Annotated in this window: 51 protein-coding genes (1 of these 51 running past the window's edge); 28 read left to right on the top strand and 23 right to left on the bottom strand. The window is 62.4% G+C overall.

Features of this window, described 5'->3' with window-relative positions:
• Positions 1 to 1,054: 1,054 nt before the first annotated feature.
• The 4 genes from AC07T0_RS04125 to ilvA form a co-directional block, all read right to left on the bottom strand.
• The gene (locus AC07T0_RS04125) at positions 1,055 to 1,522 is read right to left on the bottom strand and encodes a DUF2269 family protein (protein ID WP_494999984.1); all 468 of its coding nucleotides are present in this window, start codon (positions 1,520 to 1,522) and stop codon (positions 1,055 to 1,057) included.
• Positions 1,519 to 2,775 carry an SDR family oxidoreductase gene (locus tag AC07T0_RS04130; RefSeq protein WP_494999985.1) on the bottom strand — a complete coding sequence of 419 codons (1,257 nt, stop codon included), beginning with the start codon at positions 2,773 to 2,775 and terminating at the stop codon, positions 1,519 to 1,521. The genes AC07T0_RS04125 and AC07T0_RS04130 overlap by 4 nt, the downstream gene beginning before the upstream one ends.
• Before the next feature lie 22 nt (positions 2,776 to 2,797).
• On the bottom strand, positions 2,798 to 3,226 hold the full coding sequence (locus AC07T0_RS04135) for a DUF2269 domain-containing protein (RefSeq protein ID WP_494999986.1): 429 nt from the start codon (positions 3,224 to 3,226) through the stop codon (positions 2,798 to 2,800).
• Positions 3,227 to 3,442: 216 nt separating this feature from the next.
• Positions 3,443 to 5,026 carry a threonine ammonia-lyase, biosynthetic gene (gene ilvA, locus AC07T0_RS04140; protein ID WP_494999987.1) on the bottom strand — a complete coding sequence of 528 codons (1,584 nt, stop codon included), beginning with the start codon at positions 5,024 to 5,026 and terminating at the stop codon, positions 3,443 to 3,445.
• 139 nt (positions 5,027 to 5,165) lie between these two features.
• Here ilvA and rpiA point away from each other — a divergent pair, with 139 nt between their 5' ends.
• Positions 5,166 to 5,837 carry a ribose-5-phosphate isomerase RpiA gene (gene rpiA / locus AC07T0_RS04145; RefSeq protein ID WP_494999988.1) on the top strand — a complete coding sequence of 224 codons (672 nt, stop codon included), beginning with the start codon at positions 5,166 to 5,168 and terminating at the stop codon, positions 5,835 to 5,837.
• A 133-nt stretch (positions 5,838 to 5,970) separates the two neighbouring features.
• Here rpiA and AC07T0_RS04150 read toward each other — a convergent pair whose 3' ends face one another.
• Both AC07T0_RS04150 and AC07T0_RS04155 read right to left on the bottom strand, forming a co-directional pair.
• Positions 5,971 to 6,636, bottom strand: a complete 666-nt coding sequence (locus AC07T0_RS04150; RefSeq protein WP_494999989.1) for a fumarylacetoacetate hydrolase family protein — start codon at positions 6,634 to 6,636, stop codon at positions 5,971 to 5,973.
• A 37-nt stretch (positions 6,637 to 6,673) separates the two neighbouring features.
• Positions 6,674 to 8,068 carry an FAD-binding oxidoreductase gene (locus AC07T0_RS04155; protein WP_495000288.1) on the bottom strand — a complete coding sequence of 465 codons (1,395 nt, stop codon included), beginning with the start codon at positions 8,066 to 8,068 and terminating at the stop codon, positions 6,674 to 6,676.
• Between the two features lie 202 nt (positions 8,069 to 8,270).
• Between AC07T0_RS04155 and serA the strand changes: the two genes are divergently transcribed.
• Positions 8,271 to 9,500: a phosphoglycerate dehydrogenase gene (gene serA, locus AC07T0_RS04160; protein ID WP_494999990.1), complete on the top strand. Its 1,230-nt coding sequence runs from the start codon at positions 8,271 to 8,273 to the stop codon at positions 9,498 to 9,500.
• Between the two features lie 63 nt (positions 9,501 to 9,563).
• Here serA and AC07T0_RS04165 read toward each other — a convergent pair whose 3' ends face one another.
• Positions 9,564 to 10,001, bottom strand: a complete 438-nt coding sequence (locus tag AC07T0_RS04165; RefSeq protein WP_494999991.1) for a DUF4399 domain-containing protein — start codon at positions 9,999 to 10,001, stop codon at positions 9,564 to 9,566.
• 136 nt (positions 10,002 to 10,137) lie between these two features.
• Between AC07T0_RS04165 and AC07T0_RS04170 the strand changes: the two genes are divergently transcribed.
• Positions 10,138 to 10,737 carry a transporter substrate-binding domain-containing protein gene (locus AC07T0_RS04170; RefSeq protein ID WP_494999992.1) on the top strand — a complete coding sequence of 200 codons (600 nt, stop codon included), beginning with the start codon at positions 10,138 to 10,140 and terminating at the stop codon, positions 10,735 to 10,737.
• A gap of 9 nt (positions 10,738 to 10,746) precedes the next feature.
• On the opposite strand, the gene AC07T0_RS04175 is transcribed toward AC07T0_RS04170, so the two are convergent.
• On the bottom strand, positions 10,747 to 11,247 hold the full coding sequence (locus AC07T0_RS04175) for a 2-thiouracil desulfurase family protein (protein WP_495000289.1): 501 nt from the start codon (positions 11,245 to 11,247) through the stop codon (positions 10,747 to 10,749).
• Positions 11,247 to 11,882: a 2OG-Fe(II) oxygenase gene (locus AC07T0_RS04180; RefSeq protein ID WP_494999993.1), complete on the bottom strand. Its 636-nt coding sequence runs from the start codon at positions 11,880 to 11,882 to the stop codon at positions 11,247 to 11,249. Before AC07T0_RS04180 ends, AC07T0_RS04175 begins: the two co-directional genes overlap by 1 nt.
• Positions 11,883 to 11,990: 108 nt before the next feature.
• On the opposite strand from AC07T0_RS04180, the gene AC07T0_RS04185 reads away from it, so the two are divergent.
• Positions 11,991 to 12,749 carry a DUF2059 domain-containing protein gene (locus tag AC07T0_RS04185; RefSeq protein ID WP_494999994.1) on the top strand — a complete coding sequence of 253 codons (759 nt, stop codon included), beginning with the start codon at positions 11,991 to 11,993 and terminating at the stop codon, positions 12,747 to 12,749.
• A 193-nt stretch (positions 12,750 to 12,942) separates the two neighbouring features.
• Here the strand turns inward: AC07T0_RS04185 and AC07T0_RS04190 are convergent, their stop codons facing one another.
• A complete protein-coding gene (locus AC07T0_RS04190) occupies positions 12,943 to 14,895 on the bottom strand; it encodes a RecQ family ATP-dependent DNA helicase (protein WP_494999995.1) in 1,953 nt (650 codons plus the stop codon).
• 308 nt (positions 14,896 to 15,203) lie between these two features.
• Positions 15,204 to 16,379 (bottom strand): tetratricopeptide repeat protein, encoded by a 1,176-nt coding sequence (locus AC07T0_RS04195; RefSeq protein WP_494999996.1) that lies wholly within the window; start codon positions 16,377 to 16,379, stop codon positions 15,204 to 15,206.
• 230 nt (positions 16,380 to 16,609) lie between these two features.
• Here AC07T0_RS04195 and AC07T0_RS04200 point away from each other — a divergent pair, with 230 nt between their 5' ends.
• The 6 genes from AC07T0_RS04200 (at position 16,610) to AC07T0_RS04225 (ending at position 20,199) form a co-directional block, all read left to right on the top strand.
• On the top strand, positions 16,610 to 17,377 hold the full coding sequence (locus AC07T0_RS04200; RefSeq protein WP_494999997.1) for a hypothetical protein: 768 nt from the start codon (positions 16,610 to 16,612) through the stop codon (positions 17,375 to 17,377).
• A gap of 473 nt (positions 17,378 to 17,850) precedes the next feature.
• A complete protein-coding gene (locus AC07T0_RS04205) occupies positions 17,851 to 18,141 on the top strand; it encodes a hypothetical protein (RefSeq protein WP_494999998.1) in 291 nt (96 codons plus the stop codon).
• Between the two features lie 295 nt (positions 18,142 to 18,436).
• Positions 18,437 to 18,667, top strand: a complete 231-nt coding sequence (gene vapB, locus AC07T0_RS04210; RefSeq protein WP_103497971.1) for a type II toxin-antitoxin system VapB family antitoxin — start codon at positions 18,437 to 18,439, stop codon at positions 18,665 to 18,667.
• Positions 18,664 to 19,077, top strand: coding sequence for a type II toxin-antitoxin system VapC family toxin (locus AC07T0_RS04215; RefSeq protein WP_494999999.1), 414 nt, complete (start codon positions 18,664 to 18,666; stop codon positions 19,075 to 19,077). The genes vapB and AC07T0_RS04215 overlap by 4 nt, the downstream gene beginning before the upstream one ends.
• 290 nt (positions 19,078 to 19,367) lie before the next feature.
• A complete protein-coding gene (locus tag AC07T0_RS04220; protein WP_103497973.1) occupies positions 19,368 to 19,676 on the top strand; it encodes a hypothetical protein in 309 nt (102 codons plus the stop codon).
• Complete coding sequence (locus tag AC07T0_RS04225; RefSeq protein ID WP_495000000.1) at positions 19,660 to 20,199, top strand: hypothetical protein; 540 nt, start codon at positions 19,660 to 19,662, stop codon at positions 20,197 to 20,199. Before AC07T0_RS04220 ends, AC07T0_RS04225 begins: the two co-directional genes overlap by 17 nt.
• A 129-nt stretch (positions 20,200 to 20,328) precedes the next feature.
• Here the strand turns inward: AC07T0_RS04225 and AC07T0_RS04230 are convergent, their stop codons facing one another.
• The 3 genes from AC07T0_RS04230 to AC07T0_RS04240 form a co-directional block, all read right to left on the bottom strand.
• Entirely contained in the window at positions 20,329 to 21,876 is a 1,548-nt protein-coding gene (locus AC07T0_RS04230; RefSeq protein ID WP_495000001.1) for a phosphoenolpyruvate carboxykinase, read from the bottom strand.
• Between the two features lie 179 nt (positions 21,877 to 22,055).
• Entirely contained in the window at positions 22,056 to 22,958 is a 903-nt protein-coding gene (gene hslO / locus AC07T0_RS04235) for an Hsp33 family molecular chaperone HslO (RefSeq protein ID WP_495000002.1), read from the bottom strand.
• Between the two features lie 251 nt (positions 22,959 to 23,209).
• Entirely contained in the window at positions 23,210 to 23,614 is a 405-nt protein-coding gene (locus tag AC07T0_RS04240) for an RNA-binding S4 domain-containing protein (RefSeq protein ID WP_495000003.1), read from the bottom strand.
• Positions 23,615 to 23,832: 218 nt separating this feature from the next.
• On the opposite strand from AC07T0_RS04240, the gene rimB reads away from it, so the two are divergent.
• Together rimB and rimK are read left to right on the top strand one after the other, a co-directional pair.
• Positions 23,833 to 24,315, top strand: coding sequence for a retropepsin-like aspartic endopeptidase RimB (gene rimB, locus AC07T0_RS04245; protein ID WP_121141562.1), 483 nt, complete (start codon positions 23,833 to 23,835; stop codon positions 24,313 to 24,315).
• Positions 24,312 to 25,217, top strand: a complete 906-nt coding sequence (gene rimK, locus AC07T0_RS04250; RefSeq protein WP_040071574.1) for a 30S ribosomal protein S6--L-glutamate ligase — start codon at positions 24,312 to 24,314, stop codon at positions 25,215 to 25,217. Before rimB ends, rimK begins: the two co-directional genes overlap by 4 nt.
• 3 nt (positions 25,218 to 25,220) lie before the next feature.
• On the opposite strand, the gene AC07T0_RS04255 is transcribed toward rimK, so the two are convergent.
• A complete protein-coding gene (locus tag AC07T0_RS04255) occupies positions 25,221 to 26,534 on the bottom strand; it encodes an ATP-binding protein (protein ID WP_495000004.1) in 1,314 nt (437 codons plus the stop codon).
• Positions 26,535 to 26,666: 132 nt separating this feature from the next.
• Entirely contained in the window at positions 26,667 to 27,407 is a 741-nt protein-coding gene (gene ompR / locus AC07T0_RS04260; protein ID WP_100942051.1) for an osmolarity response regulator transcription factor OmpR, read from the bottom strand.
• Positions 27,408 to 27,746: 339 nt separating this feature from the next.
• Here ompR and AC07T0_RS04265 point away from each other — a divergent pair, with 339 nt between their 5' ends.
• The 3 genes from AC07T0_RS04265 (at position 27,747) to gshA (ending at position 32,237) form a co-directional block, all read left to right on the top strand.
• A complete protein-coding gene (locus AC07T0_RS04265) occupies positions 27,747 to 30,071 on the top strand; it encodes a Tex family protein (RefSeq protein WP_495000005.1) in 2,325 nt (774 codons plus the stop codon).
• Complete coding sequence (locus AC07T0_RS04270) at positions 30,071 to 30,454, top strand: PaaI family thioesterase (protein ID WP_495000006.1); 384 nt, start codon at positions 30,071 to 30,073, stop codon at positions 30,452 to 30,454. The genes AC07T0_RS04265 and AC07T0_RS04270 overlap by 1 nt, the downstream gene beginning before the upstream one ends.
• A gap of 199 nt (positions 30,455 to 30,653) precedes the next feature.
• Entirely contained in the window at positions 30,654 to 32,237 is a 1,584-nt protein-coding gene (gene gshA, locus AC07T0_RS04275; RefSeq protein WP_495000007.1) for a glutamate--cysteine ligase, read from the top strand.
• 163 nt (positions 32,238 to 32,400) lie between these two features.
• On the opposite strand, the gene argA is transcribed toward gshA, so the two are convergent.
• Positions 32,401 to 33,699, bottom strand: coding sequence for an amino-acid N-acetyltransferase (argA, locus tag AC07T0_RS04280; RefSeq protein ID WP_495000008.1), 1,299 nt, complete (start codon positions 33,697 to 33,699; stop codon positions 32,401 to 32,403).
• 144 nt (positions 33,700 to 33,843) lie between these two features.
• Entirely contained in the window at positions 33,844 to 35,004 is a 1,161-nt protein-coding gene (gene argE, locus AC07T0_RS04285; protein ID WP_495000009.1) for an acetylornithine deacetylase, read from the bottom strand.
• 320 nt (positions 35,005 to 35,324) lie between these two features.
• On the opposite strand from argE, the gene AC07T0_RS04290 reads away from it, so the two are divergent.
• The 7 genes from AC07T0_RS04290 to AC07T0_RS04320 all read left to right on the top strand — a co-directional run bounded on the left by AC07T0_RS04290 (position 35,325) and on the right by AC07T0_RS04320 (position 47,912).
• A complete protein-coding gene (locus AC07T0_RS04290; RefSeq protein ID WP_495000010.1) occupies positions 35,325 to 36,692 on the top strand; it encodes a CYTH domain-containing protein in 1,368 nt (455 codons plus the stop codon).
• 421 nt (positions 36,693 to 37,113) lie between these two features.
• The gene (gene bcsQ, locus AC07T0_RS04295; RefSeq protein WP_495000011.1) at positions 37,114 to 38,181 is read left to right on the top strand and encodes a cellulose biosynthesis protein BcsQ; all 1,068 of its coding nucleotides are present in this window, start codon (positions 37,114 to 37,116) and stop codon (positions 38,179 to 38,181) included.
• Positions 38,178 to 40,379 (top strand): UDP-forming cellulose synthase catalytic subunit, encoded by a 2,202-nt coding sequence (gene bcsA / locus AC07T0_RS04300; RefSeq protein ID WP_495000012.1) that lies wholly within the window; start codon positions 38,178 to 38,180, stop codon positions 40,377 to 40,379. Before bcsQ ends, bcsA begins: the two co-directional genes overlap by 4 nt.
• On the top strand, positions 40,376 to 42,673 hold the full coding sequence (gene bcsB, locus AC07T0_RS04305; RefSeq protein WP_495000013.1) for a cellulose biosynthesis cyclic di-GMP-binding regulatory protein BcsB: 2,298 nt from the start codon (positions 40,376 to 40,378) through the stop codon (positions 42,671 to 42,673). The genes bcsA and bcsB overlap by 4 nt, the downstream gene beginning before the upstream one ends.
• Positions 42,674 to 42,684: 11 nt before the next feature.
• A complete protein-coding gene (locus tag AC07T0_RS04310) occupies positions 42,685 to 46,569 on the top strand; it encodes a cellulose synthase subunit BcsC-related outer membrane protein (RefSeq protein ID WP_495000290.1) in 3,885 nt (1,294 codons plus the stop codon).
• An 18-nt stretch (positions 46,570 to 46,587) separates the two neighbouring features.
• On the top strand, positions 46,588 to 47,247 hold the full coding sequence (locus AC07T0_RS04315) for an SGNH/GDSL hydrolase family protein (RefSeq protein WP_495000014.1): 660 nt from the start codon (positions 46,588 to 46,590) through the stop codon (positions 47,245 to 47,247).
• Positions 47,244 to 47,912: an alginate O-acetyltransferase AlgF gene (locus tag AC07T0_RS04320; protein WP_495000015.1), complete on the top strand. Its 669-nt coding sequence runs from the start codon at positions 47,244 to 47,246 to the stop codon at positions 47,910 to 47,912. Before AC07T0_RS04315 ends, AC07T0_RS04320 begins: the two co-directional genes overlap by 4 nt.
• A 4-nt stretch (positions 47,913 to 47,916) precedes the next feature.
• On the opposite strand, the gene AC07T0_RS04325 is transcribed toward AC07T0_RS04320, so the two are convergent.
• Entirely contained in the window at positions 47,917 to 48,393 is a 477-nt protein-coding gene (locus AC07T0_RS04325) for an Lrp/AsnC family transcriptional regulator (RefSeq protein WP_495000016.1), read from the bottom strand.
• A 140-nt stretch (positions 48,394 to 48,533) separates the two neighbouring features.
• Here AC07T0_RS04325 and AC07T0_RS04330 point away from each other — a divergent pair, with 140 nt between their 5' ends.
• From AC07T0_RS04330 to AC07T0_RS04355, 6 genes are all read left to right on the top strand, one after another.
• Positions 48,534 to 48,872 (top strand): ACT-like domain-containing protein, encoded by a 339-nt coding sequence (locus AC07T0_RS04330; protein WP_495000017.1) that lies wholly within the window; start codon positions 48,534 to 48,536, stop codon positions 48,870 to 48,872.
• 142 nt (positions 48,873 to 49,014) lie between these two features.
• The gene (gene tfpB / locus AC07T0_RS04335) at positions 49,015 to 50,796 is read left to right on the top strand and encodes a type IV pilus assembly ATPase TfpB (protein ID WP_495000018.1); all 1,782 of its coding nucleotides are present in this window, start codon (positions 49,015 to 49,017) and stop codon (positions 50,794 to 50,796) included.
• 112 nt (positions 50,797 to 50,908) lie between these two features.
• On the top strand, positions 50,909 to 51,829 hold the full coding sequence (locus tag AC07T0_RS04340) for an SPFH domain-containing protein (protein ID WP_103496108.1): 921 nt from the start codon (positions 50,909 to 50,911) through the stop codon (positions 51,827 to 51,829).
• A 9-nt stretch (positions 51,830 to 51,838) separates the two neighbouring features.
• Complete coding sequence (locus AC07T0_RS04345) at positions 51,839 to 52,288, top strand: NfeD family protein (protein WP_495000019.1); 450 nt, start codon at positions 51,839 to 51,841, stop codon at positions 52,286 to 52,288.
• A gap of 67 nt (positions 52,289 to 52,355) precedes the next feature.
• The gene (locus AC07T0_RS04350) at positions 52,356 to 52,676 is read left to right on the top strand and encodes a DUF2388 domain-containing protein (RefSeq protein WP_495000020.1); all 321 of its coding nucleotides are present in this window, start codon (positions 52,356 to 52,358) and stop codon (positions 52,674 to 52,676) included.
• A gap of 241 nt (positions 52,677 to 52,917) precedes the next feature.
• On the top strand, positions 52,918 to 54,057 hold the full coding sequence (locus AC07T0_RS04355) for a DegT/DnrJ/EryC1/StrS family aminotransferase (protein WP_495000021.1): 1,140 nt from the start codon (positions 52,918 to 52,920) through the stop codon (positions 54,055 to 54,057).
• Between the two features lie 180 nt (positions 54,058 to 54,237).
• Here the strand turns inward: AC07T0_RS04355 and gcvH are convergent, their stop codons facing one another.
• The 4 genes from gcvH to AC07T0_RS04375 all read right to left on the bottom strand — a co-directional run.
• Entirely contained in the window at positions 54,238 to 54,621 is a 384-nt protein-coding gene (gene gcvH / locus AC07T0_RS04360; RefSeq protein WP_495000022.1) for a glycine cleavage system protein GcvH, read from the bottom strand.
• Positions 54,622 to 54,680: 59 nt separating this feature from the next.
• On the bottom strand, positions 54,681 to 55,763 hold the full coding sequence (gene gcvT, locus AC07T0_RS04365; RefSeq protein ID WP_495000023.1) for a glycine cleavage system aminomethyltransferase GcvT: 1,083 nt from the start codon (positions 55,761 to 55,763) through the stop codon (positions 54,681 to 54,683).
• Between the two features lie 155 nt (positions 55,764 to 55,918).
• A complete protein-coding gene (locus tag AC07T0_RS04370; protein ID WP_495000024.1) occupies positions 55,919 to 57,535 on the bottom strand; it encodes an ABC transporter permease in 1,617 nt (538 codons plus the stop codon).
• Between the two features lie 84 nt (positions 57,536 to 57,619).
• On the bottom strand, positions 57,620 to 57,671 hold the 3' portion of the coding sequence (locus AC07T0_RS04375; protein ID WP_495000025.1) for an extracellular solute-binding protein. It continues 950 nt past the right edge of the window; only the last 52 of its 1,002 coding nucleotides appear in the window; its start codon lies beyond the right edge, outside the window — the gene reads right to left on this strand; its stop codon occupies positions 57,620 to 57,622.

Consider the following 57,671-nt stretch of genomic DNA (forward strand, 5'->3'; position numbering starts at 1 on the left):
GCGTACGACATAACCCTAATGTGGGAGCGGAGCTTGCCCGCGAAGCAGGCGACTCGGTCCCAGACCAGGCAGGTCCAGCTCCCACAGGTCCCGAGCCGTACGCACCTTCTGCGCACGACATAACCCTAATGTGGGAGCGGAGCTTGCCCGCGAAGCAGGCGACTCGGTCCCAGACCAGGCAGGTCCAGCTCCCACAGGTCCCAAGCCGTACGCACCTTCTGCGCACGACATAACCCTAATGTGGGAGCGGAGCTTGCCCGCGAAGCAGGCGACTCGGTCCCAGACCAGGCAGGTCCAGCTCCCACAGGTCCCAAGCCGTACGCACCTTCTGCGCACGACATAACCCTAATGTGGGAGCGGAGCTTGCCCGCGAAGCAGGCGACTCGGTCCCAGACCAGGCAGGTCCAGCTCCCACAGGTCCCAAGCCGTACGCACCTTCTGCGCACGACATAACCCTAATGTGGGAGCGGAGCTTGCCCGCGAAGCAGGCGACTCGGTCCCAGACCAGGCAGGTCCAGCTCCCACAGGTCCCGAGCCGTACGCACCTTCTGCGCACGACATAACCCTAATGTGGGAGCGGAGCTTGCCCGCGAAGCAGGCGACTCGGTCCCAGACCAGGCAGGTCCAGCTCCCACAGGTCCCGAGCCGTACGCACCTTCTGCGCACGACATAACCCTAATGTGGGAGCGGAGCTTGCCCGCGAAGAAGGCGACTCGGTCCCAGACCAGGCAGGTCCAGCTCCCACAGGTCCCGAGCCGTACGCACCTTCTGCGCACGACATAACCCTAATGTGGGAGCGGAGCTTGCCCGCGAAGCAGGCGACTCGGTCCCAGACCAGGCAGGTCCAGCTCCCACAGGTCCCAAGCCGTACGCACCTTCTGCGCACGACATAACCCTAATGTGGGAGCGGAGCTTGCCCGCGAAGAAGGCGACTCGGTCCCAGACCAGGCAGGTCCAGCTCCCACAGGTCCCAAGCCGTACGCACCTTCTGCGCACGACACAAATCTAATGTGGGAGCGGAGCTTGCCCGCGAAGCAGGCGACTCGGTGTCAGATCAGGCCGGCTTGGCGACCATCAGATAAAAAATCGCCATAAACGACAAAAACGCCGGCCAGCCCAGGACAAACCACCCGCGCATATAAGTCTCGGCCTGGATCGGCATCGCCGTTCCCTCGTGCAAGGCCTGCTCGGCCATCCTGTGCACCCGGATCTGCAGCCAGACCACCGGCAACCAGCAGATCCCCGCCAACACGAACAAGCCCAGGCTCCACATCAGCCAGCTTTGCTGGATCGGCCAACCCGCCAGGTGCATCAACCCCAACCCGCTCAATGGCTGGAACACCGCCGTGGTGGTGGTAAAGGCCCAGTCGGCGAACACCAGGTGCTTGAAGGTCACCGCGATCACTTCGACCCGACCCGTGCGCCAGGCGCGCAAGGCGTAATAGGCGGAACCGGCACCCAGGCCGAAGAGAATGGTGGAAGACAGGATATGCAGGGTTTTCAGCAGCAGGTAAGCACTCATCGACGCGGTTCGGTCCAAAGCAGCCAAAGGGTCGCCACCATCAGCACCAGGTTCTTGGCGACGGCAGCATAAGGGTCAAACCAGTAGTGCGGCAGCATAAAGCTGATAATCAGGGTGTAGGCCCCCATCAACAGCAATTGCGCCCGGAACGCCCACTTGCGCGTGCGGCGCAACAGCATCCCCAGGCCCAGCAACCCGTCGCACAGCGCCCCGGCGTAGACCGCGAACACTGCGGGCGGGCCGCTGACACCCGCCTCGGCCATGATCCGCAGACTCCAGTCATAGCCCGGCCCGAGGCAAACCGCCGCCGTGCCCAGCCAGATCAACAGCATCACCGCCAGCATTAACGGCCGCAGCGCCCCTTGGACGCTCTGGCCGGCGTTTGGCCAGTCCAGCAGACGGCTCGACAGCGGCGCGACCCGGTAACCACAGACCGTGGCCAAGGCTTCGGGGTCGGCGACATTGTCGCGCTGGGCCATGCGCAGACTCTGGCGATTCAACACCCGCCAGCCCAGGCGCTCACCCAGCCAGGCGCCGGCCCGCGCCAGGATCCCCGGCGCCTTCACGTAGCGCGCGGGGGCCCACCCCTGGGCTGCACGCATCTGATCGAGTACCTGCGCCAGCGTCAGCACTTGCGGCCCCACCAGCGGCAACACCAGGGAGTGCGCCGGCCAATGCCGCAGCAGGGCCAGCACGGCGGCGCACAGGTCGTCGATATGCAGCGGTTGCAAGCGGGCCTGCAGGTCCAGCAGGGGAATCAGCGGCCACGGCGACAGCCGCGCCAACCAGGCACTACTGGCCCCGCCAGCGCCCACCAGCAACGAGGGTCGCAGCACCACGGCCGGCACGCCGAGCGCCATCAGGTAATCATCCGCCGCCGCCTTGCTCGCCAGGAACGGCACATCCGGCTGCTCGCCGGCGCCCAGCGCGGAAATATGCAGCACCCGCACGCCCCGGCGCGCCGCCAGGTCGAACAACGCCCGAGTGCCCAGGTCCTGGGTCAGGCGCAGTGCCTGCTCATCGACGCTGAGCAATCCAGCGGCATTGATCAGCAGGTCGATACCGTGGGGCAGGATGAAATGCTTGGAGTCCTCGGCCAACCGACCCAGGTCGAGCACCTGCCATTCGACACCCGGCATCGAGCGCAGGTGATGACCACGGCTGGTGGCAATCACTTCGTGACCCGCGGCATGCAACGCAGCCAGCAAATGACGACCAACGAAACCCGTGGCCCCCACCAGAAGCACCTTCATGGCAACTCCCCGGCCTGACGGTTTAAACCGGTTTCGCGCCCATCAGGCCCGCAATGGCGACAAAACAGACAGCCGTGAAAATCGCCAGGGCCAATGTGAACCCTGGATGCCGCGCCGTCATGCCACGGCGCAGGCGATTGAGACGCACCACCAGCCACACCCAGCTCAGGGTACCCAGGGTATAGAGCACGCTCGAACCCAACAGCCAGGTCTGGCCCAGCGGCCAACCGGCCAGGTGCACCAGCCACCAGCCGCTGACCGGCAGCACCGCAAGGCACAGCGCCATCAGTGCCCAGACGAAGAACCAGGGGCGCTGCAAGGTGTGATTCTGAAGGGTCGCATCGCCGGCACGGCGTCCGCGCCAAAGCCTGATCGTCACCGCCAGCGCGCTGCCGAGCAAAAGCACCGGCGCCGCACCGTGAAGCAGTTTCAAGGCAGTGAGGGTTTCCATTTCATCGTTTCCTTGGTGTTTGCGATCAACTTTCGAGCAGCTATCAAGCAACAGGTGGAACGCAACCCCTGTAGAAGCTGGCTTGCCCGCGATGGCGCCCGCACGGGCAACACAAGGCTTACGGGCCTCATCACTGGCAAGCCAGGTTCCTACAGGATTTTGTAGCGTCCTCGGGAACCGGGCTTGCCCATCAGCTTAGCAGCCATCCAACGCGTTTCAGCCGAGGAACAAGCGATACGCCGGGTTATCGCTTTCGTCCCAATACGGGTAGCCGATTTCCGCCAGCGCCGCCGGCACCAGATGCCGTTCGTCCTCCGGCACCTGCAGGCCCGCGACCACCCGGCCGTCGGCGGCGCCATGGTTGCGGTAGTGGAACATCGAGATATTCCAGCGGCCGCCGAGCTTGTTGAGGAAGTTGAACAACGCCCCCGGACGCTCCGGGAATTCGAAGCGCAGCACTATTTCGTCGCTGACATGGGCCGCATGGCCACCAACCATATGGCGGATATGCAGCTTGGCCAGCTCATTGTCGGTCAGGTCGAGCACCGGGAAGCCCTGTTCGGTCAGGCTGTCGATCAGGGCGCTACGCGGATCGCTGTCGGGGTGGGTCTGCACGCCGACGAAAATATGCGCTTCGCGACCAGTGTGATAACGGTAATTGAATTCGGTGATCTGGCGCTTGCCGATGGCCTCGCAGAACGCCTTGAAACTGCCCGGCCGTTCCGGAATGGTCACGGCGATGATCGCTTCGCGGCCTTCACCCAACTCGGCGCGCTCGGCGACATGGCGCAGGCGGTCGAAGTTGACGTTGGCGCCGGAGTCGATGGCCACCAGGGTCTGCCCGCTGATCTTGCGCGACTCGACGTACTTCTTGATCCCCGCCACGCCCAGGGCGCCGGCCGGCTCGGTGATCGAGCGGGTATCGTCGTAGATATCCTTGATGGCAGCGCAGATCTCATCGGTACTGACGGTGATCACCTCGTCGACATAGTCCTTGCAGATATCGAAGGTGTGCTGGCCGATCTGCGCCACGGCCACGCCGTCGGCGAACAGCCCCACGGTGGGCAATATCACCCGTTCACCGGCCGCCATGGCCTGTTGCAGGCAGTTGGAGTCATCCGGCTCGACGCCGATCACCTTGATCTCCGGTCGCAGGTACTTCACATAGGCGGCGATACCGGAAATCAAGCCGCCACCGCCGACCGGAACGAAGATCGCATCCAACGGGCCCGGATGCTGACGCAGAATCTCCATCGCCACGGTGCCCTGCCCGGCAATGGTGTGCGGATCATCGTAGGGGTGGATGTAGACGTAGCCCTTTTCCTCGACCAGCCGCAGCGAATGCGCCAGGGCTTCGGCGAAGGAATCGCCATGCAGCACCACTTTGCCACCCCGGGAGCGGACGCCTTCGATCTTGATTTCCGGCGTGGTCTTGGGCATCACGATAATGGCCTTGACCCCCAACACCTTGGCCGCCAGGGCCAGGCCCTGGGCATGGTTGCCAGCCGAAGCCGTGACCACGCCGCGCGCGCGCTCGACATCGCTGAGTTGGGTCAGCTTGTTGTAGGCCCCACGAATTTTGAAGGAAAACACCGGCTGCAAGTCTTCGCGCTTGAGCCAGACCTTGTTGCCCAGCCGCTCGGAGAGCTGGCGAGCGGTCTGCAACGGGGTTTCCACGGCAACGTCGTAGACGCGCGAGGTGAGGATCTTCTTGACGTACTGTTCAAGCATCGGAAGGCATCGCTGGCGGGTGTGGACAGGGACCGAGGAGTCTAACCCAGCGCTTGCGGCAACGACCACAGGGTTCCTGAGGTTTTGTTGCCTGGCCCACCTGTTTGCCAGGGAGCGCCACCTGCGGCCAAACGGACAATGACCTTGCCTGCCCTGACGCTTATAATGCCGACCTTTCGCACATCCCCTGCCCGCTTTCGGAGCCCGCATGACCCAGGATCAACTCAAACAGGCCGTGGCCCAAGCCGCTGTCGACTTCATCCTTCCCAAGCTCGATGACAAAAGCGTCATCGGCGTGGGCACCGGCTCCACCGCCAACTGCTTTATCGACGCCCTGGCGCAACACAAGGGTGCGTTCGACGGCGCGGTCGCCAGCTCCGAAGCCACCGCCGCGCGCCTCAAGGGCCACGGGATTCCGGTCTATGAGCTGAACACCGTCAGCGACCTGGAGTTCTACATCGATGGCGCCGACGAAAGCGACGCGCATCTGAACCTGATCAAGGGGGGCGGCGCCGCCCTGACCCGCGAGAAGATCGTCGCGGCCGTGGCCAAGACTTTTATCTGCATCGCTGACGGCAGCAAGCTGGTACCAGTGCTCGGCGCCTTCCCGCTGCCGGTCGAAGTCATCCCGATGGCCCGCAGTCATGTGGCGCGTCAGCTGGTGAAATTGGGGGGCGATCCGGTGTATCGCGAAGGCGTGTTGACCGATAACGGCAACATCATCCTGGATGTGCACAATCTGCGGATTACCAACCCGGTGGAGCTGGAAAGCCAGATCAATGCGATTGTCGGCGTGGTCACCAACGGCCTGTTCGCGGCGCGTCCGGCGGATCTGCTGCTGCTGGGCACCAGCGAAGGCGTGAAGACCCTCAAGGTCTGAGGCAAGCACCGCCCCCTCTGTAGGAGCGAGCTTGCTCGCGATGGGCGTTAACGATAACGCGGGGCGCCTGATGCCCCACGGTGTCTGTGCCATCATCGCGAGCAAGCTCGCTCCTACAGGGGGGGCGTCGGGATTAACGGACGCTGCTGCTGAAGCTGCTGGCGCCTGGCAATTCCAGTACCAGCTCATCCCCGGCATTCAACGGACCGACGCCCACCGGCGTACCGGTCAGGATCACATCGCCGGCCTGCAACGAGAAACACGCCGCCATGTACTGGATCATCGGCACGATCGGATTGAGCATGTCGCTGCTGATCCCGTCCTGGCAAACCTGACCATTGATGGTCAGGCGAATGCCGATCCGGGTCAGGTCCGGGAAGGTACTGCCGACCACGAACGGCGCCAGCACACAGGCACCGTCGAACGACTTGGCAACTTCCCAGGGCAACCCCTTACCCTTCAGTTCTGCCTGCTTGTCGCGCAAGGTCAGGTCCAAAGCCGGCGCAAACCCGGAAATCGCATCCAGCACCTCTTCAACACTCGGCTTGTTGGACAACGGCTTGCCGATCAACACGGCAATCTCGGCCTCGTAATGCACCGAACCACGGTCCGCCGGGATGCTGAAACCACCCTCGATCGGCACCACGCAACTGCCCGGCTTGATAAACAGCAGCGGCTCGGTCGGCACCGGATTGTCCAGTTCCTTGGCGTGCTCGGCGTAATTGCGGCCGATGCAGACCACCTTGCCGAGAGGGAAGTGAATGCGGGTACCGTCAACATACTGGTGCTGATAGCTCATTACCGACTCCTGGTCTTTGTCATCAGTGGCTTCAGGTTCAAACCGCGAAGATCTTGCCCGGGTTCATGATCCCGTTCGGATCGAACACCGCCTTGATCGCCTTCATGTATTCAATTTCAACCGGGGAACGGCTATAGGTCAGGTAATCGCGCTTGGTCATGCCCACGCCGTGTTCGGCGGAGATCGAACCGTTGTACTTCTCGACGGTTTCGAACACCCACTTGTTGACGGTAGCGCACTTGGCGAAGAACTCGTCCTTGCTCAGGTTTTCCGGCTTGAGGATGTTCAGGTGCAGGTTGCCGTCGCCGATATGACCGAACCAGACGATTTCGAAGTCCGGGTAGTATTCGCCGACGATGGTGTCGATTTCCTTGAGGAAAGCCGGCACTTTCGACACGGTGACCGAAATGTCGTTCTTGTACGGTGTCCAGTGGGAAATGGTTTCGGAGATGTACTCGCGCAGCTTCCAGAGGTTCTGCAACTGGGTTTCGCTCTGGCTCATCACGCCGTCCAGCACCCAGCCCTGCTCGACACAGTGCTCGAAGGTTTCCAGGGCCTGGTTGGCCACTTCTTCAGTGGTCGCCTCGAACTCCAGCAGGGCGTAGAACGGGCAGTCGGTTTCGAACGGTGCCGGCACGTCACCACGCGCGAGGACCTTGGCCAGGGCCTTGTCGGAGAAAAATTCGAAGGCGGTCAGGTCCAGCTTGCCCTGGAACGCATGCAGCACCGGCATGATCGAGTCGAAATCCGCGGTGCCGAGGACCATGCAGGTCAGGTTCTTCGGCGCGCGGTCCAGGCGCATGGTGGCTTCGACCACAAAACCCAGAGTGCCCTCGGCACCGATGAACAGCTGGCGCAGGTCGTAGCCGGTGGCGTTCTTGATCAGGTCCTTGTTCAGTTCCAGCACATCGCCCTTGCCGGTTACTACCTTCATACCGGCCACCCAGTTACGGGTCATGCCGTAGCGAATCACCTTGATTCCGCCGGCATTGGTGCCGATATTGCCGCCAATCTGGCTGGAACCGGCCGAGGCGAAGTCCACCGGGTAGTACAGGCCCTTTTCTTCGGCAACGTTCTGCAAGTGCTCGGTGACCACGCCCGGCTGGCAGACGGCGGTACGATCGGTGAGGTTGATGTCCAGCACCTGGTTCATGTAGTCGAAGGACACCACCACCTCACCGTTGGCCGCCACCGCGGCGGCGGACAAGCCGGTACGACCGCCCGATGGCACTAGCGCGACCTGGTGCTGGTTGGCCCAGCGCACAATGGACTGGACCTGCTCGGTGGTCTTCGGAAATACAATGGCCGTCGGCGCGGGAGCGAAATGCTTGGTCCAATCCTTCCCGTAAGCATTCAGGGAGTCAGCATCGGTCAAGACCTTACCAGGCTCAACCAGGGTCTTCAGCTCATCAATCAGGGCAGGATGGGTCATCGACAGAACTCTCGAACTATTCATGGTCATCCTGAGGACGCTTCACGTCGCAGAATGAGTGTTTGCGGGTCGCATATGCTAGCATACGCCCCCCGCAGAAGCGTGCTATCAGGCCGATCTGCGGTGCCGGCGATCACGCCGCGCGGTCAGCTCAAGCTGTCCATTTCCCTGCCATTTTTCTCCGGGACACAGGTTTACGCAGATGAGCAAGACTTCTCTCGATAAGAGCAAGATCAAGTTCCTTCTTCTCGAAGGCGTCCACCAATCCGCCGTCGACGTCCTCAAGGCCGCCGGGTACGTCAATATCGAGTACCTCACTGGCTCCTTGCCAGAAGCCCAGTTGAAGGAAAAGATCGCCGATGCACACTTCATCGGCATTCGCTCCCGCACTCAACTGACCGAGGAAATCTTCGATCACGCGAAGAAGCTCGTCGCCGTGGGTTGTTTCTGCATCGGCACCAACCAGGTCGACCTCAACGCGGCTCGCGAGCGCGGCATCGCCGTGTTCAACGCCCCGTACTCCAATACCCGCTCCGTTGCCGAGCTGGTGCTGGCCGAAGCGATCCTGTTGCTGCGCGGCATTCCCGAGAAGAACGCTTCCTGCCATCGCGGTGGCTGGATCAAAAGCGCGGCCAACTCCTTTGAAATCCGCGGCAAGAAGCTGGGGATCATCGGTTACGGCTCGATCGGTACGCAGTTGTCGGTCCTCGCCGAAGGCCTGGGCATGCAGGTGTTCTTCTATGACACCCTGACCAAGCTGCCGCTGGGCAACGCCACCCAGGTCTCGAACCTGAGCGACCTGCTGGGCATGTCCGATATCGTCACCCTGCACGTTCCGGAAACCGCGGAAACCCAGTGGATGATCGGCGAGAAGGAAATCCGCGCGATCAAGAAAGGCGGGATCCTGATCAACGCCGCTCGCGGCACCGTGGTCGAGCTGAACGCCCTGGCGAACGCGATCAAGGACAAGCACCTGATCGGCGCGGCCATCGACGTCTTCCCGGTGGAGCCACGCTCCAACGACGAAGAGTTCGAAAGCCCGCTGCGCGGCCTGGACAATGTGATCCTGACCCCGCACATCGGTGGCTCGACCGCCGAAGCCCAGGCCAACATCGGCCTTGAAGTCGCGGAAAAGCTGGTCAAGTACAGCGACAACGGTACTTCGGTATCGTCGGTGAACTTCCCAGAAGTGGCCCTGCCGGCTCACCCTGGCAAGCACCGTCTGCTGCACATCCACGAAAACATCCCGGGTGTGATGAGTGAAATCAACAAGGTCTTCGCGGAAAACGGCATTAACATCTCCGGTCAGTTCCTGCAGACCAATGAGAAAGTCGGTTACGTGGTGATCGACGTTGACGCCGAGTACTCGGACCTGGCGCAAGAGAAGCTGCAACACATCAACGGCACCATCCGTTCCCGCGTGCTGTTCTAAGCTTCAAGCGCTGGACGAAAAAAGGGAGGCCTGCAAGGGCCTCCCTTTTTTTCTTTCGCGCGTTTACTTCACGTTGACGGTGATGACTTTCGAAGCGACGGTCGGCTTGAACTGCATGTGGCCCTTGTCACCCGCCACCAGTTGCAAGGTGTGCTTGCCCGGGGTCAGGGTCAGCTGGGTCTCGGTCTGGGCCTTGCCATAGTGGATCACGGTGTCGCTCGCCGGGATCGGCAAGGCCGGGTCCGGCAGGGCCTTCTGGTCGACCAGCAGGTGATGGTGAGCGGAGTCCGGGGTAAGGTCACCGGCCGGCTTGAGCACCAAGCCCTTCATGCCGAACTTGACCGTGAAGGTCTTGTCGACCGTGGCGCCGTTTTTCGGCGAAACGATAAAGACCTTGGCGTCCTTGGGCGCCGCAATACGCGGAAGATCATCCGCAACCGCCAGCATCGAAGAACCCAGCAAAACAGTAGCCAACGCAACACGAGATACTAAGGTTTTCATTAACTTCTCCAGTTTTCCGCAATTTCGGTACGGTTAAGACAACTTTGTGGCGATTTGTGGTCCAAGGCACTCAACAACATAGCAAAACGTGCCTGAACGGCACGGTACATATTTGTATTCCAATTCGGGAGCGACCATGCGTTTTCTGCCTGGCCTATTACTTTTACTGCCCCTCGCCAGCCCTTTCGTCCAGGCTGAACTGATTGATGACGTCAACGACCGGGGCGAGTTGCGCATCGCCCTGGAAGGCGACATGCGGCCCTTCGGCTTCAGCGAAGACGGTCGCCTGACCGGCTTCGAAGTCGAACTGGGCGAACAACTGGCCCGGGAGTTGGACGTGCAAGCCTCATTCGTCCCCACCGACGCCGCCGATTTGCTGCAAGGCGTCGAGACGGGCAAATACGATGTCGCCATCAACCACATGCCTATGACTGCAGAACTGCAAAAACGTTACGACTTCAGCGAACCTTATGGTTACACCAGTGCGCAATGGTTGGTGCACAAGGAAGCGCAGCCGACGCAGGTTCCGTTTGCCATGGGTGGAAATACATTAGCCGTCACGCAGGATGCGTCCGAGGCGCCGATAGTGACCCTGGCGATTCCGTTTCAGAAAGGCAATCCGGCGTTCCAGGCCAGCCTCGACAAGGCATTGCAGCGCCTGAGGGCGGACGGACGCCTGGCGGCGCTTTCGCAGAAGTGGTTCGGCATGGATGCGACCCAGCCACCGAAGCAGTGAGTCGGCTCGCTATGGCGCCGAGGGATGTTCCAGGCGCTGCAGGGCGACAAGGGCTTCAGGCAGTTCCAACTCACTGAACACCTGTACGCCGGCCTGCTTCAACAACGCCGCCGTCACGCCTTCGCCGCGAACCTTCACCCCGCTGAAGGTCCCGTCGTAGGTCAACAGGTTGCCACATGACGGGCTGTTGGCCTTGAGCACCGCGATACGGATGTCATGCCGCCGCACCAACTCCAGCGCCTGATCCGCGCCAGAGAGAAAGGCGTCGCTGACATCTTCGCCCTCGTTGGTGATCACCCGGGCCAGCCCCTGCAGAACCTGCGCGCCCTGCCCGCCGGGAATTTCCGCCGCCGCACGGGGCGTTGGCAGGCCGCCGGCCACTTCCGGACACAAAGGCACCACCCGCCCTTCGGCCTGCCACTGGGACAACTGCGCATAAGGCCCGCTGGCCCCGCCGTCATAACGAACCAGATGCCCCAGAAGGCAGCGACTGACCAGGATCTTCTGCATCATGGGAACGGATCACTTCCGCGCCGACGAAACCAACCGGTCAGTGACAGGCGCTCGCGCGTCGCCGGCAAGACTTCATGGGGCACCTCGCCCGAGAGGAACAGCACCAGGCAACCGCCGGTCGGAACCACGTCATGTTCCACACCGCCTTCCAGGTACATGCGCAGTTGCCCGCCGTGCTCCGGCAACCAAGCGTCGTTCAGGTAGATCACCGCCGAGACCGTCCGTCGGTCGTCGTCACGAAAACGGTCCACATGCTTTTTGTAGAAGGCTCCGGGCGGGTACAGCGCGAAATGGCTTTCGAAGTCCTCGATCCCCAGGAACAACCCACGATTGAGGGCTTCGCGCAGGCTCTCCATCAAACCCATGTATTCATCGCAGGGCCCGGTCTGGCCCGGCTCCAGCCACTGGATATGATCGCCACGAATCGCCTCGCGGACTTCCTGGGCCGGCCCGCGCCCCACTCCGGCCGGGGCCAACTCGCCCGCGGCGGCGCGCAGGCGGCACTCGGCGGCCAGGGCGACGGTCAGCGCTTGTGGCAGGAAGATGTTCTGCTGCGACCAGCCGCGCTCGGCCAGGTCGTCGACAATACGTAACAGCAGCGGGTGATCAGAGGGAATGTGCATGCCGCGCATAGTATCCAGATGCCCGGAAATCCGACAGAGCCACCCGAACGACTTACAGGAATTCTCGACAAGTACCGCGCTCGCCAGGACAATAGCCGGCTGTAGACAGGAGTCCCTATGCGCCGTTTGCTTTTTTCGCTGTTGATGTTCTGCACTTTGCCCGCCTGGGCAGACAACCATGACCAGTTGTATCGGGTCGCCGGTTGGCCGGAACAACGCGCGCATTTCAACGATGCCCTGAGCGCGGCCCAGCAGAAGTACCGCAACAGCCTGCCGCCGGCGGTCTATGACGCATTGGTGAACAACAGCAACCAGCGTTTCGCGCCCCAGGCCATGGACCAGCGGGCCGAGGCCCAGTTACGCCAGAACCTCGACAATCCGAAACCGGCCCTGGCGTTCTTCCAGTCACCGCTGGGACGCAAGATTATCTCCGCCGAATTGCTCGCCACCCGCCGCGACCAGCTGGCCAAGAATGCCAAGGGCCTGCCGCATATCGACGCCAGCGCCACCCGGCGCCTGCTGATCAACCACCTGGGCCGTGCGCTGCCGGCGCGCGAAGCCGGGGCCGAAGTCAGCCTGGCCATCGCTGGCGTGGCGGCCGACAGCCTGAGCTCGATGATTCCCGGACTGCTGGGGGCCGGCGCGGCGCAAAGCATGTTGAACGGCCAGCGCGAACGCTTGATGGAGCAGATCGGCAACGACCTGGATAACACCTTGCTCTACGTCTATCGCGGCCTGTCCGACCCGGAGCTGGAAGAGTTCACCACCTTCGCCGAGTCGCCGGAAGGCAAGGCCTACTATCAGGCGGCACTGGCGGCGATCCGCGCGGGGCTGGCGGTGGGGCAGAACCTGTCGGCCACGCCGTCTGGAAACTGACTGCAACACAACCCTGCCTGCAACCGCCGATAATCCAGGCGTAATATGAAAGCCCGGGCGCCATCCATGCAGTAGGTTCGCCTCCCCTCAGGAGACCCCTCATGTACAGGATCAACCTTGCCACGGCCGCGGATATCGACGGTATAGCCCAACGGCTCCCGGCAATTACAGCAGACGCTCTTTCGAACAACGCCTACGCGGTTTGTGCCTGCCCCTCCAGGGACCACGCCGCGACCCACTCCCGCACCTCGGCATAGGGATAGGCCTCCAGCGCCGAAAACCCCGATAGCGCCCTCGCCTTCAACTTCGTAAACAACGGCACGCTGATACCGCACAGGAAGCGCGTCAGGCACTCCGCACTGGGTGAATGCCCGTTGTGCTCCTGGTGCCTGTGGATAAAGCCACTGCACAGTCCCGGGAAATCGCGCTGATCAAGGGCAGGCAATGCCGGCGGCTCCGGCAGACACGCCACCTGTCCGTGACATACCGAACAATGCCCACAGCGCTCAGGCGCCTGCTCGTCGCCGAAATAGCGGGCCAACCGGTAGCCCAGGCATTGCTCGGTCGCAAACAACGCCAGCATCGCGTGAATCCGCGCAATCTCGCTGACCTCATGCTGGGCAAAATAAGCGTACAGCTCCAGGCTCAGGGCATGGGGATCGAAGTCGCTGACCAACAGGCTGTAGACCTCGGTCATCTGCTTGCTTTCCAGCTCGATCCAGCGCCGCTCCTGGAAGAAGTCCAAGGCCTTCACCACCCGGCCGCGCTCGGCCTGATGCTGTTGATACAAAGCGTCGAAATTCACCGTGGCCCAGGTCCGCGCGCGACTGGAGGTCTGGATAATCGCCGAGACAAAGTCGTGCCGCTCGCCCTCGAACTTCGCCAGCAACACTTCCGGTTCCACTAGAAACTTGAAACGGTATTCGGCGAAATACGCATAACGCGGCGCGATCAAACCCCGTAACTCCAGCTGCACCAGCAAGGTCTTGAGCGGCAACTGGCGGATATTGCTCTGGTCCGCCAAGGGCCCGAGCAGGAACTCCCACTGGCCGTCCGGGATCGCCCCCTTCAGCTCGTCCAGTACCCGGCGAATCCCCTCCAGCTCCGGCGTATCGCCGTAGACGAAGTTCTCCAGCACATTGAGACTGTCGCGGTTGGCCAGCACCAGGCAATCGGAAGGCTGGCCGTCGCGCCCGGCGCGGCCGATTTCCTGGCTGTAATTCTCGATGGACTTGGGCAGGTCGAAATGCACCACGTTACGGATATCGGCCTTGTCGATGCCCATGCCGAACGCGATGGTGGCGACGATGCAGTTCAACTGCCCGGCCATGAACTGCTTCTGGATCGCCTCCCGCTGCTCATGGGGCAAGCCGGCATGATAGGCCGTGGCCGGGATTTCGTTGCGGCTCAGGTGCTGGGCGATCTGCTCGGCGGTCTTCTGCAAGGTGACGTAGACAATACTCGGCTGCCCGAGGCGCCCGCCCAGCCACTCCACCAGCCGACGATGCTTGTCCTGGCCGCCGACCGATTCCACCAGCAGGTTCAGGTTCGGCCGATAGAAACCGGTGGTGACCACATCGTCCGGCGCAATGGCGAACTTGGCCTGCATATCGGCAATCACCTTCGGCGTCGCGGTGGCGGTCAGCAGCAAGGCCTGGGGAATGCGGAACTGGCGCTGATAGTCCGGCAGCTTCAGGTAGTCCGGGCGGAAATTGTGGCCCCACTCGGAAATACAGTGCGCCTCGTCCACCACCAGCAGGGAAATCTGCACCTGCTGGAGAAAATTGCGGAAGCGCTCGTTCTTCAGGCGCTCCACGGAAATCATCAGGATCTTCAGCTCGCCGGAGCGGGCCCGGGCCATCACCGCATTGGCTTCATCACGGCTCTGCGCTGAGTCGATGCTCGCCGCTGCAATACCGTGACGTTGCAGAAAGGCCAACTGGTCCTGCATCAGCGCCAGCAGTGGCGACACCACCAGCGTCAGGTGCGGCAGGAGTAGCGCCGGCAGTTGATAACACAAGGACTTGCCGGAACCGGTGGGGAAAATCGCCGCAGCCGAACGCCCAGCCAATACCGCGCTGATCGCTGCCTCCTGGCCGTCGCGAAACTGTGGATAACCAAAAACCCGCTGGAGGGTGTCGTGCATAAGCTGTCACTCCGTTGACCGCTGTGGATAAACAAACCCTAGGCGGTCGGGCGAGAAAAGGTCCGAGGCAAGCATTACAAACTGCTACGGCGCGCCAGACTAGCGCAAAGCAGGCCGCGGTTGCGCGACGGCGGCCAATACCCGGATACAAATCCACAGGTGCATCCCTGTGGAAATATCGATTACATCAACCGCGACGGCCAAGGCATGCACAGGGAGCTACCGGCCAACGCAACGTTCCTGAACGGTCTCCAGAAACGAACAACGCGCCAGACAGGGCGCGTTGTGGGGTTGCATCAGTGTGCGATTCAGCGATTTTTTACCCGCTCGATCGCCGTGTCGTACACCGGGTTGGCTTTCTGTTCCTTGGCCAACTCGTAGTGACGCTGGGCGTCGGAGAACTGCCCGGCGTCTTCATAGATACGGGCAATGTTGTAGTACGAGCTCGCGCGTACGGTGTTGGCCGAGTTGCCGGCTGCCAGGGCAACAGCCTTGCGGTTGGCCCAAATGGCTTCAGCGGTATTACCGGCCTTCTGATACGCCAGACCGAGGTTGCTGTAGGCCTGACCGAAGCCGTTGTTCAGATCGATGGCCTGGCGGAAGAAGGCAATCGCCTGCTCCAGATTACCCGCCTTGTAGGCCGCCTCGCCTTTCACATTCAGCGCCTTCGCATCGATCTGCGCCGTAGAGCTGACCGCTACTTCAGCGACCGCGACCTTGTCGTCGAGCAGCGGCGAGACTTCATTCAACACATCCTTGGCCTCCACGGTCACACCGCTGAAGGTGTTGATGTCCTGGAAGTCACCGTTGCCGGTCATACGGAACACGGTCCACAGGTTGCCGCTGCGATTGACGGGGACGTAATAGGTACGGACCAGGGACTGCCCCATGTAGACAAATACCGTGGCCTGGCTGTTGGACAACTGGCGAGAGCTCGGGTTGTTGGCGTTGGTGTAATCATGCACCGCATACACATAGCTTTCGCCGTAGTGCTTCTTCTGCAGGGTGATGGTTTCCGGGCCATAGCTGTCGGTGTCATCCACATCCAGCTCGGCGTCAGTCCCCTTCTGCTGCTCGAAGTAGATGTTGTTGCCGGGGAAAATCATGTGGGAGTCGAGGTCTGCCGGAGTCTTGCCCCAGGTCAGCACCACGCGCAGGCCGTCGAGGCTCTGCATCACCGGACTGACGGCATAGGTCATGTCCTTGCAGGGGCACTTGACCACCAGATTGGAATAACCGGCCTTCTTGATGATCAGCAGGTTGCTGGCATCGTCGGCGAAGCTGGCCTCGAGGACGACCTGGCCCTGGGCGTTGGTCTTGCCGACCACGTTCTGCTCGCCGTTGCGCTGCAACAGCACTTCAGCGTCGGCGATCTTCTGATCCTTGACCACGGCACTGAGGACTTCGATGGGCAATTGCCCGGCCTGGACCGACCAGGCGGCGGCACACAACGATAAGACCGAGGCCACGCGAAGCAGAGACATACTTAACTCCCTTTAAGTGCAAAACTCGAGCACCGGATGGCGCCCTAAAAATTGGTGGGAAACATACCGATTTTTTGTCCGACGCGTCTGCTTTTTAAAAGGAAAATTTCATTTTTGTGGAGGCGTCGTTACTCGCCAACGGCCGATGAACGATTTAATCTGCGACTCCCCTCAAAGCCCACGAGAAAGCGCCGATAACCCGCTGACTCACCAAGGAAGGCAGCGGCGACATGCACCAACCCGAGCAAGAAGATGACGATGGCGTCATCCGTTTCAAACGCCTGCACCCCGAACATTTTGACGTGGTGCTGGGATCGCACCCGGCCAAACAGAAAGTACCGCGCCCCGCACAGCCCAAGCCCTACGGCATATGGATAATGGTGCTGATACTGGTGGGCATGCTCGGCTACATGACGGTCAACCATAACAGCAGCCACCCGATCCCTGTTGCGCCACTGCCGGCGGCTGAGCCAGTGCCGATTGAAACGGCCAAACCGTCCGAAGCGCCAGTGGAGCCGGTATCGCATCCAGAACCTACCGCCAAACTCGTGCCAGCGCCTGCACCGCAAGTGGTTGTCGTGGTGCAGACCCAGGCGCCCGCAGCAGTAGCACACGCCGCAGCCCCACCCACCCCGAAGGTCCAGGGCCTGGTGTCGGCCAGCTACCTGGCTGGCTACCAAGCCAACTTGAACACGCCTGAAGCCAGACAGACACGCCAATACGAAATTGCCACGGTGAGCATTCGCGAATGGGATGGCCGCGACCGTTATCAGGCGAAATGGCGGATCTTCAACAACGTCATCGACAACGCCAGCGTCTGCGGCAACTTCCTCGCCGGCAGCACCGAGCGCCGTGAATGTCGCAAATCGGCGGAGGTCTTTTTCAAGGAACAGTGCGGCGAATGGGGCAAGCGCTGGGACCGCGACCAGGATGAGAAAAGCAAAGAGATGCAGGTGCGCTATTGCACGGCGATGAAGACGTATAGCGCGGCGGAGTAAATCTGACGCTCCTGCCGAGCCCCATCTATCGATGCCAATTCGGCTGACCCGAAACAAGCGCACATTGTTTTTATCTTGAGTTTGATCGAACACATTTTGGCGCTTGTCCACGGTCCATGGACTGTGGACAACTCGCTCAAGCGCCACAAGCACTGTCAATGTGAAAAGTGCTTCCGGTTGCATCATCTTGAGAGCAGATCGCCACGCCTTGCGCTGCCCCGCCGAAGCCTCCTATAGTTCGCCCCGTCGCTGCCAATTCAGCGACCGGGTTTGGTCACCTGTCAGAGTGCGCACTAGCGCCACAGTGGATGTTGCAGGCGCGTTTCGTGCCGGCACGCTTCATGGCGGCTGTGTGCAGGACACCTTCGGGTGTGCCGGTGCGCTCTGCCGGTTGACCAACCTGTGCACAGTCCGCCACCCATCGCTTGGTCACGATGAGAGCGGATCAATGGAACTCATCAGAGCGCACACCTATGAATACTCAAAATCGCTATATCCCTCTCAGCACCAATTTCACCACAATCCCCGTCCTGGTCATCGACACCAACGCCAGCCTCGACGACCTGCAAACCAGCGCCTATCAACGCCTTCAAGCGGCCAGCGACCTGCTGGAAACCATGACGTGTGTGAGCCTCATCACCACCTGCGACAAAGACTTCACCCACGTCACCAATGCCGCGTACCTGTTGGTGCGTGAAGGCTGCGACCTGTTGCAACTGCTCCAGCAGCGGACGATGGCATTGGGCAGGCAAGTCGCTCAGTAACGCCATCAAAGACAGGCCATTTCTCTATAGGAAATGGCCTACTTAGCTTGGGTAATTCACAACCCATTTTGAGAGTCTGGCTACGAGAATGAAGGTAAGAGCTGATCCACAGCAGGTATCAGCGCCTTCAATATTTGCATTCGGCTTTCTGACGCAGCCTCTCAATAGCCCGCAGAAAATCCCTTCTGGAGGTAATCAGGTGACAATTCAGACAATGCTCGAGCAGGCATATGCCTTGCCTATGCAAAAAACCGATGCTACTCTGCATATGCTAGACATATGCAGGAGCGACATCATGCGCACAGTCTCAATTTTCAAGAACGGAAAAAATCAGGCGATTCGCCTACCAAACGACATGGCTTACGAAGGTGTAGGGGAACTGGAAATTACCCGCAATGGCGATGTGATCACCCTGCGCCCCGTGCGTCCCAGCTGGCAATCGCTGGCAGAAGTGCCCGCTGCTGACACGGACTTTCTGCAAGAGCGTCCGGACATCATCACCGATGAAGGTAGGTTCAACCTGTGACCACCTATATGCTCGATACCTGCATTTGCTCGTTCATCATGCGTGAACGCCCAGAATCCGTATTGAAGCGGTTGGTAGCAGAAGTTGGCCGAAATAACCGAATCGTAATTTCTGCGATCACTTATTCAGAAATGCGCTACGGACAGATCGGCAAGAAAGCGTCCGCCAGACACAAAACGATGGTTGATGAGTTTGTGAAACGCCTGGATGCTGTCCTACCGTGGGATCAGAGCGCCGTGGACGCAGTGATCGAAGTAAGACGTCAATTAACTGATAGCGGCTCAATCATTGGCGGCAATGATACTGCCATTGCGGGCCACGCCATAGCCATGGGGTGCAAGCTAGTCACCAATAATCTGCGCGAGTTCAGTCGTGTTACAGGTCTTGAATACGAAGACTGGGTTCACTGAAGTATTACTCGCCAAGTTTGTTGTCTTGGGACGAGCAGATTGATAAAATAGCCACAACGCATCTGGTCAACCATTTGCCCACCTTCCGAGGCCCGCATCGATTCATCGAGCGGGCTTTCGTGCATCTGGGGATAAGAAATGCATACTTTCTTGTAAGTTATTTCTTTTAATATCGAAAGCCCTGCCTGAAAGATGCTCGCCATACTAAGCACGAAAAATAAATATTGTTATAAGGCAACCTCATACTGTTGAGGTCTGCTCCCGTGTATACCTGCCCATTGATTCATCAATTGAAACTCGATGCCCAAAGCCTCGCCAGCATCGAACAGATCAACAAAATCACTCGCATGACCCAGCTCGGTGCAGCCGTGACGTCGAGTGGCGTGATAGCCCGCTTATTCACCCGTAGCGTGCCGCTGGAAACGGCCTTCAACATCACCCAATACGACTGGAAGCTCTTCAGCGAAAGCACACATGCCTGGTCGAAAATACAGCGCAATCGAGTCGTCACCATCGCCAATGACCAGGCACTGCAGCACTTACACGATCGAGCTCAATTCGAGTTCTGGAAAGGAGTCGCCAATGGCTGCATGTACTAAGGCAATCTGGATCGGATGCCTTGGCGCACTGGCCCTTGGAGCCAGCGCCGATCAGTCCATAACCGTCGAGCAGCGCTTCCATGGCTTCGTTATTGCCGACTTCGCCAGGGCCACCGCCGCCATGGAGGCACAACAACAAGCCTGCCTAAACACGGAAAAGGTCCTGCCTGCCAATCTATTGTCCCCTGCCGGACTGGATGACGAAGAAAAGAAAATTGCCTTGCTGTACTTCAGATCCCTGGCGTCGTGGGAGTGCGAGAAGCATGCCACTCTCGAGCTACTCGCTGCCACACAGATGGCCAGGGAAACAGGTCTGCCGGAATTCTCCGCAACCGACGACCCACAAAACCTGGCCGCCACTGTTCAGCTCATGGGCTACGACACAATGCTGCGTTACAAGGCCAGGTATCAGACCTTGCCAGAGTCGAAGCGCAGGCAACTGGACGATCTGGAGATACTGAGACATCCCTTTAAACTACTGGAATCCGCTAGTGCAAACGGATTACCAGCACCCAGCCCATGAGCAAAAATCCCGCAGCCGTTCACAAACCGTCAAAAGTGGATACCCCTGAAGCTATCGACAGCAAAATCAGCCACACAATAAAAAACCGCCCCGAAGGGCGGTTTTCTGGAGGCGGATAACCAGACTCGATTACAACTTCGGCCCAGCCGCCTTGATCGCGTCGCTCACGTCGAACTTCTTGAAGTTCTCGGTGAACAGACCCGCCAGCGCTTTCGCCGCTTCGTCGTAGGCAGCCTTGTCAGCCCAGGTGTTGCGTGGGTTCAACAGGCCAGTCTCGACGCCCGGTACGGCCAATGGCACGTCCAGGTTGATGGTGTCCAGGTGCTCGGTCTCTGCGCCAATCAACGCGCCGCTCTGGATCGCGGCAATCACGCCACGGGTGGTCGGGATGTTGAAGCGCTTGCCAACGCCGTAGCCGCCGCCGGTCCAGCCGGTGTTGACCAGGTAGACCTTCGAACCGAAACCACGAATACGCTTGATCAGCAGTTCAGCGTACTCGCCAGCCGGGCGCGGGAAGAACGGTGCGCCGAAGCAGGTGGAGAAGGTCGACTTGATGCCGGCGCCCGAACCCATTTCAGTCGAGCCCACCAGCGCGGTGTAGCCGGACAGGAAGTGGTAAGCGGCCTGTTCTTCGCTGAGGATCGACACCGGTGGCAGTACGCCGGTCAGGTCGCAGGTCAGGAAGATCACGGCGTTTGGCTCGCCACCGAGGTTTTTCGGTGCGCGTTTTTCGATCAGTTCACGCGGGTAGGCCGCACGGCTGTTCTGGGTCAGGCTGTCGTCGGCGTAGTCGGCCTTTTTGTTGGCGTCCAACACGACGTTTTCCAGCACGGCGCCGTGCTGGATGGCTTTCCAGATCACCGGCTCGTTCTTCTCGGACAGGTCGATGCACTTGGCATAGCAACCACCTTCGATGTTGAACACCACGCCCACGCCCCAGCCGTGTTCGTCGTCACCGATCAGGTAACGGCTTTCGTCAGCCGACAGGGTGGTCTTGCCAGTGCCCGACAGGCCGAAGAACAGGGTCACATCGCCCTCTTCACCCATGTTCGCCGCGCAGTGCATTGGCAGCACGTCGACAGCCGGCAGCAGGAAGTTCTGCACCGAGAACAGGGCTTTTTTCATCTCGCCGGCGTAACGCATGCCAGCGATCAGGACTTTCTTGGCCGCGAAGTTGAGGATCACGGTGCCGTCGGAGTTGGTGCCGTCACGCTCTGGCACGCACTCGAACTCCGGCACGTTGAGGATCTGCCACTCGTCCTTGCCACCGGCGTTGTACTGGCCGGCTTCCGGGTTGATGAACAGGCAACGGCCGAACAGGTTGTGCCAGGCGGTACCGGTGGTCATCTTGACCGGCAGGTAGTGCGCCGGGTCGGAACCGACATGCACGTGGGAAACAAAACGCTCGCGCTCGCCGATAAAGGCTTCAACGCGGTTCCACAGGGCGTCGAACTTGTCGGCCGGGAACTTGCGGTTGATCGGGCCCCAGGCAATCGCGTCCTGGGTGGAAGGCTCTTCGACGATAAAACGGTCGACCGGCGAACGACCGGTACGGTGACCGGTGCGCACGACCAGCGCGCCAGTGTCGGCGAGTTCGCCTTCACCACGAGCCAGGGCTTCTTTTACCAGATCGTCAACACTCAGATCGGTGTACACGGCATTGATTGCTTGCGTCATGAGATTCCCCGTCGGCCACTGGCCGAGTGCTCCAAACGTTTTGTAGTAGAAAGTCGCGCACTACTACCGCGAAAAAAGTGGGCCGGATTATGCCAGAAAAGCCCAAAAAAAGTAGGGTCCTCCTGTCAGAACGCCCATTTTCTGTCGTTTGACAGGAGATTTACCTGCGCTGAAACGTTTTAGTGACGAGTATCTGACGGGGTGTCGACGCCAGCACCGGCGAACAATTGCGAAACATCAGCGGCGTCGAACAGATAACGCTGGTTGCAGAACTGGCAATCGACCTCGATCCGGCCCCCGTGCTCGACCACCAGTTGCTGGGCATCTTCCAGCCCCAGGCTGACCAGGGCATTGCCCGAACGCTCCCGCGAACAGCTGCAATGGAAACGCAGCGGCTGGAGGTCGAACAGGCGCACGCTCTCTTCGTGGTAGAGGCGGTGCAGGACGGTCTCGTTGTCCAGGCTCAGCAGTTCGTCGGCGGTCAGGGTGCTGGCCATGGCGGTCAGGTGCTGCCAGCTGGCATCGCGTTCGTCCTGCTCGCGCAGGCGGTCGGCGGGCAACTGTTGCAGCAGCATGCCACGGGCACGACGGCCGTCGGCGTGGAGCCAGAAGCGCGTGCCGACCTGCTGGGACATGACGAAGTAGTTGGTGAAACACTCCGACAGGGTTTCCCCGTCCAGGTCGACGATGCCCTGGTAGCGCTGGCCCTGGGTCGGATCGACGGTCAGGGCGAGCACACCGTTGGGCATCAGCTCGGCCAGGGTCGCATTGGCCGGGATCAGCTCCGCGTCGTAACGGGCCAGGCCACGGATTTCACGCTCGCTGGAGCATTCGATCATCAGCAGCGGCACCGGGCCGTCGGAGCGCGCCTGGAGAATCAGCAGGCCGTCGAATTTCAGGGTACCGACCAACAACGACGCGGCAGCCATCAGCTCGCCGAGCAGTTGCGCGATAGGCTCCGGGTAGGGGTGCTTGGCCAGCACCTCGGCGTAGCTGCGCTCCAGCGACACCAATTCGCCGCGGGTGTCGCTGTCATCGAAGATGAAGCGCTGGGTGTAGTCGGTGTCCGGTAGGTCTGACATAGGTATCGATTCTGGAAGTAGGAATAAGGGTGTTCTGCCCAGGGAAGTGAGCATTTTATGAACAAACGGGATTTGTACCAAGCAACATGGGGGCGAATGGCGACCAGTCAAGGGCATAAGATCCTGTAGGCCGTGCAGGGCCAGTGAGAGCGGCGGCGAATCCCGCATCGCCATCGCCGGCAAGCCGGCTCCCACAAGGACAGCCCCCGTCCGGTAAACCTCAGCGCTGCAAGCCCCTCCCGCACGGCGCCCTAGTCGGCGCCGCTGTCACGGAACTTGAACAGATCACGGCGCTGTTTCTTGCTCGGCTTGCCATCGGTGGTCAGGCCCAAGGCACCGGCCTTGCGTTGAGCCGCCGCGGCTTCGCGCTTGGCCAGGCTCTGCTCGGTTTCAGCATAGAGCGTCTGCGCTTCAGGAGCGCCGCGGCGGACCAGCGACAGCGCCTGCACCACCACGGTCCGTTCGTCGAAGCCGGTACGAATCTGGATCTCGTCGCCCACCCGCGGCTCCTTGCCCGGCTTGCAACGCTCGCCACGGCAATGCACCTTGCCGCTTTCAATCGCCGCCTTGGCCAGGGCACGGGTCTTATAGAAGCGCGCCGCCCACAACCACTTGTCCAGCCGAACCTTGTCGTCCTCTTCCGTTTTCTGCGCCACGGTCCTTCCTCAAACTGAAATATTGTCGAACTGTACTACCGTTGCTGTCGAAGCTGAATGGTCCTGGCCAGTCTAGAATGCCAGGTGATCCTGGGGGTAATTTCACAACCTGAAACAGGTCGCTGAGATAACTATCGCCATTTACCCAATATTCTGCGTGAATACCGCGATTATGGCTGCCGGGCAGCCAGCGCGCCTTTCTCCACCGGTTGAGCATTTTGAAGACATTTGACCATTTGACTGTTGTGGGTCTGCGCGAGTGGGTGGCGCTTCCAGATTTGGGAGTCGCCGGCCTGCGGGCAAAAATCGACACCGGTGCCAGCACCTCCAGCCTGCACGCCACCGAAATCGAGCCCTTCGAGCGCGACGGCGAGAAGTGGGTGCGTTTTACCGCCCACCTGGGCAGCGTGGTGCAACTGCGACACCGCCGCTGCGAAGCGCCGCTGCTGACGATGAAGACCATCAAGAGCTCCAATGGCCATGCCCAGGTGCGTTACGTGATCGCCACCACCCTGGCCCTGGGCGACCGGGTCTGGCAGGTGCAATTCACCCTCGCCTGCCGCAAGGCCATGCGTTATCGCCTGTTGCTCGGTTCCAAAGCCCTGATCGATGGCCAGTTGGTGGTCAATCCGGGACACAAATACGTTCAAGACAAGCCGGTTTTCCCGGTCACTACTACCTCTGCCACAGGTGTTGCATGAAGATCGCTGTGCTGTCGCGTAATCCGCGTCTGTATTCCACCCGTCGCCTGGTCGAGGCCGGCGTCGCCCGTGGCCATGAGATGGTGGTGGTCGACACCTTGCGCGCCTATATGAACATCGCCAGCCACAAGCCGCAGATCCACTATCGCGGCAAGCCCCTGGAAGGCTTCGACGCGGTGATCCCGCGGATCGGCGCGTCGGTGACCTTTTATGGCTGCGCGGTGCTGCGCCAGTTCGAAATGATGGGGGTGTTCCCCCTCAATGAATCGGTGGCCATCGCCCGCTCACGGGACAAGCTGCGCTCGCTGCAGTTGCTCTCGCGGCGCGGGATCGGCTTGCCGGTGACCGGTTTTGCCCACTCGCCGGACGATATTCCCGATCTGATCGCGATGGTCAATGGCGCGCCGCTGGTGATCAAGGTGCTCGAAGGCACCCAGGGTATCGGCGTGGTGCTGTGTGAAACGGCGACGGCGGCGGAGTCGGTGATCGAGGCATTCATGGGCCTGAAGCAGGACATCATGGTCCAGGAGTACATCAAGGAAGCCGGTGGCGCCGATATCCGCTGCTTCGTGGTCGGCGACAAGGTGATTGCGGCGATGAAGCGCCAGGCCAAGCCCGGTGAGTTCCGCTCCAACCTGCACCGTGGTGGCAGCGCCAGCCTGATCAAGATCACCCCGGAAGAACGCATGACCGCAATTCGCGCGGCCAAGGTAATGGGCCTGAGCGTGGCCGGGGTGGATATCCTGCGTTCCAATCACGGTCCGTTGGTGATGGAGGTGAACTCCTCGCCAGGCCTGGAAGGCATCGAAGTAACCACCGGCAAGGACGTGGCCGGGATCATCATCGAGCATATCGAGAAAAATGGTGGCCCGAACATGACTCGGACCAAGGGTAAGGGTTAAACCCTAGACCGCATCGCGGGGCAGCATCAACCCCAGCGGCAAACGAACTCGCGCTTCCAGGCCGCCGCCGGTGCGGTTGCGCAGTTCGACATTGCCGCCATGCATCGAGGCGATCCGCTTGACGATCGCCAGCCCCAAGCCTGTGCCCTTGCCGCCACGGGCTTTGTCACCCCGGGTGAAGGGGTTGAAGATCCCCTCCAGTTCCGCCGGATCGATCCCCGCACCGCGGTCCATGACGCTCAGCACCACATACGGCGCACTGCTGTCGCCCGAGACATAGGCCGCCACTTCCACGCCTTCGCCGGCATGGTGCAGGGCGTTGCCGATCAGGTTGTTCAACAGCCGCTTCATCGACACCCGGCGCAACGGGAACGGCTGGATCGGTTGCAGCCGTGTGCGCACCCGCTCTTCGCTCTGGTTGTAGGGCGCCACCACCTCGCGCACCAGTTCGCTCAGGTCGACCTCCTCCACCGATTCGTCGCGACCGTCACGGATAAAGGCGAGGAACTGGTCGAGGATGGCGTCCATGTCCTCGATATCGCGGACCATTTCGTCGCTGAGATCGTCATGGCTACCCATCAGCTCCAGCGACAGGCGCAGCCGCGTCAACGGCGTGCGCAAGTCATGGGACACCCCCGCCAGCATCAACTCCCGCTCTCGCCCCGCCTGTTCGACGTCCTCGGCCATCTGGTTGAAGGCCCGGTACACCTCGGTCATTTCGCTGGGGGTATCACTGATCGGCAGCCGTACGCTGCGCCCCTGGCCCAGTTGCCGCGCCGCATCCACCAGGCGTTTCAATGGCTGGTTGAGCTGGCTGACAAAAATCCAGGCTGACGCGGTGGAGAGCAAGCCGATGGCCAGGAACCAGCCCAACACGCTCCAGATTTTCTGCCCGCGCAGCGGATGCGGGTACAGCGGCACTTTCAACCAGCCGGCGCCCAGGCTCGGCGCCCGCACCCAGAGGGCCGGCGGCGAGTGCATGCGCAAGCGCACTTCGGTGTCGGCCCCCAGCTCAGCCTGCATCTGGCGCTGGTAGATCTCGCTGTAGGGCCAGTGCTGTTCACCTTCCGGCACCCCACCGCTGACCACCCGGATCAAGCCCGCGGCGTCGGCGATCTTGTCGCGATCGTCCTCGTCCGCCGCCCAATAGGCGCGCAGGGTCAGCGCCACGCCGTGACTGTACTGACGGTCCACCAGCACGTCTTCGTTCATCAGCAGGTACACCAGGGTCAGCGCCTTGGAGAACAGCACGACGATCAGCACCAGCCAGAGGGTACGGGCGAAGAAACTTTGGGGGAACCAGAGAGGGGTTTTCATGAGCAGCCGCTGGACACTTTGCAGAGGCGAGCGGGCGGGCTCGCATATTGCGGATTGCGACTCGCCCGGGGTTTACCCGGGCGAATCGTTCCTATCGATCAACAGGCGCCCGTCAACAGGCACCAGGCATCGTCACTTGGTCGCGGCGCCGTCCGGCACGAACACGTAACCCACGCCCCAGACGGTCTGGATATAGCGTGGCTTGGACGGGTCGGGTTCGATCATGCGGCGCAGACGGGAAATCTGCACGTCGATGGAACGCTCCAGGGCATCCCACTCACGACCACGGGCCAGGTTCATCAGCTTGTCGCGGGTCAGTGGCTCGCGGGCATGCATGACCAGCGCCTTGAGTACCGCGAACTCGCCGGTGGTGAGCATGTGCACTTCTTCGCCGCGCTTGAGTTCGCGGGTGGCGAGGGACAGTTCGTAGTCACCGAAGGTCACGCTTTCGTCTTCGCTGCCCGGTGCGCCCGGCACCGGTGCCGACTGGCGACGCAACACGGCCTTGACCCGGGCCATCAGCTCATCGGGGTTGAAGGGTTTCGCCAGGTAATCGTCGGCGCCCAGTTCCAGGCCCTTGATCCGGCTCAGCTCGTCGCCCTTGGCGGTGAGCATGATGATCGGTACCTGGTTGTTCGCCGCGCGCAGGCGACGGCAGGCGGTCAGGCCGTCTTCGCCGGGCAGCATCAGGTCGAGGACCACCAGGTTGAAAACTTCACGCGACAGCAGGCGGTCCATCTGTTCGGTGTTCGCCACTGCGCGGGCGCGATAGCCCTTGCTGGTGAAAAAACGTTCCAACAGGCTGCTCAGCCCGGGATCGTCATCAACGATGAGAATTTTTTCGCCTTCAGCAGGGTTTGCAGTGCTGCTCATTGGATGCTCCTTTGATCTCGGCACGCATTATGGGCCCAGCGGCCCTTATCCGTATCCGGTGCATTGTTAGCAGATTTTTCCTCAACTACCAGTAAACGCTCTAAAGCCCCCCGCGCCGGTGCACAATCCCCGCAAGCCCGGAACGCTGGTTATAATGCGCCGCCTCTTGTCTCAGGCAACGTCTGATCATTGCTGTGGCGTGCCGCTCTTTATTTTCCAAGGCACACAGCAATGTGCTGATTTCATGGGTCTCAAGGCTGCCTTTTGATCCCAAACCAGATTCGTCCCATGGCTTGAGAGCCTCGACGCGTCTGCTTTCACACTTTGTCAGGTGGTTTTATGGACAGCATCAACAGCCGCATCGCCGAAGAACTCGGCGTCCGCCCACAACAGGTCGAAGCGGCCGTCGCTCTACTGGATGAGGGCTCCACGGTGCCCTTCATCGCGCGCTACCGCAAGGAAGTGACCGGCAGCCTGGATGACATCCAGCTGCGGCATCTGGAAGAGCGTCTGCGCTACCTGCGAGAACTCGACGAACGGCGTATCAGCATCCTCGCCAGCATCGAAGAGCAAGGCAAGCTGACCCCGGAGCTGGCCCGCGATATCAAGCTGGCCGACACCAAGACCCGTCTCGAAGACCTTTACCTGCCGTACAAGCAGAAGCGCCGCACCAAGGGCCAGATCGCCCTCGAAGCCGGTCTCGGCGAGTTGGCGGACGGCCTGTTCAACGACCCGTCGCTGGCCCCGGAAAGCGAAGCCGCGCGCTTCGTCGACGGCGAAAAAGGCGTGGCGGACGTGAAAGCGGCACTGGAAGGCGCCAAGTACATCCTGATGGAGCGCTTCGCCGAAGACGCCGGCCTGCTCGACAAGCTGCGCAACTACCTCAAGCAGGAAGCCACCCTGAGTGCCCGGGTGATCGCCGGCAAGGAAGAAGAAGGCGCCAAGTTCCGCGACTACTTCGAACACGACGAACCGCTGAAAAGCATGCCGTCGCACCGCGCCCTGGCGATTTTCCGTGGCCGCAACGAAGGCATTCTCAGCTCCGCGCTGAAAGTCGGCGACGAGCAACCAGGCAGCATGCATCCGTGCGAAGGCATGATCGGGCAGCAGTTCGGCATCCAGAACCAGAACCGTCCCGCCGACAAATGGCTGGGCGAAGTGGTGCGCTGGACCTGGAAGGTCAAGCTCTACACCCACCTGGAAACCGACCTGCTGGGCGAGTTGCGCGACGGCGCGGAAACCGAGGCGATCAACGTGTTCGCCCACAACCTGCACGACCTGCTGCTGGCCGCGCCGGCCGGCCCGCGCGCCACCCTGGGCCTCGACCCGGGCCTGCGCACCGGTTGCAAGGTCGCGGTGGTGGACGCCACCGGCAAGCTGCTCGACCACGCCACCGTCTATCCGCACGTACCGCACAACAAGTGGGACCAGACCCTCGCCGTGCTCGCCGCCTTGTGCGCCAAGCATGCGGTGGACCTGATCGCCATCGGCAACGGTACCGCCAGCCGTGAGACCGACAAGCTGGCCGCCGAACTGATCAAGAAATACCCCGCCATGAAGATGACCAAGGTCATGGTTTCCGAAGCAGGCGCATCGGTGTACTCAGCCTCGGAACTGGCCTCCAAGGAATTCCCCGACCTGGATGTGTCGATCCGTGGCGCCGTGTCCATTGCCCGCCGCTTGCAGGACCCGCTGGCCGAACTGGTGAAGATCGACCCGAAATCCATCGGTGTCGGCCAGTACCAGCACGACGTGTCCCAGCTCAAGCTGGCCCGTGGCCTGGATGCGGTGGTGGAAGACTGCGTGAACGCCGTCGGCGTCGATGTGAACACCGCTTCGGTGGCGCTGCTGGCGCGGATTTCCGGCCTCAACCCGACCCTGGCGCAGAATATCGTCAACCACCGCGATGAAAACGGCGCGTTCAAGACCCGCGCCGCGCTGAAGAAAGTCGCCCGCCTCGGCGAGAAGACGTTCGAGCAGGCCGCCGGCTTCCTGCGGGTGATGAACGGCGACAACCCGCTGGATTCGTCCGCCGTGCACCCGGAAGCCTATCCGCTGGTGCAGCGCATCGCCGCCGAAACCGACCGCGACATCCGCTCGCTGATCGGCGATGCCAGCTTCCTCAAGCGTCTGGACCCGAAGAAGTTCACCGATGAAACCTTCGGCCTGCCCACCGTCACCGACATTCTCCAGGAACTGGAGAAACCGGGCCGCGACCCGCGTCCCGAGTTCAAGACCGCTGCGTTCCAGGACGGCGTCGAAGACCTCAAGGATCTGGAACCCGGGATGATCCTCGAAGGCGTGGTGACCAACGTCACCAATTTCGGTGCCTTCGTCGATATCGGTGTGCACCAGGACGGTCTGGTGCATATCTCGGCATTGTCCGAGAAATTCATCAAGGACCCGCGTGAAGCGGTGAAAGCCGGCGATGTGGTGAAGGTCAAGGTCATGGAAGTCGACATCCCGCGCAAACGCGTCGGCCTGTCGATGCGCATGAGCGACACCCCCGGCGAGAAAGTCGACGGTGCCCGTGGCTCGCGCCCGGGCTCGGCACCACGGCCGTCGCAGAACACCGCGCCGCGCAAGGAAAGCACGCCCGCCGCGCCAAGCAACAATGCCATGGCCTCGCTGTTCGCCAACGCCAAACAGTTGAAGAAACGCTGATGGATCTGCCTGACGGCCTCACCCAGAGCGCTTTCAGCGAGATGCTCGGCTGCCGCCCGCTACGCCTGGAAAACGGCGTGGCCGAAGTGGCCCTGACACTGGAGCCGCACCTGCGCAATCGCGGCAATGTGATGCACGGCGGGGCGATCTTCAGCCTGGTGGACATCAGCATGGGGCTGGCCTGTTCCAGCTCCCATGGTTTTGACCAGCGCAGCGTGACCATCGAGTGCAAGATCAACTACATGCGCGCGGTGTCCGAGGGCGAAGTGCTGTGCGTCGCCACGGTCATCCATCCCGGCCGCCGCACCTTGGTGGTCGAGGCCGAAGTGCGCCAAGGCGACAAACTTGTCGCGAAAGCACAAGGCACGTTCGCTGTTCTCTAGCCGCCCCTGCTCGATTTGGGTTAATTTCGACACTGTGAAAGCGGTGTCGGAATTTTTTCCAGCACCGCCTCCGACCCAGGGAGGAAGTGTCGGCGTTTTCTGATATTTACCAGGCGACCACGCCAGTTCTCAACTTCACCCTTGTAGACCGTCTTGCCCACCCCCATATTGGGGCGACCGACGCGTGAAGGAATCCAACTTGAGCGAACTTCTCAACCGCCGCCTGGCTTTGCTCGGCGAGCGCGACCACCTCTCTCTGCTCGAACAGTGCCTGCACGGCATCGAGCGTGAATGCCTGCGCGTCACCAGCGTTGCTCGCCTGGCGCAGACACCGCACCCCGAAGAGCTGGGCTCCGCACTGACCAACGAGCAAATCACCACCGACTATTCCGAGTCGCTGCTGGAGTTCATTACTCCCGCCCTGGCCGACCCGGCGGACACCCTCGCCAGCCTGGACAAGATCCATCGTTTCGCCTACAGCAAGCTCGGCAACGAGTACCTGTGGAGCCCATCGATGCCCTGCCCGCTGCCGGCCGAAGAAGATATTCCAATCGCCTATTACGGCACCTCGAATATCGGCAAACTCAAGTATGTGTACCGCCAGGGCCTGGCCCTGCGCTACGGCAAGACCATGCAGTGCATTGCCGGGATTCACTACAATTTCTCGCTGCCGGAAAACCTCTGGCCGGTGCTCAAGCAGGCCGAAGGTTTCGTCGGCAGCGACCGCGACTACCAGTCGCTGGCCTACATCGCGCTGATCCGTAACTTCCGCCGTTACAGCTGGCTGCTGATGTACCTGTTCGGTGCCTCGCCGGCCCTGGACGCCGGGTTCCTGCGCGGTCGTTCCCATTCGTTGGAACAATTCGACGCCGAGACGCTGTACCTGCCCTACGCCACCAGCCTGCGCATGAGCGACCTGGGTTACCAAAGCAACGCCCAGGCTGGCCTGACGCCGTGCTACAACGATCTGGACAGCTACATCGACAGCCTGCGTAAAGCGGTGGCCACTCCCTACGCGCCTTACGTAGAGATCGGTACGCACAAGGATGGTGAGTGGGTGCAGCTCAACACCAACATCCTGCAGATCGAAAACGAGTACTACTCCAATATTCGCCCCAAGCGCGTGACCTACACCGGCGAGCGGCCGATCCAGGCGCTGATGGCCCGTGGCGTGCAGTATGTCGAGGCGCGCTGCCTGGACATCAACCCGTTCCTGCCGACCGGCATCGATCTGACCGAAGCGCGCTTCCTTGATGCGTTCCTGTTGTATTGCGCGTTGAACGAAAGCCCGTTGTTCGCAAACAACGAGTGCGGCAACGCCACTTCGAACTTCCTCACCGTGGTCAAGGAAGGTCGGCGTCCGGGCCTGCAATTGCAGCGTCAGGGCCAACCGGTGGAGCTGAAGGAATGGGCCGCCGAGTTGCTGGAGAAGATCGCGCCGCTGGCGGCGTTGCTGGACCGCAGCCACGGTGGCGACGGCCATGGCAAGGCCTTGGACGAGCAGTTCGCCAAGGTCAAGGACCCATCCCTGACGCCATCGGCCCAGGTCCTGGCAAGCATGACCCTGCACAAGGAAAGCTTCGCGCAGTTCTCGATGCGCCAGAGCCTGGCCCATGCCGAGTTCTTCCATGGCCAGCCGTTGAGCAAGGAAGAGCAGGCCGGCTTCGAGGAGAAGGCCCGTCAGTCCCTGGTGCAACAGGCTGAGCTGGAACAGAACGAAGTGGGGGATTTCGACGTGTTTGTCGGGTCGTACCAGGCGAGCATCCTGGCGATCAGTAACTGATGCGGCGCTGCCACTGACGCTTTCGCGGGCAAGCTCCGCTTCCACAAGGTCGGTGTCGTGCACAGAAGACGCGTACGATGCAGGCCTTGTGGGAGCGGAGCTTGCCCGCGAAGAGGCCCTCAAGGCTAACAAAAGCCTCTCAGGCAAGATCCGCCCTCAAAGGTTAAAGGGCTTTTTCGAAGATCTTCGAATTACGCTGGTAGTTGTACAGCGAAGCCCGCGCACTCGGCAGCCGTTCCACGCTGCTCGGCTCGAAACCGCGCTCGCGGAACCAGTGCGCGGTACGGGTCGTCAGCACGAACAAGGTTTTCAAGCCCTGCGCCCGCGCCCGCGCCTCGATCCGCTCCAGCAATTCATCACCGCGACCGCCATGGCGATACTCCGGGTTCACCGCCAGGCACGCCAACTCCCCCGCCTCTGAATCGGCGATCTGATACAACGCCGCACAGGCGATGATCATCCCCTCGCGCTCGACCACACTGAACTGCTCGATCTCACGCTCCAACACTTCCCGCGAACGCCGCACCAGGATGCCCTGCTCTTCCAGCGGGCTGATCAGGTCGAGCAAACCGCCGACATCCTCGATGGCCGCCTCGCGCACCAGTTCGAACTGCTCCTGGGCCACCAGCGTACCGCCGCCGTCACGGGTAAACAGCTCGGTCAACAGCGCGCCATCCTCGGCATAACTGACGATATGGCTGCGCGCCACGCCGCCGCGGCAGGCCTGCGCCGCCGCATCCAGCAACTCGCCCTGGTAATCGTTGCCCAAACGCAGCAGATGCGCCGGCACCTGCTGTGGGCGCAGCTCGCGGACCAGCTTGCCATTTTCATCGATCAGGCCATGATCGGCGCCAAACAGCAGGAGCTTTTCCGCTCCCAGGTCGATGGCGGCACGGGTCGCCACGTCTTCGCAGGCCAGGTTGAAAATTTCCCCGGTGGGCGAGTAGCCCAGCGGTGACAGCAAGACAATCGAGCGCTCGTCCAGCAGGCGATTGATGCCCTTGCGGTCGACCCGGCGCACTTCGCCGGTGTGGTGATAGTCGACCCCTTCGAGCACGCCGATCGGCCGCGCCGTGACCAGGTTGCCGCTGGCGACCCGCAGCCGCGAGCCCTGCATCGGCGAAGCGGCCAGGTCCATGGACAGGCGCGCCTCGATGGCGATCCGCAGTTGGCCCACGGCATCGATCACGCATTCCAGGGTCGCCGCATCGGTAATCCGCATGCCGTGGTGGTAATGCGGGGTCAGGCCACGCGCCGCCAGGCGGCTTTCGATCTGCGGACGCGAACCGTGCACCAGCACCAGCCGCACCCCCAGGCTGTGGAGCAGCACCAGGTCGTGGACGATATTGCCGAAGTTGGGGTGTTCGACGCCGTCGCCGGGCAACATGACCACAAAGGTGCAGTCCCGGTGGGCATTGATATAGGGAGACGCATGGCGAAGCCAATTCACGTAATCGGGCATAAAACCTGAACCTGTATAAAAAACAGCCAATAAAAAATAGATGCAACGTCAAAACGCACAACGGGCTGTTGGTTATCGTCGGAACAGGCTTGGCGACACGCGCGCTCTCCTTGGTATCGGGTAAAAAGTCAGTCAGCCGCGCATTTAACGCAAGGTTGCGGCCGGGCTCAAGCAGTAATGTTGAATCAATTCACGCAGTAGATGCACGGTAGGCTGCAAACGTGACATTTCGAGGTATTCCCCCGGCTGATGCGCACAAGCGATATCGCCCGGGCCCAGGACCAGGGTTTCGCAGCCGAGGCGCTGAAGATAAGGTGCTTCGGTGCCAAATGCCACTGCCTCGGCGCGATGACCGGTAAGTTTTTCAGCAACTTGTACCAGTTCCGTGTCAGCGGCCTGTTCGAACGGCGGCACTTCGGGAAACAGCGGTGCATAGTCGATCTTCACCTGATGCCGCTGCGCCAGGGGTTCGAGCTTGGCGTGGATCGCCGCGCGCAGCAGGCTCGGGTCCATGCCCGGCAAAGGCCGCAGGTCGAATTCCAGGGAGCACTGGCCGCAGATCCGGTTGGGATTGTCGCCGCCGTGGATGCAGCCGAAGTTCAGGGTCGGCTGCGGTACGCTGAATTGCGGGTTGTTGTATTCGCGCTGCCATTGCCAGCGCAGCCCCTTGAGCTCGCCGATGACGTCGTGCATGGCCTCCAGGGCGCTATGGCCCAGGCTCGGGTCCGAGGAGTGGCCGCTGCGGCCGAGAATCTCGATGCGTTCCATCATCACGCCCTTGTGCAGGCGGATCGGCTTCAGCCCCGTGGGTTCGCCGATCACCGCGGCGCGGCCGAGCGGACGACCCGCGGCGGCCAGGGCGCGGGCGCCGGACATGGAGCTTTCTTCGTCGCAGGTGGCGAGGATCAGCAACGGCTGCTTGAACGGTTGGTCGAGCAATGGCAGCACGGCTTCGATCGCCAGGGCGAAAAAGCCCTTCATGTCGCAACTGCCCAGGCCGACCCAGCGGCCGTCAACTTCGGTCAGTTTCAGCGGGTCGGTCTGCCACAGTGCGCCATCGAACGGTACGGTGTCACTGTGCCCGGCCAGCACCAGGCCGCCGGGGCCACTGCCGAAGCTGGCGAGCAGGTTGAACTTGCCGGGGCTGACCTGCTGGATATCGCAGTTGAAGCCCAGGTCGCCGAGCCAGGTCGCCAGCAGGTCGATCACCGGCCGGTTGGACTGATCCAGGCTCGGCTGGGTACAGCTTACAGACGGGACTGCAATCAGCGCAGCGAATTGATCTTTCATCGACGGCAACGGCATGACGCTGACTCCTCGTTCACAGGACGGCCCCCGATGCACGACTCCAGGTCACACGCCATCCTGTAGGAGCCCGGCTTGCCGGCGACGACGTCCTCAAGGACAACGCCTGGCATGACGGCCTCGTCGCCGGCAAGCCGGGCTCCTACAGGGTTCGCGTGGATCTCGAAATCGATCGGCATCCGGACGAGGCTCATCATAGAGCCATCCGGCGACTGGAATAAACCGCCGCGACGCGTGTCGCCCGCTTGTCCTGTACACTGCACGGCCTAGGCAGCCCCCTTCTCCCCCCGGCTGCGCTCCCGATCCTGGATTTTCCGGCCATGCAGAAAGAAACCGAAATCAAACTCCGCGTCAGCCGCGAAACCCTCGCCGCCTTGCGCGAGCACCCGCTGCTGAAAAAACGCAACAAAAGTGGCTGGGAACGTCGCGAGCTGACCAATCAGTATTTCGACACCCCCGAGCGCGACCTGGCCAAGGCCAAGGTTGCCCTGCGCCTGCGCCGTGACGGCGAGGAAGTGATCCAGACCCTCAAGACCCGTGGCCAGAGCGTTGCCGGCCTGTCGGAGCGCAACGAGTACGACTGGCCCCTGGCCAAGGCCAAGCTCGATGTGAAAAAACTCGACGGCGAATGCTGGCCCGAAGCATTGGCTGAGCTGGACAAGAAAACCCTGAAGCCGATCTTCACCACCGATTTCGTCCGCGAACGCGCCGAAATCGCCTGGGGTCGCGGCAAGGCCAAGGTGGTGATCGAAGCCGCGCTGGACCTGGGTTTTGTCATCGCCGGCAAGCAGAAAGAGGAAATCTGCGAGCTGGAACTGGAATTGCGCGAAGGCGAACCGGCGGCGCTGCTGGAACTGGCCGCCGAACTGGCCGAGAAGCTGGCGCTGATGCCATGCGATATCAGCAAGGCCGAGCGCGGTTATCGCCTGTTCGACGCCAACAGCTATTCGCTGAGCTTGCCGGCCCCACAACTGAGCGCCGAGATGCCGCTCGACGACGCGTTCGCCGCACTCGCCTGGCACTTGCTCGGTAGCAGCCAGCGGCTGGCCGAGCAATACCGTTTCAATGGTCACTGGCGCTTGCTGCAGGACTGGGTCGCGCAGTTGATCGAGTTGCGCGCCCTGCTCGGCAGCCTCGGCCAGGCCGCGCCACGGCAATCCACCAGCGAGTTGCGCAGCGCCCTGGATGCATTGCTGGAAGACTGGCGTCCACTGGTCAGCGCCGGCCTGGAAGACGAAGACGTGCGCAAGGCCGCGCCGGAGCAATTCCTCGCAGAGCTGGAAGATGTGCGCTGGGGTCTGTTCTCGCTGAACACCTCGCGCTGGCTGCTGGCCCGGAGCTGGACCGCCGAGCGCACCACGCGCGGCAATCGCCAGGGCGCGGCACAGTTGCAGAACTGGCTGCCACGGCTGCTGGCCGAGGAAGCCACCTCGTTGCAACTGGGACGCTACCAGCAGCAACCGGAAGACCTGGCCGAACAGTTGCCGCGTATCGAACGCATCCAGGCCTGGCTGCATCTGGCCCGTGGCGTGCTCGAGCTGCCGGAGCTGGATCGCCTGTTCGGTGAAATGAACAAGTTGGCGCAACTGGCCGAGACCGACATCAGCGATGAAGTGCTGGAAGCCCGTGTGCAACAGGCGCTGACCGTGTTCCAGAGCCGTGCCTGGAAAACCTTGTTGCGTCTGTAACTCCCCCCGATATTAGCCTCGCAACTCCGGCCCACGCGACCACTGTAGGAGCCAGCTTGCTGGCGATGGCGATTTTTCAGACGACTGCGATGTCGACTATCAGATCGCATCGCCAGCAAGCTGGCGCCTACAAGTAAACGTGCCACACCCCTCGTACAGCCATGCACCGTTCGAGCCGCGACTCGCCGAAAATTTCTTGCATCGGTAAATCTGGTCTACATTTGAACCTGATAGAACGATAAAGCACTCTGGATTAACGCTAAGTGCCTTCGGTTCTATCGCAAGACGTTCAGGCGACACCTTTAAGAACACCATCGTTTGCCTCACCGCCTGGTGGGCATGCAGCACGACGGCATTGTGTGATTAGCCGTATCTGTCCCCTTTCCAAGATTTTCTTAGAATGGTACGGATGGGCGCTGTCATGCAGCCTTCAGATGATGACGATGATGTAGAAAACCTGATGCGCACGTTCGGTGCCAAGGCCGACCGCTATCGGGAAATCGAGGTGGCCAGGGTCTTCACCGAAACGCCACCGCCCGCCACCGCGCGCCCCCCAACGCCAGCGCCGACATCTGTCGAGCCCGCTTCACCGCCCGTCCAGGCTGATACCGCGTCGGCTGAAAACGCCGGAGCCCCGTCCCTGCGTACGCTGCTCCATGATCTCTCCCGGCAACGCCAGGCGCAGACCGCGCAACATCCCCAACCGGCCCTCGCCACCCAGGTTCCCGGGCGGATCGTCGCGCTGGTCTCGACCCGTGGCGGCGTCGGCCGCAGCACCCTGGCCAGTTTGCTGGCAATCCTGCTCAACAGCGCCGAGCGGCGGGCCATCGTCCTCGAACTCGACCCGCAGAATGCGCAATACCATCACCTTGGCACCCGCCCAACGGTGCACGGCATCTGCCAGGCCAGCCTGGAACAGCAGAGCTGGCGCGATCTCGCGCAAACCGGCTACGCCAACACCCAGTTGCTGGCCTTCGGCGAGAACGACCCACAGCAGTTGCACAGCCTCGAACACCAACTCGAAGCTGACCCGCACTGGCTGGCCCGTCATCTGCACGAACTGGCCCTCGGCGAGCATGACACGCTGATCATCGACACCCCCGCCGGCAGCACGCTCTATCAGGAGCAGGCGCTGCGCATGGCCGACCTGGTGGTCGCCGTCGTGCGGCCCGACGCAGCTTCCCACGCCGCGCTCGAGCGCCTGATCAGCTCGATCAAGCCCCACCTGGGCGGTGAAAGGCCGGCGAGTTGCGGGTTCGTGATCAACGGCGTGGACAACGCTCATGCCTTGTCCGTGGATATCGCGCAGATCCTCGAAAATCAACTGAAGGCGCAATGGCTGGGCACGGTCACCTGGGACGACACGATCGCCGAGGCGCTGGCCTATGAATGCAATCCGTTCGAGCAATCCACCGAATCCCGTGGCTGCCAGGACATCCTGGCCATCGCCGACAAACTCCACGATCAGCTGGAGTCACACCGCCCATGACCTTCGAACGTCGCGTCAATCGCCTGCTCGGCACTTCCCTGCGGCACATGCGCCAATGGTCCCAACCCTTGCGCCTGGGCCTTGTCCTGGGTACCGCGATACTCTGCGCGGTGGTCCTGGCGGGAGTGATCAGCGCTCCCGCGGACCTGCTCCAGCAAGCGCTGTTCGGCCTCGCCTGTCTGGTCGCGGTGCTGCTCTTGCGACGCCTGCCGGGTCGCCTGCCGATCATCGCGATGATCAGCCTGTCGCTGATCGCCTCGCTGCGCTACATGTACTGGCGTCTGACCGAGACCCTGGAGCTGGAGAACCTGCACGACATGCTGTTCGGCTACACCCTGGTGCTGGCCGAGCTCTATGCGCTGCTGGTGTTGGTCTTCGGTTACATACAGACCGCCTGGCCACTCAAGCGCCGGCCAATCCTGCTCAGCGAAGAGCCGGGGCAATGGCCCACTGTCGATGTGTTCATCACCACCGTCAACGAGTCGCTGGAGATCGTCAAGATCACCGTGTTCGCCGCGCTACGGATGAACTGGCCGGAAGGCAAGCTCAAGGTCCATGTGCTGGATGACGGCCACCGCGAGGAGTTCCGCCTGTTCTGCGAGAGCGTCGGCGCCCACTATCTGACCCGCGACAACAACCTGCACGCCAAGGCCGGCAATTTCAACGCGGCGCTCAAGGTCACCGACGGCGAATTCATTGCCGCCTTCGACGCCGACCACGTGCCCTCGCGCTCCTTCCTGCAAATCAGCATGGGCTGGTTTCTCAAGGACCCCAAGCTGGCCATGTTGCAGACCCCGCACGTGTTCTTTTCCCCAGACCCCTTTGAAAAAAACCTCAAGACCTACCAGGCGGTCCCCAACGAAGCCGAGCTGTTCTACGGACTGGTGCAAGACGGCAATGACCTGTGGAACGCGGCAATGTTCTGCGGCTCCTGCGCGCTGATGCGCCGGGCGCCGCTGGAAGCCATTGGCGGGATGGACGAAACGACGCTCACCGAAGACGCCCACACTTCGCTGAAACTCAACCGCGCCGGCTACAACACCGCCTACCTGGCGCTGCCGCAAGCCGCCGGCATGGCCACCGAAAACCTTTCGCGACATATCAATCAGCGGGTGCGCTGGGCCCGGGGCATGACGCAGATTTTCCGCACCGACAACCCCATGCTCGGGCGCGGCCTGAGCCTCGGCCAGCGCATTTGCTACAGCAACGCCATGCTGCACTTCTTCTATGGCTTCCCGCGCCTGGTGTTTCTCACCGCACCCTTGGCCTATCTGATTTTCGGCGCGCAGATTTTCCATGCCGCGCCCTTGATGGTGGCCGCCTATGCGGCACCGCACCTGCTGCTGGCCAACCTGACCAACTCGCGCATCCAGGGACGCTTCCGCCATTCGTACTGGAACGAGGTCTACGAAACGGTGCTGGCCTGGTACATCCTGGCACCGGTGCTGATGGGCATGCTCAAGCCAAAATCCGGGCACTTCAACGTCACCGACAAGGGCGGCGACCTGCATCCGGACTTCTTCGACTGGAAGATGGCGCGCCCTTACATCGTGCTGCTGGTCCTGAACATCGCCGCCGTTGTTTACGGGGTCTACGACTATCTCGGGGCCGATATCACCACCGATGAAACCGTGCTGCTCAACCAGGTCTGGGCCCTGTACAACGCCATCATGTGCGCCGCCGCCATCGCGGTCGCCAGCGAAAGTCGCCAGGTGCGGGCCGAACCCCGGGTCGAGGCGCAGTTACCGGTCGGCCTGCTGCTGGCCGACGGCACGCAGTATCACAACGTCACCCAGGACTTCTCGCAACATGGTCTGGGCCTGAAACTGGATGAAGGCCAATCGATTCCCCTCGGCACCCATCTGCAAGTCTCGCTGCTTCGTCACCAGCAGCACTATCACTTCGACGGCAGCGTGGTCTTCAGCCGCGCCAATACGCTCGGCATCCGCTTCGACCCGATGACCTTGAGCCAGCAAAGCGACCTGGTCCACCTGACCTTTTCGCGCGCCGACACCTGGGCGCGGAACTGGGGCACCAGCGTGCCCGACTCGCCACTCATGGCCCTGCGCGCGATCAGCGTCATTGCCGCGCATGGCCTCTCCGAGTTGCTCAAGGCAACCCTCAGATTACCCGGCCAGGCGCTCGAACGGCGGCGCTCCGGCACCTCTCCCTCAGCCCCTGCCCTGGACACGCCATGAGCCCGACATTCTCCGCTGGCAGCGATGGACGCTGCATTCGTTACGCTCTCCTGCTGCTGGTCTGCTGCGGTGTCTATCCCGGCGCCGGCAGCGCCGTGACGCAAACCGACAACCGCGCCAATCCGCTCGGCGCCGGCCAAGCTCAAGCGAGCGCCGGCGACAAGAACAGCTACAGCCTGACCTTCAAGCAACTGGGCCGCCGCGACCCCATGTACCTGCGTGGGGTCGAGTCGACCGACAGCGTCGACTTCGGGATTCGCGCCGACCAGGTGGTGACCGGCGCCCAGGTGGTCCTGCATTACGGCTATTCGGCGCTGATGCTGCCCGAGCTGTCGCAGATCAACGTGCTGGTCAACGACAAGGTCGCCGCCAGCCTGCCGCTGCCCCGGGAACAGGCCGGCAAGGACCTGGAACGGGTGGTCGAGATCCCCGCGCGGCTGATCACCGACTTCAACCGGCTGGACCTGCAACTGATCGGGCACTACACGATGCAATGCGAAGATCCGTTGCATTCGAGCCTGTGGGCCAGAGCCAGCAACGACAGCCAACTGAATATCCAGTATTCGCCCATCGTCCTGAAAAACGATCTGGCCCTGCTACCGGTGCCGTTTTTCGACCGCCACGATGCGCGCCCGCTGGTTCTGCCCTTCGTCTTCGACACCTCACCCAGCCCGGCCAAGCTGGAAGCCGCCGCCGCGCTCTCCTCCAAGTTCGGTGCTCTGGCCGCCTACCGTACCGCGACCTTCCCCGCCAGCATTGGGCAACTGCCGGCCAAGGGCAATGCGATTGTCCTGGTCACCCATCGCGAAACCCTGGCGCTGGGTGAACTGTCGAGCAACGCCGCCAGCGGTCCCAGCGTAACCATGATGAGCAACCCCAACGACCCCTATGGCAAATTGCTGGTGATCAGCGGGCGCAACGACGCCGAGCTGAAGATCGCCGCCATGGCCGTCGCCCTGGGCAGCAAGTCGATGTCCGGCGCCACCGCGCTGATCGACCACCTCGACCCGGTGCCGGTCCGCGTGCCCTATGACGCGCCCAACTGGCTGCCAACCGACCGGCCGGTGAAGCTCGGCGAACTGGTCGACACCCGGCAATTGCACGTCTCCGGCTACAGCCCCGCGGACATCATCGTTCCCCTGCGCCTGCCACCGGACCTGTTCGAGTGGCGCGGACGCGGCGCGCCGCTGCTGCTCAAATACCGCTACACGCCGCAGCAGTTCTCGACCAACTCGGCACTCTTGGTGCACCTCAACGATCACCTGGTGCGCTCGATGCAATTACCCTCGATCGCCAATCTCAACGGCGGGCCGGAGCTGCTCGACTGGCTCAAGAAAGACGACAGCCTGCCGCGCGAAGCCAGCATGTTCCTGCCCCTGGATATCGCCACCTTCGAGTCGCAGCTGCAAATGCGCTACCTGTATGACTATGTCAAACAAGGCGAATGCCGGGACGTCATCGTCGAAGACATGCGCGGCCAGATCGAGGGCGATTCGACCCTGGACCTGCGCGGCCTGGACCACTACACCGCGATGCCCGACCTGGGCAAATTCCGCGACAGCGGCTTCCCCTTCACCCGCCTGGCCGACCTCTCGGAAACCGCGGTGGTGATGCCCGACACCGAGGAGCCCGCCACCCTGAGTGCCTTTCTCACGGTGCTCGGGCGCTTCGGCGAATCCACCGGCTATCCGGCCAGCGGACTGCAGGTCATCCAGGCCCGGGACGTCACGACCGTCAGCGACAAGGACCTGTTGGTGTTTGCCAGCGGCAACGACCAGCCCCTGCTCAAGCAATGGGCCGACGCGTTGCCGGCCCGTAGCGAAAGCGGCCGGCACTTCTTCGACCTGAGCGACCTGGCGCTGCGCATTCACGACTGGTTCAGCCCCGACTCGCAAGCGGCGGTGCGCAAAACCCGCACCACCCTGGCCTGGTCGGGCAGCGGCACGCCTTACCTGGCCGGCTTCGAGTCGCCGCTCAAAAGCGGCCGCAGCGTAGTGGTGGTCGCCAGCAGCGACCCGGCGCGGCTGACCGAAGTGACCGCGGCGATGATCGGTGGCGATGACTACAAGGACCTGATCCAGGGCCGCCTGGCGGTGATCCAGGACAAGCAGATCACCACCCTGGCCGCCGACCAGCCGTACTACGTCGGTGAGCTGGGCTGGTTCAGGCACCTGCAGTTGCTGCTGTCGCGGCATCTGAGCGGCATGCTGCTCGCCGTCCTGATCGGCTTCGTGCTGCTCTGCGCCTTGATCTTCCTGGGACTGCGGGCCCAGGCCAAACGGCGGCTGTCGTGAGCCTGGCGCCGATGCGCGCGGGCCTGCGCCAGACCCTGGCCTTGCTGCTCGCCCTGACGAGCAGCGCGGCCCAGGCCGATGACCCGCAGGCGCAATTGATCGAACAAGGGCGCTACTGGCAGGCCCAGCACAATCCGGACCGGGCCATGGGCGCCTGGAACAAATTACTTCTGCTCGTCCCTGACCAACCCGAAGCGCTGTATGGCCTGGGCCTGAGCAACGTGCAACTCAAGCGCCCGGAAGAAGCGAAGAAATACCTCGCCCGTTTGCAGGCACTGGTCCCCCAACCGCCTCAGGCCCAGCAACTCGAACAGGACATTGCCCTGGGCAGCGATGAGCAGGCCCGGCTGCTGACCCAGGCGCGGCAACTGGTGGACGCCGACAAATACGACGAAGCGGTGAAGATCTATCGCCAACTGCTCAACGGTCGCCAGCCCCAGGGGGCATTGGCCCGTGAGTATTACTACCTGCTGGGTTACACCAAGGGCGGCGAACAGGAGGCCCGCGCCGGTCTCGAGCGACTGCTGCGCGAACACCCGGACGACCGCGCCGTCGCGCTGTTCCTGGCCAAGCACATGGTTCGCAACCTCGACACCCGGGCCGAAGGCATCCGCCGCCTGGCGGCCCTCGCCAAGGACAAGGATGTCGGCGGTGACGCCAACGAGACCTGGCGCTTCGCCCTGACCTGGATCGGTCCGCCGTCGCCAGCGCAAGTCCCGCTGTTCGAGCAGTTCCTCGCCGCGCACCCGGACGACAGAGCGATCCGCGACCTGATGAACAAGGGCAAGAGCCTGGCCCGCGGCTCCGCGGCACCCACCCGCAAAGTCCCCGCCTGGCAACGCGACCCGCAAGACGCCCAAGGCCTGCAAGCACTCGAAGGCGGTGACCTGGCCGCCGCCGAGCAGGCGTTCCAGACACGCCTCAAGGAAAAACCCAACGACCCTGACGCCCTTGGCGGCCTGGGTGTTCTGCGGCAAAAGCAGGAGCGCCTGAACGAAGCCGAGGACTTGCTGCTGCGTGCCACTCAACAGCCCGGCGGGCGCCCCTGGAAACAGGCGCTGGACAACGTGCGCTATTGGCGGCTGATGGCCGGCGCGAGCGAGGCGCAAAAAGCCGGACGCCAGGATCAGGCGCGAAAAATGATCGAACAGGCCGCCAGCCAGAGCCCCGCGCAACCGGCCAGCCAGGTGGCACTCGCCAACTTGCAGGCCGAGCAAGGTCAGTTGGCCCAGGCCGAGGCCAGCTACCGACGCATCCTCGCCAGTCATCGCGACGATCCCCAGGCCCTGAGCGGGCTGATCGCGGTGCTCTCGCAGCAGGGCAAAGCCGATGAGGCGCTCAAACTGATCGACTCGATCCCGCCGGCGGACCAGGCCCGCCTGGGCTCCGCCGTGTCCATCCGCGCGTTGCGCGCCACCCAGGTCGCGCGGCTCGCCGAACAGCGCGGTGACCTGCGCGCCGCCGAGCAAGCCTATCGCCAGGCGCTGGTGGACGACCCGGGCAATACCTGGACGCGCTTTGCCCTGGCGCGGATCTACCTGGGACAAGGCCGCACCCAGGCCGCCAAGGACCAGGTCAACGACCTGCTCAGACGCCACCCCGACCAGCCCGACGCGCTGTACACCCGGACCTTGCTCGCGGCGCAGCTGGGCGAATGGCAGGACGCCCAGGCCAGCCTGACGCGCATCCCGCCGGCCCGGCGTAGCCGCGAGATGGACGAACTGGGCAAGGAAATCGCCCTGCATGTGCAGACCGAGGCTGCCGTCGACAACCTCAGACGCGGCCAGCGCCAGGAAGCCCAGGCACTGCTGGCCCGCAGTCAGGCGCTGACCGCCGGCAAACCCGAACGGGTGGCGATCCTGGCCTCGGCCTATATCGACGCCGGGCAGCCGCAACAGGGCGTGGCCCTGATGCGCGACCTGGTGGAGCGCTCGCCCAGCCCAGACGCCAAACTGCAACTGCTGTATGCCGACATCCTGTTCAAGGCCGACCAGGACAACGATGCCGCCGACATCCTGCGCACCTTGCAAGGCTCGCGTTTCAACGAGGCCGATCGCCGGCACTACGCCGAGCTGGTGAAACTCTACCGCATCAAACAAGCCGACCAGTCGCGCGAGAAAGGCAATCTGGCCGGTGCCTACGACATCCTCAAGCCGACCCTGAAGCAGTACCCCCACGACACCCAGGCGATCTCGGCGCTGGCCCGGATGTACGCCGCCAATGGCAACAACGCCAAGGCCATGGCCCTGTACAAACCCCTGCTGCAGAACGACCCGCGCAATGCCGAGCTGCAACTGAGCGTCGCCAACCTGGCCGCCCAGGACCACGACTATGCCCAGGCCGACAAGTCTCTGAAGACCGCCCTGGCGCTCAAGCCGGGGGTGCCGAAGGTGCTGACCAGCGCCGCCGCGACCTACCGCGCCATGGGCAAAAGCGCCGAAGCCGCCGAGCTGCTGCGCCAGGCCGTGGCTATCGAAGGCGGCCAGCGCCGCGACGGCCAGCCCCTCGACAACCTGGACGACGACAGCGACAACCCCTTCCGCAATCAGCCTGGGCAAGCGCGTCGGGCCGCGGCCCGTTCAGAAGATCCGCTGATGCCGGGCAGCGAAGCGGCCGATACGATGCCAGCCGATCCGGCCATGGCCCCCTCGCTCTACGCCAGCTCGGACGCCGGGCTCGACAGCGACCCCGGCACGGCCGGCAATCCCTTCGCCAGCGGGCGCCGCTCAGGACCGCCCTCGCGCGCGGACCTGAGCCCGGCGCAGTTGGCCCTGAATGACATTCTCCAGGAGCGCAGCGGCTATATCGCCCAGGGCCTGAGCGTGCGCAGCAACAACAATGAATCGGGCCTGAGCAAGCTGACCGATGTCGAAACGCCGTTCGAAGCCAATCTGCCCGCCGGCGACAATCGCGTGGCGCTGCGGGTGACCCCGGTTTCGCTGCATGCCGGCAGTGCCCAGAACTTTAGCCTGACCCGCTTCGGCAGCGGCTTGTCCAGCGGCGCCCCCGGCTCGCAACAGGCCAACGGGGTGGGATTGGCGGTGGCGATGGAAAATCCGGAGCACGGCGTCAAGGCCGATATCGGCGTCAGCCCCGTGGGCTTCACCTACAACACCGTGATCGGCGGCGTCAACCTGGACCAGCCACTGGTGTCCAGCCCCAATCTGCACTACAGCATCGCCCTCTCGCGGCGCCCGGTCACCGACAGCCTGACCTCCTTCGCCGGGACCGAGGACCGGCGCACCGGCGTGACCTGGGGTGGCGTGACCGCCAACGGTGGGCGCGCCCAGCTCGGCTACGACGACCAGGAAGTCGGGGTCTACGGCTACGGCGCCTTGCACAAACTGATCGGCAACAACGTCGAGTCCAACACCCGCGCCGAACTCGGCGGCGGGATCTACTGGTACCTGGACAACCAGCCCGACGACAAGCTGACCCTGGGCCTGAGCACCACGGCCCTGTCCTATGAGAATAACCAAGGCTTCTTCACCTACGGCCACGGCGGCTACTTCAGTCCGCAGACGTTTTTTTCCATGGCGGTGCCGGTCACCTGGTCCCAGCGTTCCGACCGCTTCACTTACAAACTCAGCGGCGCGGTGGGGGTCCAGCATATCGACCAGAAAGGCGCCGACTATTTTCCCGGCCACAGCGCCGAGCAGAACGCCAACAACCTCTCCTATCCGGGTCAGAGCAGCACCGGTATCGGCTACAACCTGAATGCGGCGGGCGAGTACCGGCTCGGCTCGAACGTGCTGCTCGGCGGCGCACTGGGGGTGGATAACGCCCAGGATTACCGGGAGGTGAACGCCGAGCTGTACCTGCGCTACCTGTTCGAGAAAATGACCGGGCCCATGGCCTTGCCGGTCAGTCCGTATCGTTCACCCTACTCCAACTGATCCCTGGGAGCGTGCACCGTGGCAACCTCATCCGTACTGGCGGGCCTGGCAATCCTGATCATCGGCGACAGCCACCTGGCCACCCCGGATTTCCTCCTCAACCCGCTGCATGACGCCCTCGGCCGGCAAGGCGCCCAGGTCCACTCCCTGGGGATCTGCGGGGCCAATGCCGGCGATTGGCTCAAGGCCACGCCCAGTCCCTGCGGCGGCGCCGAGCGGCGCGGCAGCGGCGAGGCCACGGTGCTCACCGGCGCATCGACCCGACCGATCGGCGAACTGCTGGACAGTGACAAACCCAACCTGACCGTCATCGTCATGGGCGACACCATGGCCAGCTACGACAAACCGAGCTTCCCCAAGGCCTGGATCTGGAAACAGACCGACAGCCTGGTCAAGGCCATCGCCGCCCATCACACGCCCTGCGTCTGGGTCGGACCGAATTGGGGCAGCGAGGGCGGCATGTACGGCAAGACCTACGAGCGGGTAAAGACCCTGTCGGACTTCCTGGCGAAAAACGTCGCGCCGTGCAGCTATATCGACTCGTTGCAGTTTTCCACCAAAGGTCAGTGGCCAACCATTGACGGCCAGCACCTGACCCGCACCGGCTATCGGACCTGGAGCGACGACATCGTCAAGGCGCTGTTGCAGGCGCCGGCGCTCAAGGCCGTCAGAAAGTGAACCGGGCAGGCAAACTGCTGTTGAGCCTGGCGATGCTGCTGAGCCTCGCCGCCGCCCACGCCGATACCGCGCTCTATCCCACCGGGCCGAGCCGGGACTCGGCTTTCATTCGCTTCGTCAACGCGCTGGACAGGCCCCTCGACGTGCTCCCGGAGGGTGAACAGACACCTTCGACGCTGGCCCCATCGGTCATCTCGGGGTTCTCCACGGTGCCCGCCGACCGTCCCGTCAGCGGCACCTTGAGCAGTGCCGGGGTCAGCGTGCCAGTGACCTTGAACCTGGCGCCCGACGAGTTCGTAACGTTCGTGGTGGCTCCCGCTGACAAGGGCTTCGAACTGCTGACCGTGCGCGAACAACCAAAGGATTTCAATCGCCTGCAGGCCTCGCTGGCACTGATCAACGCCGATCCGGGCTGTACCGGCGGCGGTTTGCGCCGTGCAGGTCGGCAGGCGCCGCCGATTTTCCATGACCTGAACCCTGGTCTGCTGGAGCGGCGCGACGTCAACCCGGTCAAGCTGTCCGTGCAAGGTTTCTGCGACGGGACCTTGGTCACCGCACCCTTGGACCTGGGCCTGCTGGAGCCGGGAGAGCGCTATACAGTGCTGCTCCTGTCCCAGGACGGCAAACCGGTCCTGGTATCGGTCAAGGACGCCTTCGCCCAATGAGTACCTAGGCCGGGCGCAACACCGGCAAACTGGTGGTGGACTTGATCTCGGACAGGGCGACGATGGAGTTGACCTCCTGGATTCCCGGCACCAGCGACAGTTTCTCGAAGAAAAACCGCTCATAGGCCTCGATGTCCGCCGTGACGATCCGCAGCAGGAAATCCACCGCGCCCATCAGCACATAACATTCCAGCACCTCGGGGAAACCGCGAATCGCCTCGGTGAACTCGGTGAAGTTGGAGCGACCATGGGCGTTGAGTTTGACCTCGGCGAAGATCTGCGTGTTGAGGCCGATCTTCTTGCGATCCAGCAAGGTCACCTGGGCCCGGATCACCCCGTCTTCCTTGAGCCGCTGAATCCGCCGCCAGCAGGGCGACTGGGACAGGCCCACCTGCTCGGCAATCTGCGCGCTGGAAAGCGAAGCGTCCTCTTGCAGCAACGCCAGGATCCGGCGGTCATAGGTGTCCAGCTCGCCCTGCATAAAAAAACCCCTTGATCGTAAATTTACGAATAGATCATGTCTTGCTCAGTGCTTATCCGCCCATCATAGATAAGAAATACCCGGCCCAGCGTGTAAAAATTCCCCACGACTATCCAGCCGCCGACCCAGGACCCTCCGCCATGCCCTCTCCCGAAGCCGTCCATGACGCTCCCGCCCGCGCCGATGTCTGGGCCAGCGGCAACCCCCACTGCCGGGTGCGCTACCAGGTGCTCGCCGAAGCGCAACCGGACCTCTTGTGTCGTCTGCTGAACCTGTTTGCCCTACAGTTCCTGACCCCGCACCAGGTGCAAGTGCAACAGGACGACGGTCTGCTGGCGATCGATATCGAGCTGGACGGCCTGAGCTGGCACCGCGCCCAGGTCATCGCTGAAAAAATGCGCAATCTGATCTGCGTCTGCTCGGTGGCCCTGCAACCGAGCCAAGGCGCACAACTGCATGGCATACAGACGGCGGGCTGAAGGTTTTTTGAAAAGAATCGCAATCTTTGTCTTGGTATCGACGCCAACGTCAGGCAGCCTCGCGTCTATTCTTGGTAATTGACGATCAGACAGGGACTACGTCTGGATCGCCGCTTGCAGGATCGACCGCATAGGAGCCCGCATGTCCGTCGCCCCCCTCCACCAGGACCGCTGGCTGGATCTCAATGAGCTGTTGCGCGAATTGGTCGCCCAGGGTTTTATCAGCCAGGATGCGGCCGAACAGGCCCTGGCCACTCGGCGTAACTCACGCGCCCCCCAACAGCATCCGCTGGAGCTCATCGCCAGCCAGCAGTTGGATGACCTGAGCCGTCCCGGTAAAACCCTGGACCTGGAAAGCCTGACCCTCTGGCTGGCCCGCCACGCTGGCCAGCCGTACCTGCGCATCGATCCGCTGAAGATCAACGTGGCCGCGGTGACCGCGCTGATGTCCTACGCCTTTGCCCAACGGCACAAGATCCTCGCGGTGGCGATCGACCGCGACAGCGTGACCATCGCCAGCGCCCAGCCCCATGTGCGGGCCTGGGAGGCCGACCTCAGCCATGTGCTGAAACTGCCAATTCGCCGGGTGGTGGCCAACCCGGTGGATATCCAGCGTTTCACGGTGGAGTTTTTCCGCCTGGCCAAGTCGGTCAGCGGGGCCAGCCTGGTCGACCAGAAAAACCATAACCCGGGCAACTTCGAGCAGTTGCTCAACCTCGGCGCCAGTGACCAGGAGCCGGACGCCAACGACGCCCATATCGTCAATATCGTCGACTGGCTGTTCCAGTACGCCTTCCAGCAGCGGGCCAGCGATATCCATATCGAGCCGCGCCGCGAACAGGGCACCGTGCGCTTTCGCATCGACGGCGTGCTGCATAACGTCTACCAGTTCCCGCCCCAGGTGACCATGGCGATTGTCAGCCGCCTGAAAAGCCTGGGCCGGATGAACGTCGCGGAAAAGCGCAAACCTCAGGACGGCCGGGTCAAGACCAAGACCCCGGACGGCGGCGAAATCGAGTTGCGGCTGTCGACCCTGCCCACCGCGTTCGGTGAAAAGCTGGTGATGCGGATCTTCGACCCGGAAGTGCTGCTGAAGAATTTCGACCAGTTGGGTTTCGGGGCCGACGACCTTCGCCGTTGGCAGGACATGACCACTCAGTCCAACGGCATCATCCTGGTCACCGGCCCCACCGGCTCGGGCAAGACCACCACGCTGTACACCACCTTGAAGAAGCTGGCGACCTCGGAGGTCAACCTCTGCACCATCGAGGACCCGATCGAGATGATCGAGCCGGCCTTCAACCAGATGCAGGTCCAGCACAACATCGACCTGACCTTCGCCAGCGGCGTGCGCGCGCTGATGCGCCAGGACCCGGACATCATCATGATCGGCGAAATCCGCGACCTGGAAACCGCCGAAATGGCGATCCAGGCCGCGCTCACCGGCCACCTGGTGCTGTCGACCCTGCACACCAACGACGCGCCGAGCGCCATCAGTCGCCTGCTGGAACTGGGCGTGCCGCATTACCTGATCAAGGCCACGCTGCTCGGGGTCATGGCCCAGCGCCTGGTGCGCACCCTGTGCCCGCACTGCAAGGCACCGATCCAGCTGGAGGAAGAGGACTGGCAAAGCCTGACCCGGCCCTGGCAGGCGCCGATGCCGAGCGGCGCCCAGCGTGCCGTCGGTTGCCTGGAGTGCCGCGACACCGGCTATCGCGGGCGCGCCGGGGTCTACGAGATCCTGGTCTTGAACGACGGCCTGAAGGCGCATATCCATGCCGACACCGACCTCCTGAGCTTGCGCCGCCAGGCGTTCAAGGACGGCATGCGCAGCCTGCGCCTGTCCGGCGCGCAGAAGGTCGCGGCGGGGCTGACCACAGTCGAAGAAGTGTTGCGGGTGACGCCGCAAAGTGAGCAGCACTGATGAAAGTGTCACGCCATGCGTCCGGCGCCGAGTAAACACTTTTTATCCGCGCCAGCCCCGTTACACTCAAGGTAACCGCCTTCTCGATCAACACTTGCAACAGGGAATCGTCATGCAAATCGGTAGCGTACTCCTGCTCTTCGTCGGCCTGGCCATTGCCCTCGTATTCATGGGTTTCAAGGTCGTGCCCCAGGGTTATCAATGGACGGTGGAGCGCTTCGGGCGCTACACCAACACCCTCAAGCCGGGCCTGAACATCATCATCCCGGTCATGGACCGCATCGGGCGCAAGATCAACGTGATGGAAAGCGTGCTCGACATCCCGCCCCAGGAAGTCATCACCGCCGACAACGCCACGGTCCAGATCGACGCCGTGTGCTTCTTCCAGGTGGTCAACGCCGCCCAGGCCGCCTATGAGGTGAACAACCTCGAACATGCCATCCGCAACCTGTTGCAGACCAATATCCGCACCGTGCTTGGCTCCATGGAACTGGACGCCATGCTCGGCCAGCGCGATGCCATCAACGAGCGCCTGCTGCGCACCGTCGACGAAGCCACCGCGCCGTGGGGCATCAAAGTGACCCGCATCGAGATCAAGGACATCAGCCCGCCCGCCGATCTGATGGCGGCGATGTCCGGGCAAATGAAGGCCGAACGGGTCAAGCGCGCGCAAATCCTCGAAGCCGAAGGCCTGCGCGCCTCGGCGATCCTCACTGCCGAAGGCAAGAAGCAGGCGCAGATCCTCGAGGCCGAGGGCGCTCGGCAGTCGGCCTTCCTGCAATCCGAGGCCCGTGAGCGCCAGGCCGAAGCCGAAGCCCGGGCCACCCAGGTGGTTTCCGAGGCCATCGCCAAAGGTAACGTGCAAGCGGTGAACTACTTCGTTGCGCAGAAATACATCGACGCTCTGGGCAAGCTGGCCTCGGCCAACAACAGCAAGGTGATCCTGATGCCGCTGGAAGCCAGCCAGGTGATCGGTGCGGTGGGTGGCATCGGCGAAATCGTCAAGGCCACGTTCGACAGCAAGAAACCCTGAGGCAGCGCCATGTGGGAATTCCTGCAATACCTGTCGTTCTGGGATTGGTTGGCCCTCGGCACGCTGCTGTTGATTTTCGAAATATTTGGTGCCGGCGGTTACCTGCTCTGGGTCGGGACCGCCGCCGCCGCCGTGGGCGTCCTGACCTACCTGATTCCCGGCCTGCACTGGACCTTGCAGTTCGTGCTGTTCGGCGTGCTGTCGATTCTCACGGCGTACCTCTGGTGGAAGCGCCAACGCAGCAACGCCCGGCCCAGCGACCAGCCGGGGCTCAATGAGCGCGGTCATGATCTGCTCGGCCGGACCTTCGTGGTGCATGTCGCGATTATCGCCGGACGCGGCAAGATCAAGGTCGGCGACAGCGTCTGGATGGCCACCGGGCCGGATGCAGAGGTCGGCACCCAGGTCCGGGTAATCGGCCAGGACGGCAGTACCCTGCACGTGGAGCGGATTGAATAGGATCAACGGAACTCCGGTGTAACAAACTGAATCAAACCTTTCAGATATCCCATCACCGGAGTTACCCATGCGTATCAAAACAGCAGTTGTCGCCTTAGCCTTGTTTACCCTCCCCGTTGGTGCGGCGATGGCCGACGAGTTCTGGCGCAACGTCATTTCCTCTGGCGCCACCACCGGTTCCACCTACCTGACCTTCAGGAAGGACCACAAGCTGGTGGCCGCGGCCCAGGACGATGCCGGCAGCTTCGTCGCCAGCGATGGCGGCATCCGCGGCCCTTACCTGGAGGCCGCCATGCAGAAACTGCGGACCGACAACCCGAGCCTGAAGGCCACCGACATGGAATTGGCCAACGCCATCCTGGCGAAGAACACTGTCGCCGAAGACTGATCCAAAGGCTTCACCCCCCAGTCAAAACGCCGCTTAACCGCGGCGTTTTGCATTGCCCGGCAGAAACCATCGATCGACGCCCAGGCACCGGCCCGACGTGCTCGTTCAGCGTCCGGACAGCAAAAAAAGCACCGAATTTTCACCTTAAAACAGTATCATCGGCACCATTGCAGCCTTGCTGCCTACTCTTCATTGCCGCCGGCAGAGCACTGCCGGCCTTCACATCGGACGTCACGACCTCATGAGCGAACTTCCTTTCCTGCCTTTTTCCAAACCGACCATCGACGAAGCGACCATTGCCGCCGTAGGCGATGTCCTGCGTTCTGGCTGGATCACCAGCGGTCCGAAGGTTGCGGCCTTTGAAGCGCAACTGTCGGAATACTTCGGCGGACGTCCGGTGCGCACCTTCAACTCCGGCACTTGCACCATGGAAATCGCCCTGCGTATCGCCGGTATCGGCGCTGGCGACGAAGTGATCACCACGCCAATCTCCTGGGTCGCCACCGCCAACGTGATCATCGAAGTCGGTGCGACCCCAGTGTTCGCCGATATCGACCCGGTGACCCGCAATATCGACCTGGACAAGGTCGAGGCCGCCATCACCCCACGCACCAAGGCCATCATCCCGGTCTACCTGTCCGGCCTGCCGGTGGACATGGATCGCCTGTACGCCATCGCCAAGAAACACAACCTGCGCATCGTCGAAGACGCGGCCCAGGCCCTGGGTTCGGAATGGAACGGCCAGAAAATCGGCGCCCTCGGCGACCTGGTGTCGTTCAGCTTCCAGGCGAACAAGAACATCACCTCGTCCGAAGGCGGCTGCCTGGTATTGAACAACGCCGAAGAAGCCCGTCTGGCCGAGAAATATCGCCTGCAAGGCGTGACCCGCACCGGCCATGACGGCCTGGACGTGGACGTGCTGGGCGGCAAGTTCAACATGACCGACGTTGCCGCAGCCATCGGCCTGGGCCAGTTTGCCCATATCGATAAGATCACCCCGCACCGTCGCGGGCTGGCCGAATACTATTTCGAATGTTTCGGCAGTGATTTCGAAGAGAAATACGGTGCGCAGCTACCGGTGAAGGATTTCACCAACAGCAACTGGCACATGTTCCAGCTGGTACTGCCGGAGCGTCAGGACGGCCAACCGGCCCGGGCGACCTTTATGGAAGAGATGAAGCAGCGCGGCATCGGCATCGGCTATCACTACCCGGCGATCCACCTGCTGAGCCTGTACCGCGAACGCGGCTTCAAGGAAGGCATGTTCCCGATCGCCGAGCGCGTCGGGCGCCTGATCGTGTCGTTGCCGATGTTCAACGCCATGACCAAGGCCGATGTCGAGCGTTCGGTGGCAGCGGTCAAGGCAGTCTTGCAGCGCTAATCCAACCCGCTTCCACAGTGTCCGAGTCGTGTACAAAAGTTCTGAACGACGCAGGACCTGTGGGAGCAGAGCTTGTCGGAACGCCGCACCGCCGCGAAGGGAACACTGCGGTTTTTCAGATACACCGCGTTATCGTTCTTCGCGGGCAAGCTCCGCTCCCACAAAAACCAAGCCGGCGAATTACTCGCCGATTGCCGCCTTGTAACCCGCCGCATCCAGCAACGTCTCCAGCTCCGCCACATTGCTCGGCTTGAGCTTGAAGATCCATGCGCCGTGCGGATCGGAGTTCAACAACTCAGGCTCGCTGGACAGCCCTTCGTTGACCGCGATCACCTCGCCCGACACCGGCGAATAGATATCCGAAGCGGCCTTCACCGACTCGACCACACCGGCGGCCTCGCCAGCGGCAAACACCTTGCCGACTTCAGCCAGTTCGACGAATACCACATCACCCAAGGCTTCCTGAGCATGGTCGCTGATGCCGACGGTGACAGTACCGTCAGCTTCCAGGCGGGCCCACTCGTGGCTTTCGGCAAAACGCAGATCAGCAGGGATATCGCTCATATTCAGTGTCCTCAAATTTAAGTATCAGTGGCGGAGCGATTGAGGGCCCGCCGGAAAAGTCAGATCAAGGTTTTGCCATGGCGCACGAACGTCGGCTTTACCACGCGAACCGGGTACCATTTGCCACGAATTTCAACTTCAGCGCGATCCGCCGTGGCGGCGGGCACGCGCGCCAGCGCAATCGACTTGCTTAGCGTAGGAGAGAAACTACCACTGGTGATCTCTCCTTCGCCAACCTCGGCGATCCGAACCACTTGGTGAGCCCGCAGAACACCGCGCTCCTCCAGCACCAATCCGACCAGTTTGAGCTGCGCTCCGGCGGCTTTTTCCGCTTCCAGGGCACTACGTCCGATAAAGTCGCGATTGGCCGGTTCCCAGGCAATGGTCCAGGCCATATTGGCCGCCAGCGGCGAAACGTTCTGGTGGATATCCTGGCCGTAAAGGTTCATACCGGCTTCCAGGCGCAGGGTATCCCGGGCGCCAAGACCGATGGGCGAAATACCCGCGCCCACCAGATCGTTGAAGAAGCCCGGGGCCTGGTCGGCCGGCAGGACAATCTCCAGACCGTCTTCCCCGGTGTAGCCGGTGCGGGCGATAAACCAGTCACCGTCGCTGCGGCCTTCGAAGGGTTTGAGTTGCTGGATCAGTTGGCCACGGGACTGGGTCACCAGTTCGGCGATCTTGTGCCGAGCCTGCGGCCCCTGGATCGCCAGCATCGCCAGCTCCGGGCGTTCGTGCAGTTGCACGTCGTAGCCGGCGAGCCGGGCCTGCATCCAGGCCATGTCCTGATCACGGGTGGCGGCATTGACCACCAGGCGGTAACCGACCTCGGTGCGATAGACGATCATGTCGTCGACCACTCCGCCGTGTTCGTTGAGCATCGCGCTGTACAAGGCGCGACCGGCACTGTCCAGGCGCTCGACATCGTTGGCCAGCAGGTGGCGCAGCCAAGCCTTGGCCTGGCTGCCGCTGATATCGATCACGGTCATGTGCGAGACATCGAACACACCGCAGTCACGTCGTACCTGATGGTGTTCCTCGACCTGCGAGCCGTAATGCAGTGGCATATCCCAACCGCCAAAATCGACCATCTTCGCGCCGAGGGCGAGGTGCAGGTCATAGAGAGGCGTACGCTGTCCCATGGGTTTCTCCTTCCGGGCGTGGCGAAGGCGCGGACAGGCAGGAAACCGACTTGAGCCCTTTATGGATGGGGCCTTGAGTCCTGTTTCGTACCCGGTCTGTCAGACGGACCGCACCGAATGCCGCGCATTGTAGCCGCAAGGGGGAGCCATGACACCTAGCCGATTCGATGCGCCGAACGGCGAATCAAGCCGATCACCGGCAACAGGCCGACCAGCACCAGCGTCAAGGCCGGCAGCGACGCCCGCGCCCACTCCCCTTCACTGGTCATTTCGAAGATCCGCACCGCCAGCGTGTCCCAGCCAAACGGGCGCATCAGCAAGGTGGCGGGCATTTCCTTGAGTACATCGACGAACACCAACAACGCCGCGCTCAAGGCACCGGGCAGCAATAACGGCAGATACACTTGGCAAAACAATAGTGGCCCACTGACACCAAGGCTACGCGCCGCCTCGGGCAAGGATGGCCGGATACGCGCCAGGCTGTTTTCCAGCGGCCCATAGGCCACTGCGATAAACCGCACCAGATAGGCCAGCAGCAAGGCCGACAGGCTGCCCAGCAGCAACGGCTTACCGGTCCCGCCCAGCCAGCTCGACAGCGGGATCACCAGTACCCGGTCCAGATAGCTGAACGCGAGCATGATCGACACCGCCAGCACCGAACCCGGCAGCGCATAGCCAAGATTGGCCAGGCTGACCCCGGAACGGATGACTCGGGTCGGCGCCTGTCGGCGGGCAAAGGCCAGCAACAGGGCCACGCTGACGGTAATCAACGCCGCCATGACGCCCAGGTACAGGGTGTGCAGGATCAATCCGGTGTAGCGCTCGTCGAGATCGAAGCGGCCGCGTTGCCAGAACCAGACCAGCAGTTGCAGCAGCGGGATGACGAAGGCGCAGGCGAATACCAGCAGGCACCAGGCGCTGGCCGCCAGGGCCTTGGCACCGCGCAGATGATAGAGCGGCTGGGCCCGCGTGCGCTCATTGCCGGTGCGCACGGCGCCACGGGCGCGGCGTTCGCCGTAGAGCACCAGCATCACCGCCAACAGCAGCAGGCTGGCCAGCTGCGCGGCGCTGGAGAGACTGAAGAAACCGTACCAGGTTTTGTAGATGGCGGTGGTGAAGGTGTCGAAGTTGAACACCGCGACGGCACCGAAATCCGCCAGGGTCTCCATCAGCGCCAGGGCCACGCCGGCGCCTATGGCCGGACGGGCCATGGGCAGGGCCACCCGCCAGAATGCCTGCCAGGGCGATTGCCCGAGCACCCGGGCGGCTTCCATCAGGCCCTTGCCCTGGGCCATGAAGGCGCTGCGCGCGAGCAGGTAGACGTAGGGGTAGAAAACCAGCACCAGAACCAGGATCACCCCACCGGTGGAACGGATCCGGGGCAGGCGCAGGCCACTGCCGAACCATTCGCGCAACAGGCTCTGCAGCGGACCGGCGAAATCCAGCAGGCCGACAAAGACAAACGCCAGCACATAGGCCGGGATGGCGAACGGCAGCATCAGCGCCCAGTCCAGCCAGCGTCGACCGGGGAACTCGCAAAGGCTGGTGAGCCAGGCCAGGCTCACCCCCAGCAGGGTGACGCCGAGGCCGACGCCCAGCACCAGGCTCAGGGTGTTACCCAGCAGGCGTGGCAGCTGGGTGTCCCAGAGGTGGGACCAGATCTGCAGGTCGATCGACTGCCAGGACAACAGCAGCACGCTCAGCGGCAGCAGTACCAGGGCGGCGACAGCGAATACCGGAAGGTACCAGCGGCGTTGAGCGGAATGGGCCAAGGGGATTCTCGGTAAAGGGTACGCCAGGGGGCGGGCGAAGATGCTCCTTGGGGGAGTGGTGCTTGTGTGGGGCTTACTACCAGGTCAGTTCCAGCCAGCGCGATCCATCAGGCGGATGGCTTCGGCCTGGCGCTTG

Source organism: Pseudomonas sp. GW821-FHT04D07 (assembly GCF_059420225.1).

Bases quoted from the DNA above. Each gene is read 5' to 3' on its own strand.
- argE (WP_495000009.1), bottom strand. From the start codon at position 35,004: ATGCCGTTGCCGTCGATGAAAGATCAATTCGCTGCGCTGATTGCAGTC.
- rimK (WP_040071574.1), top strand. From the start codon at position 24,312: ATGAAGATCGCTGTGCTGTCGCGTAATCCGCGTCTGTATTCCACCCGT.
- AC07T0_RS04130 (WP_494999985.1), bottom strand. From the start codon at position 2,775: ATGAAGGTGCTTCTGGTGGGGGCCACGGGTTTCGTTGGTCGTCATTTG.
- AC07T0_RS04350 (WP_495000020.1), top strand. From the start codon at position 52,356: ATGCGTATCAAAACAGCAGTTGTCGCCTTAGCCTTGTTTACCCTCCCC.
- AC07T0_RS04290 (WP_495000010.1), top strand. From the start codon at position 35,325: ATGCAGAAAGAAACCGAAATCAAACTCCGCGTCAGCCGCGAAACCCTC.
- AC07T0_RS04200 (WP_494999997.1), top strand. From the start codon at position 16,610: ATGCACCAACCCGAGCAAGAAGATGACGATGGCGTCATCCGTTTCAAA.
- AC07T0_RS04325 (WP_495000016.1), bottom strand. From the start codon at position 48,393: ATGCAGGGCGAGCTGGACACCTATGACCGCCGGATCCTGGCGTTGCTG.
- AC07T0_RS04345 (WP_495000019.1), top strand. From the start codon at position 51,839: ATGTGGGAATTCCTGCAATACCTGTCGTTCTGGGATTGGTTGGCCCTC.
- AC07T0_RS04165 (WP_494999991.1), bottom strand. From the start codon at position 10,001: ATGAAAACCTTAGTATCTCGTGTTGCGTTGGCTACTGTTTTGCTGGGT.
- vapB (WP_103497971.1), top strand. From the start codon at position 18,437: ATGCGCACAGTCTCAATTTTCAAGAACGGAAAAAATCAGGCGATTCGC.
- AC07T0_RS04150 (WP_494999989.1), bottom strand. From the start codon at position 6,636: ATGAGCTATCAGCACCAGTATGTTGACGGTACCCGCATTCACTTCCCT.
- AC07T0_RS04125 (WP_494999984.1), bottom strand. From the start codon at position 1,522: ATGAGTGCTTACCTGCTGCTGAAAACCCTGCATATCCTGTCTTCCACC.
- AC07T0_RS04195 (WP_494999996.1), bottom strand. From the start codon at position 16,379: ATGTCTCTGCTTCGCGTGGCCTCGGTCTTATCGTTGTGTGCCGCCGCC.
- AC07T0_RS04255 (WP_495000004.1), bottom strand. From the start codon at position 26,534: ATGAAAACCCCTCTCTGGTTCCCCCAAAGTTTCTTCGCCCGTACCCTC.
- serA (WP_494999990.1), top strand. From the start codon at position 8,271: ATGAGCAAGACTTCTCTCGATAAGAGCAAGATCAAGTTCCTTCTTCTC.
- AC07T0_RS04330 (WP_495000017.1), top strand. From the start codon at position 48,534: ATGCCCTCTCCCGAAGCCGTCCATGACGCTCCCGCCCGCGCCGATGTC.
- AC07T0_RS04225 (WP_495000000.1), top strand. From the start codon at position 19,660: ATGGCTGCATGTACTAAGGCAATCTGGATCGGATGCCTTGGCGCACTG.
- gcvT (WP_495000023.1), bottom strand. From the start codon at position 55,763: ATGGGACAGCGTACGCCTCTCTATGACCTGCACCTCGCCCTCGGCGCG.
- ompR (WP_100942051.1), bottom strand. From the start codon at position 27,407: ATGAGCAGCACTGCAAACCCTGCTGAAGGCGAAAAAATTCTCATCGTT.
- bcsB (WP_495000013.1), top strand. From the start codon at position 40,376: ATGAGCCCGACATTCTCCGCTGGCAGCGATGGACGCTGCATTCGTTAC.
- bcsA (WP_495000012.1), top strand. From the start codon at position 38,178: ATGACCTTCGAACGTCGCGTCAATCGCCTGCTCGGCACTTCCCTGCGG.
- AC07T0_RS04180 (WP_494999993.1), bottom strand. From the start codon at position 11,882: ATGCGCGGCATGCACATTCCCTCTGATCACCCGCTGCTGTTACGTATT.
- gcvH (WP_495000022.1), bottom strand. From the start codon at position 54,621: ATGAGCGATATCCCTGCTGATCTGCGTTTTGCCGAAAGCCACGAGTGG.
- AC07T0_RS04265 (WP_495000005.1), top strand. From the start codon at position 27,747: ATGGACAGCATCAACAGCCGCATCGCCGAAGAACTCGGCGTCCGCCCA.
- AC07T0_RS04310 (WP_495000290.1), top strand. From the start codon at position 42,685: ATGCGCGCGGGCCTGCGCCAGACCCTGGCCTTGCTGCTCGCCCTGACG.
- AC07T0_RS04205 (WP_494999998.1), top strand. From the start codon at position 17,851: ATGAATACTCAAAATCGCTATATCCCTCTCAGCACCAATTTCACCACA.
- argA (WP_495000008.1), bottom strand. From the start codon at position 33,699: ATGCCCGATTACGTGAATTGGCTTCGCCATGCGTCTCCCTATATCAAT.
- bcsQ (WP_495000011.1), top strand. From the start codon at position 37,114: ATGCAGCCTTCAGATGATGACGATGATGTAGAAAACCTGATGCGCACG.
- AC07T0_RS04155 (WP_495000288.1), bottom strand. From the start codon at position 8,068: ATGACCCATCCTGCCCTGATTGATGAGCTGAAGACCCTGGTTGAGCCT.
- AC07T0_RS04170 (WP_494999992.1), top strand. From the start codon at position 10,138: ATGCGTTTTCTGCCTGGCCTATTACTTTTACTGCCCCTCGCCAGCCCT.
- hslO (WP_495000002.1), bottom strand. From the start codon at position 22,958: ATGTCAGACCTACCGGACACCGACTACACCCAGCGCTTCATCTTCGAT.
- AC07T0_RS04185 (WP_494999994.1), top strand. From the start codon at position 11,991: ATGCGCCGTTTGCTTTTTTCGCTGTTGATGTTCTGCACTTTGCCCGCC.
- AC07T0_RS04355 (WP_495000021.1), top strand. From the start codon at position 52,918: ATGAGCGAACTTCCTTTCCTGCCTTTTTCCAAACCGACCATCGACGAA.
- AC07T0_RS04230 (WP_495000001.1), bottom strand. From the start codon at position 21,876: ATGACGCAAGCAATCAATGCCGTGTACACCGATCTGAGTGTTGACGAT.
- AC07T0_RS04340 (WP_103496108.1), top strand. From the start codon at position 50,909: ATGCAAATCGGTAGCGTACTCCTGCTCTTCGTCGGCCTGGCCATTGCC.
- tfpB (WP_495000018.1), top strand. From the start codon at position 49,015: ATGTCCGTCGCCCCCCTCCACCAGGACCGCTGGCTGGATCTCAATGAG.
- AC07T0_RS04190 (WP_494999995.1), bottom strand. From the start codon at position 14,895: ATGCACGACACCCTCCAGCGGGTTTTTGGTTATCCACAGTTTCGCGAC.
- rpiA (WP_494999988.1), top strand. From the start codon at position 5,166: ATGACCCAGGATCAACTCAAACAGGCCGTGGCCCAAGCCGCTGTCGAC.
- AC07T0_RS04175 (WP_495000289.1), bottom strand. From the start codon at position 11,247: ATGCAGAAGATCCTGGTCAGTCGCTGCCTTCTGGGGCATCTGGTTCGT.
- AC07T0_RS04270 (WP_495000006.1), top strand. From the start codon at position 30,071: ATGGATCTGCCTGACGGCCTCACCCAGAGCGCTTTCAGCGAGATGCTC.
- AC07T0_RS04135 (WP_494999986.1), bottom strand. From the start codon at position 3,226: ATGGAAACCCTCACTGCCTTGAAACTGCTTCACGGTGCGGCGCCGGTG.